The organism is Stutzerimonas chloritidismutans AW-1 (assembly GCF_000495915.1).
GTDB lineage: Bacteria > Pseudomonadota > Gammaproteobacteria > Pseudomonadales > Pseudomonadaceae > Stutzerimonas > Stutzerimonas chloritidismutans.
In genome coordinates this window covers 112101-168795 of record NZ_AOFQ01000005.1, presented here as the reverse complement: position 1 = coordinate 168795, position 56695 = coordinate 112101, and the positions used below count along the sequence as shown (strand labels likewise).

Annotated in this window: 55 protein-coding genes and 1 pseudogene (2 of these 56 only partly in view); 41 read left to right on the top strand and 15 right to left on the bottom strand. The window is 62.9% G+C overall.

Annotated elements, in window-relative coordinates; translation table 11 throughout:
* Nucleotides 1–288 carry the start of an HDOD domain-containing protein gene (locus F753_RS27455; RefSeq protein WP_023443966.1) on the bottom strand. It extends 549 nt beyond the left edge of the window, so 288 of the gene's 837 nt are visible here — the first part of the coding sequence; the start codon lies at nt 286–288; the stop codon falls past the left edge of the window.
* Between the two features lie 110 nt (nt 289–398).
* Nucleotides 399–1346 carry a CAF17-like 4Fe-4S cluster assembly/insertion protein YgfZ gene (gene ygfZ / locus F753_RS27450; RefSeq protein WP_023443965.1) on the bottom strand — a complete coding sequence of 316 codons (948 nt, stop codon included), beginning with the start codon at nt 1344–1346 and terminating at the stop codon, nt 399–401.
* 147 nt (nt 1347–1493) lie between these two features.
* On the opposite strand from ygfZ, the gene F753_RS27445 reads away from it, so the two are divergent.
* Together F753_RS27445 and F753_RS48895 are read left to right on the top strand one after the other, a co-directional pair.
* Nucleotides 1494–1748, top strand: a complete 255-nt coding sequence (locus F753_RS27445) for an FAD assembly factor SdhE (protein WP_014819515.1) — start codon at nt 1494–1496, stop codon at nt 1746–1748.
* Nucleotides 1732–2187 carry a protein YgfX gene (locus F753_RS48895; protein ID WP_082041327.1) on the top strand — a complete coding sequence of 152 codons (456 nt, stop codon included), beginning with the start codon at nt 1732–1734 and terminating at the stop codon, nt 2185–2187. The genes F753_RS27445 and F753_RS48895 overlap by 17 nt, the downstream gene beginning before the upstream one ends.
* Here the strand turns inward: F753_RS48895 and nadB are convergent.
* On the bottom strand, nt 2156–3772 hold the full coding sequence (nadB, locus tag F753_RS27440) for an L-aspartate oxidase (protein ID WP_023443964.1): 1617 nt from the start codon (nt 3770–3772) through the stop codon (nt 2156–2158). The two genes, F753_RS48895 and nadB, sit on opposite strands and share 32 nt — an antisense overlap.
* A 349-nt stretch (nt 3773–4121) precedes the next feature.
* On the opposite strand from nadB, the gene rpoE reads away from it, so the two are divergent.
* Nucleotides 4122–4703 carry an RNA polymerase sigma factor RpoE/AlgU gene (rpoE, locus tag F753_RS27435; RefSeq protein WP_003282114.1) on the top strand — a complete coding sequence of 194 codons (582 nt, stop codon included), beginning with the start codon at nt 4122–4124 and terminating at the stop codon, nt 4701–4703.
* A gap of 31 nt (nt 4704–4734) precedes the next feature.
* Nucleotides 4735–5322 (top strand): sigma-E factor negative regulatory protein, encoded by a 588-nt coding sequence (locus F753_RS27430; RefSeq protein WP_023443963.1) that lies wholly within the window; start codon nt 4735–4737, stop codon nt 5320–5322.
* Between the two features lie 215 nt (nt 5323–5537).
* Here F753_RS27430 and F753_RS27425 read toward each other — a convergent pair whose 3' ends face one another.
* Entirely contained in the window at nt 5538–6623 is a 1086-nt protein-coding gene (locus F753_RS27425; protein WP_011913346.1) for an IS5-like element ISPst12 family transposase, read from the bottom strand.
* An 87-nt stretch (nt 6624–6710) separates the two neighbouring features.
* Here F753_RS27425 and F753_RS27420 point away from each other — a divergent pair, with 87 nt between their 5' ends.
* The 10 genes from F753_RS27420 to pdxJ all read left to right on the top strand — a co-directional run bounded on the left by F753_RS27420 (nt 6711) and on the right by pdxJ (nt 15892).
* Nucleotides 6711–7610, top strand: coding sequence for a MucB/RseB C-terminal domain-containing protein (locus F753_RS27420; protein ID WP_084799356.1), 900 nt, complete (start codon nt 6711–6713; stop codon nt 7608–7610).
* Nucleotides 7607–8059 carry a SoxR reducing system RseC family protein gene (locus tag F753_RS27415; protein ID WP_014819519.1) on the top strand — a complete coding sequence of 151 codons (453 nt, stop codon included), beginning with the start codon at nt 7607–7609 and terminating at the stop codon, nt 8057–8059. Before F753_RS27420 ends, F753_RS27415 begins: the two co-directional genes overlap by 4 nt.
* 35 nt (nt 8060–8094) lie before the next feature.
* Complete coding sequence (locus tag F753_RS27410) at nt 8095–9510, top strand: DegQ family serine endoprotease (protein WP_023443961.1); 1416 nt, start codon at nt 8095–8097, stop codon at nt 9508–9510.
* 189 nt (nt 9511–9699) lie between these two features.
* A complete protein-coding gene (gene lepA, locus F753_RS27405) occupies nt 9700–11499 on the top strand; it encodes a translation elongation factor 4 (RefSeq protein WP_003293585.1) in 1800 nt (599 codons plus the stop codon).
* 1 nt (nt 11500) lies between these two features.
* A complete protein-coding gene (lepB, locus tag F753_RS27400) occupies nt 11501–12355 on the top strand; it encodes a signal peptidase I (RefSeq protein ID WP_003293584.1) in 855 nt (284 codons plus the stop codon).
* Between the two features lie 92 nt (nt 12356–12447).
* Entirely contained in the window at nt 12448–12825 is a 378-nt protein-coding gene (locus tag F753_RS27395; protein WP_014819521.1) for a DUF4845 domain-containing protein, read from the top strand.
* Entirely contained in the window at nt 12822–13511 is a 690-nt protein-coding gene (gene rnc, locus F753_RS27390) for a ribonuclease III (protein WP_003302298.1), read from the top strand. Before F753_RS27395 ends, rnc begins: the two co-directional genes overlap by 4 nt.
* Nucleotides 13504–14415: a GTPase Era gene (gene era / locus F753_RS27385; protein WP_014819523.1), complete on the top strand. Its 912-nt coding sequence runs from the start codon at nt 13504–13506 to the stop codon at nt 14413–14415. Before rnc ends, era begins: the two co-directional genes overlap by 8 nt.
* Before the next feature lie 48 nt (nt 14416–14463).
* Entirely contained in the window at nt 14464–15153 is a 690-nt protein-coding gene (gene recO, locus F753_RS27380) for a DNA repair protein RecO (protein WP_023443960.1), read from the top strand.
* Nucleotides 15146–15892: a pyridoxine 5'-phosphate synthase gene (gene pdxJ / locus F753_RS27375; RefSeq protein WP_023443959.1), complete on the top strand. Its 747-nt coding sequence runs from the start codon at nt 15146–15148 to the stop codon at nt 15890–15892. The genes recO and pdxJ overlap by 8 nt, the downstream gene beginning before the upstream one ends.
* Nucleotides 15893–16026: 134 nt before the next feature.
* Here pdxJ and F753_RS27370 read toward each other — a convergent pair whose 3' ends face one another.
* Both F753_RS27370 and F753_RS27365 read right to left on the bottom strand, forming a co-directional pair.
* Complete coding sequence (locus F753_RS27370; protein WP_023443958.1) at nt 16027–16233, bottom strand: DUF2905 domain-containing protein; 207 nt, start codon at nt 16231–16233, stop codon at nt 16027–16029.
* Nucleotides 16218–17171, bottom strand: coding sequence for a LysR substrate-binding domain-containing protein (locus F753_RS27365; protein WP_023443957.1), 954 nt, complete (start codon nt 17169–17171; stop codon nt 16218–16220). The genes F753_RS27370 and F753_RS27365 overlap by 16 nt, the downstream gene beginning before the upstream one ends.
* Nucleotides 17172–17303: 132 nt before the next feature.
* On the opposite strand from F753_RS27365, the gene F753_RS27360 reads away from it, so the two are divergent.
* Complete coding sequence (locus F753_RS27360; protein WP_023443956.1) at nt 17304–17591, top strand: hypothetical protein; 288 nt, start codon at nt 17304–17306, stop codon at nt 17589–17591.
* Between the two features lie 15 nt (nt 17592–17606).
* On the opposite strand, the gene cmoB is transcribed toward F753_RS27360, so the two are convergent.
* The 4 genes from cmoB to lon form a co-directional block, all read right to left on the bottom strand.
* The gene (cmoB, locus tag F753_RS27355) at nt 17607–18569 is read right to left on the bottom strand and encodes a tRNA 5-methoxyuridine(34)/uridine 5-oxyacetic acid(34) synthase CmoB (RefSeq protein WP_023443955.1); all 963 of its coding nucleotides are present in this window, start codon (nt 18567–18569) and stop codon (nt 17607–17609) included.
* Complete coding sequence (cmoA, locus tag F753_RS27350) at nt 18566–19309, bottom strand: carboxy-S-adenosyl-L-methionine synthase CmoA (RefSeq protein ID WP_023443954.1); 744 nt, start codon at nt 19307–19309, stop codon at nt 18566–18568. The genes cmoB and cmoA overlap by 4 nt, the downstream gene beginning before the upstream one ends.
* 73 nt (nt 19310–19382) lie before the next feature.
* Entirely contained in the window at nt 19383–19784 is a 402-nt protein-coding gene (locus F753_RS27345) for a protease inhibitor I42 family protein (protein ID WP_023443953.1), read from the bottom strand.
* Nucleotides 19785–19932: 148 nt separating this feature from the next.
* Nucleotides 19933–22320, bottom strand: coding sequence for an endopeptidase La (gene lon, locus F753_RS27340; protein ID WP_023443952.1), 2388 nt, complete (start codon nt 22318–22320; stop codon nt 19933–19935).
* A gap of 125 nt (nt 22321–22445) precedes the next feature.
* On the opposite strand from lon, the gene F753_RS27335 reads away from it, so the two are divergent.
* The 3 genes from F753_RS27335 (at nt 22446) to putP (F753_RS27325) (ending at nt 28355) form a co-directional block, all read left to right on the top strand.
* Nucleotides 22446–23201 carry a helix-turn-helix transcriptional regulator gene (locus F753_RS27335; protein WP_023443951.1) on the top strand — a complete coding sequence of 252 codons (756 nt, stop codon included), beginning with the start codon at nt 22446–22448 and terminating at the stop codon, nt 23199–23201.
* Between the two features lie 262 nt (nt 23202–23463).
* Nucleotides 23464–26625, top strand: a complete 3162-nt coding sequence (gene putA / locus F753_RS27330) for a bifunctional proline dehydrogenase/L-glutamate gamma-semialdehyde dehydrogenase PutA (RefSeq protein WP_023443950.1) — start codon at nt 23464–23466, stop codon at nt 26623–26625.
* Nucleotides 26626–26870: 245 nt separating this feature from the next.
* Entirely contained in the window at nt 26871–28355 is a 1485-nt protein-coding gene (putP, locus tag F753_RS27325; protein ID WP_023443949.1) for a sodium/proline symporter PutP, read from the top strand.
* A 130-nt stretch (nt 28356–28485) separates the two neighbouring features.
* On the opposite strand, the gene F753_RS27320 is transcribed toward putP (F753_RS27325), so the two are convergent.
* Nucleotides 28486–28710 (bottom strand): DUF3203 family protein, encoded by a 225-nt coding sequence (locus F753_RS27320; RefSeq protein WP_003302319.1) that lies wholly within the window; start codon nt 28708–28710, stop codon nt 28486–28488.
* Nucleotides 28711–28937: 227 nt separating this feature from the next.
* Here F753_RS27320 and F753_RS27315 point away from each other — a divergent pair, with 227 nt between their 5' ends.
* The 3 genes from F753_RS27315 (at nt 28938) to putP (F753_RS27305) (ending at nt 33729) form a co-directional block, all read left to right on the top strand.
* Nucleotides 28938–30959: a TonB-dependent receptor gene (locus F753_RS27315; protein WP_023443948.1), complete on the top strand. Its 2022-nt coding sequence runs from the start codon at nt 28938–28940 to the stop codon at nt 30957–30959.
* 200 nt (nt 30960–31159) lie between these two features.
* Nucleotides 31160–32044, top strand: coding sequence for a sodium:solute symporter family transporter (locus F753_RS50275; protein WP_023443947.1), 885 nt, complete (start codon nt 31160–31162; stop codon nt 32042–32044).
* Between the two features lie 200 nt (nt 32045–32244).
* Nucleotides 32245–33729, top strand: a complete 1485-nt coding sequence (putP, locus tag F753_RS27305) for a sodium/proline symporter PutP (protein WP_023443946.1) — start codon at nt 32245–32247, stop codon at nt 33727–33729.
* 125 nt (nt 33730–33854) lie between these two features.
* Here putP (F753_RS27305) and F753_RS27300 read toward each other — a convergent pair.
* Both F753_RS27300 and F753_RS27295 read right to left on the bottom strand, forming a co-directional pair.
* Nucleotides 33855–34049 (bottom strand): annotated as a pseudogene (locus tag F753_RS27300) (DUF1206 domain-containing protein); the annotation flags it as partial.
* Between the two features lie 150 nt (nt 34050–34199).
* Nucleotides 34200–34643: a hypothetical protein gene (locus F753_RS27295; protein ID WP_023443944.1), complete on the bottom strand. Its 444-nt coding sequence runs from the start codon at nt 34641–34643 to the stop codon at nt 34200–34202.
* Nucleotides 34644–34867: 224 nt separating this feature from the next.
* Between F753_RS27295 and F753_RS27290 the strand changes: the two genes are divergently transcribed.
* The 5 genes from F753_RS27290 (at nt 34868) to pcaD (ending at nt 39775) form a co-directional block, all read left to right on the top strand.
* Entirely contained in the window at nt 34868–35710 is an 843-nt protein-coding gene (locus F753_RS27290; RefSeq protein ID WP_031297147.1) for an IclR family transcriptional regulator domain-containing protein, read from the top strand.
* 202 nt (nt 35711–35912) lie between these two features.
* Nucleotides 35913–36770: a CoA transferase subunit A gene (locus F753_RS27285; protein WP_023443942.1), complete on the top strand. Its 858-nt coding sequence runs from the start codon at nt 35913–35915 to the stop codon at nt 36768–36770.
* Nucleotides 36767–37549, top strand: a complete 783-nt coding sequence (locus F753_RS27280; RefSeq protein ID WP_023443941.1) for a CoA-transferase subunit beta — start codon at nt 36767–36769, stop codon at nt 37547–37549. The genes F753_RS27285 and F753_RS27280 overlap by 4 nt, the downstream gene beginning before the upstream one ends.
* Nucleotides 37546–38751, top strand: coding sequence for a 3-oxoadipyl-CoA thiolase (gene pcaF, locus F753_RS27275; protein ID WP_023443940.1), 1206 nt, complete (start codon nt 37546–37548; stop codon nt 38749–38751). Before F753_RS27280 ends, pcaF begins: the two co-directional genes overlap by 4 nt.
* Nucleotides 38752–38986: 235 nt before the next feature.
* A complete protein-coding gene (gene pcaD / locus F753_RS27270; RefSeq protein WP_023443939.1) occupies nt 38987–39775 on the top strand; it encodes a 3-oxoadipate enol-lactonase in 789 nt (262 codons plus the stop codon).
* 378 nt (nt 39776–40153) lie between these two features.
* Here pcaD and F753_RS27265 read toward each other — a convergent pair whose 3' ends face one another.
* Nucleotides 40154–41050 (bottom strand): LysR family transcriptional regulator, encoded by an 897-nt coding sequence (locus F753_RS27265; RefSeq protein WP_010792197.1) that lies wholly within the window; start codon nt 41048–41050, stop codon nt 40154–40156.
* 283 nt (nt 41051–41333) lie between these two features.
* Between F753_RS27265 and F753_RS27260 the strand changes: the two genes are divergently transcribed.
* The 14 genes from F753_RS27260 to F753_RS27195 all read left to right on the top strand — a co-directional run bounded on the left by F753_RS27260 (nt 41334) and on the right by F753_RS27195 (nt 55119).
* Entirely contained in the window at nt 41334–41942 is a 609-nt protein-coding gene (locus F753_RS27260) for a TetR/AcrR family transcriptional regulator (RefSeq protein ID WP_023443938.1), read from the top strand.
* Nucleotides 41943–42129: 187 nt separating this feature from the next.
* A complete protein-coding gene (locus F753_RS27255) occupies nt 42130–42555 on the top strand; it encodes a hypothetical protein (protein WP_014819567.1) in 426 nt (141 codons plus the stop codon).
* A gap of 27 nt (nt 42556–42582) precedes the next feature.
* Nucleotides 42583–43623 (top strand): secretion protein HlyD, encoded by a 1041-nt coding sequence (gene hlyD / locus F753_RS27250; RefSeq protein WP_010792193.1) that lies wholly within the window; start codon nt 42583–42585, stop codon nt 43621–43623.
* Between the two features lies 1 nt (nt 43624).
* Nucleotides 43625–44359: an ABC transporter ATP-binding protein gene (locus F753_RS49460; protein WP_023443937.1), complete on the top strand. Its 735-nt coding sequence runs from the start codon at nt 43625–43627 to the stop codon at nt 44357–44359.
* 57 nt (nt 44360–44416) lie between these two features.
* Nucleotides 44417–45972 (top strand): IS3 family transposase gene (locus tag F753_RS48890; RefSeq protein WP_087149576.1). Its coding sequence is split into 2 segments (ribosomal slippage): nt 44417–44879 and nt 44879–45972, totalling 1557 coding nucleotides; the frame shifts between segments, so codons are not numbered across the junction.
* Between the two features lie 123 nt (nt 45973–46095).
* Nucleotides 46096–47070, top strand: a complete 975-nt coding sequence (locus F753_RS27235) for an ABC transporter ATP-binding protein (RefSeq protein WP_235567730.1) — start codon at nt 46096–46098, stop codon at nt 47068–47070.
* Complete coding sequence (locus tag F753_RS27230) at nt 47067–48236, top strand: ABC transporter permease (protein ID WP_010792191.1); 1170 nt, start codon at nt 47067–47069, stop codon at nt 48234–48236. The genes F753_RS27235 and F753_RS27230 overlap by 4 nt, the downstream gene beginning before the upstream one ends.
* 4 nt (nt 48237–48240) lie before the next feature.
* On the top strand, nt 48241–49359 hold the full coding sequence (locus tag F753_RS27225; RefSeq protein WP_010792190.1) for an ABC transporter permease: 1119 nt from the start codon (nt 48241–48243) through the stop codon (nt 49357–49359).
* Complete coding sequence (locus F753_RS27220; RefSeq protein ID WP_023443932.1) at nt 49356–50894, top strand: efflux transporter outer membrane subunit; 1539 nt, start codon at nt 49356–49358, stop codon at nt 50892–50894. The genes F753_RS27225 and F753_RS27220 overlap by 4 nt, the downstream gene beginning before the upstream one ends.
* 20 nt (nt 50895–50914) lie before the next feature.
* On the top strand, nt 50915–51118 hold the full coding sequence (locus tag F753_RS27215) for a YgaP family membrane protein (RefSeq protein ID WP_023443931.1): 204 nt from the start codon (nt 50915–50917) through the stop codon (nt 51116–51118).
* 7 nt (nt 51119–51125) lie between these two features.
* A complete protein-coding gene (locus tag F753_RS27210; protein WP_023443930.1) occupies nt 51126–52535 on the top strand; it encodes an MBL fold metallo-hydrolase RNA specificity domain-containing protein in 1410 nt (469 codons plus the stop codon).
* Nucleotides 52535–53401 (top strand): LOG family protein, encoded by an 867-nt coding sequence (locus F753_RS27205; RefSeq protein ID WP_013721839.1) that lies wholly within the window; start codon nt 52535–52537, stop codon nt 53399–53401. Before F753_RS27210 ends, F753_RS27205 begins: the two co-directional genes overlap by 1 nt.
* Nucleotides 53398–54597: a lipid A deacylase LpxR family protein gene (locus F753_RS27200; protein ID WP_023443929.1), complete on the top strand. Its 1200-nt coding sequence runs from the start codon at nt 53398–53400 to the stop codon at nt 54595–54597. Before F753_RS27205 ends, F753_RS27200 begins: the two co-directional genes overlap by 4 nt.
* 60 nt (nt 54598–54657) lie before the next feature.
* Complete coding sequence (locus F753_RS27195; RefSeq protein WP_023443928.1) at nt 54658–55119, top strand: cytochrome c; 462 nt, start codon at nt 54658–54660, stop codon at nt 55117–55119.
* 111 nt (nt 55120–55230) lie between these two features.
* Here the strand turns inward: F753_RS27195 and F753_RS27190 are convergent, their stop codons facing one another.
* Nucleotides 55231–55665, bottom strand: coding sequence for a LysR substrate-binding domain-containing protein (locus F753_RS27190; RefSeq protein ID WP_014819576.1), 435 nt, complete (start codon nt 55663–55665; stop codon nt 55231–55233).
* A 467-nt stretch (nt 55666–56132) separates the two neighbouring features.
* Here F753_RS27190 and F753_RS27180 point away from each other — a divergent pair, with 467 nt between their 5' ends.
* Nucleotides 56133–56695 carry the 5' portion of a LysR family transcriptional regulator gene (locus tag F753_RS27180; protein ID WP_013721842.1) on the top strand. Its footprint extends 349 nt past the window's final position, so only the first 563 of its 912 coding nucleotides appear in the window; the start codon lies at nt 56133–56135; its stop codon lies beyond the right edge, outside the window.

The following is a 56695-nucleotide window of genomic DNA, read 5'->3' as shown; positions in this document are numbered from 1 at the left end:
TGTGGCCAGGTTGCAGGTGTAATTGATGCCGAGACGGCTGACCGCCATCTGCAGATCGTCGATCTCGCGACTGGTACGCAGCAGCGGGCTGTTGACCACCTTGATGATGCGTGCGGCGAGGGCTGCGTCGGCGCCTATCACCTTGCTCAGTGCCGGAATGCTGATGTCCGGGTCCTCGGCCGCCTCGCGGACGCGCAATGCCACCTCTGGCAGGGTAGGCAGAACCAATTCATCGTTCTCGATCGCGAGCGTCAGATCGCGCTGGACTTTCTCGGCAAGGGTGCTCATGTCATTCCTTTATGTGTCGGTCAGTGTCGCTAGGGCGCTTCAGGTCAGGGTGCTTTGCCCGTGGTCCATGGTGCGCCTCTCAGGTATTTTCTTTTTGGCTCCGGTTCGCACTAGCGCTGAATTTCCAGATCCGCATTCAGGCTGTAGGGAAGCTCGAGCAGACTCATCGGCAATCCGTCCGGGGAGCCCAGATACAGGCGGCCGTCAGCGGCGGCATCCTCCTGCAGTACGGCAAGCAGCTCGATTCGGTCGGTGTCACTGGCGGCTAGCACGACCTCACCGACGCTGGAGCCATGCACCGGTGAGAAAATCTCAACGCCCGGAGCTGGCAGCTCGTCCTGTCTGCCTTCGATCAACAGGCGCTGCAGGCGGCGCTTGAGTTTGCCCAGATACTGCATGCGCGCGACGATTTCCTGGCCGGTATAGCAGCCCTTTTTGAAACTCACGCCGCCCAGCGCCTGCAAATTGATCATCTGCGGGATGAACAGCTCGCGAGTGCTGCCGAATACCTGACCGATGCCGGCGCGAACCTGGTCCAGCAGCCAGCGATTGACCGGCGCTTCCTGAAGCTGCGCGGCCAGGCGCGTGCGGACCTGCTCGGCGTCGGCGCCTGGGGTCCAGAGCTCGACGCGGCCATCCTGCAGACGGATCGCGATCATGCCGTGGCTCCGCACCACACTGTCGGCGGTCAGCGGCAGATCCAGGCCCAGGCTGACCAGCGAGCCGTCTCCGCCGGCAAGACCGAATCGGCACCAGTCGGCGCTCTCGTCGTTCAGGCGGGACTTGGAAAATACGGCGTATTTGTTCAGATCGGCTTGTTGCAGTTGCAGCAGCTCACTGGCCATTGCCAGCAGGTAACCGTCGCCATCCAGCACGATGCGGAAACTCGACTGCATGCGCCCCTTGGGCGTGCAGCGTGCGCCCAGACTGGATGTCTCGGCGGTGAGGTAGCTGAGGTTGCAGGTCAGCTGACCCTGGAGAAACTTGCTGGCATCCGGGCCGCGTACGGCAAGGACGCCTTCATGCGACAGAACGCAAAAATAAGCAGTGTCGGTCATGATTGGTCGTCGTCAGAATCCGGGTGGGCATCATAGCAGCCCGGCGGAAACGGTTGCGTGATGAAGGGTTTGCAGCTCGACGAAAAAAGCGACTGATGAGTTCGGTGCAGCCGCTATAATGCGCGCCTTCTCAAAAGGAGCCGATGTATGGCTGAGCAATCCGAACTCAATCGTCTGTTTTGGCAAAGCCGTCGCGGCATGTTGGAGCTGGATGTGTTGCTGGTGCCTTTCGTCAAGGAGGTCTATCCAGGTCTCGATGAGGAAGATCAGCACCGCTATCGCAAGCTGCTGAGTTGCGAGGATCAGGACATGTTCGGCTGGTTCATGCAGCGCGGCGAGCCCGAGGATGAGGACCTGCGGCGCATGGTTCGCATGATCCTCGATCGTGTCCAGCCCAAGTAATCAATCATTCGAGTGTCGCTGGCAGCCGTCCAGCTGGTTGTTGACACTCTATCTCGGGGTGCAGGCGCTCGCCCTGGCCGCCATCGTGCTGTCGGCGGCGCCGCTATGGTTGCAGCTGATAGCGCTTCTGTTTTGTCTGGCCCACGCGCTGTGGGTGTTGCCGCGCGGGATTCTACTGTCCAGTCGGGATGCCTGGTCTGGCCTGCGCCACGATGCTGCGGGCTGGCACCTGTGGAGCGAGCGGCAAGGATGGCAGGCAGTTCAGTTGCTGCCTGACAGCCTGGCGCTGCCACTGATAGTCGTGCTGCGTTTTCGCGTGCCGGGCCGGCGGTTAGCTGGCAGCATCTGCGTGCCCCGCGACGCACTACCGCGAGAGCAGCATCGTCGACTGCGGGTGCGGCTCAAGTTCAGTCGACGTAGGTGGGCGGCGCCAGAATAGTGTCGACCGCTTGCGGCAGCAGCTCTGGGTAGTCGAGGGTGTAGTGCAGTCCTCGGCTCTCCTTGCGCAGCATGGCCGAGCGAATCATCAGGTCTGCAACCAGCGCCAGATTGCGTAGTTCGAGCAAGTCACGACTGACCTTGTAGTTGCTGTAGAACTCGTCGATCTCGCTCAGCAGCAGGCGCACTCGGTGCTGCGCGCGCATCAGCCGTTTGTTGGTGCGGACGATGCCGACGTAGTCCCACATGAAGCGCCGCAGCTCGTCCCAGTTGTGCGCGATGATCACGTCTTCGTCGGAGTCGGTCACCTGGCTGGCGTCCCATGCAGGTAACGTTGCTGCGTTGGTGACTTGGGGCAGTTCGCGCAGGATATCCTGAGCGGCTGCCCGGCCGTAGACGAAGCATTCGAGCAGCGAGTTGCTGGCCATGCGGTTCGCGCCGTGCAGGCCCGTGAAACTGGTCTCGCCGATGGCGTAGAGGCCCGGGATGTCGGTGCGTCCAGCCTGGTCCACGACTACGCCGCCGCAGGTGTAGTGCGCTGCGGGTACCACCGGAATCGGCTGGCTGGTGATGTCGATGCCGTATTCCAGGCAGCGCTCGTAGACGGTGGGGAAGTGGCTTTTGATGAACTCGGCAGGCTTGTGGCTGATATCGAGGTAGACGCAGTCGATGCCCAGTCGCTTCATTTCGTGGTCGATTGCGCGTGCGACGATATCGCGCGGGGCGAGTTCCTCCCTGGCATCGAAACGCGGCATGAAACGCTCGCCGTTAGGCAGCTTGAGCAAGGCACCTTCCCCGCGCAGGGCTTCGGTCACCAGAAAGCTCTTCGCTTGCGGGTGATAGAGGCAGGTAGGGTGGAACTGGTTGAATTCCAGATTACCGACGCGGCAGCCCGCTCGCCAGGCCATGGCAATGCCGTCGCCGCACGCGCTGTCCGGGTTGCTGGTGTACAGGTAAACCTTGGCCGCGCCGCCGGTAGCCAGTACGACGAATCGTGACTGGACGGTTTCGACCTCGCCGGTGCTGCGATTGAGCACATAGGCGCCCAGGCAGCGTCTGCCCGGCAGCCCGAGTTTGTGTTCGGTGATCAGGTCGACTGCAACGCGCTGCTGTAGAAGCTCGATATTGCTCTGCTTTCTGGCCTGGCCAAGCAGCGTGTTGAAAATGGCTGCGCCAGTGGCGTCGGCTGCGTGAATGATGCGCCGATGGCTATGGCCGCCCTCGCGAGTCAGGTGAAATTCGAAACTGCCGTCTTCGCGATCCGGGGCATTGTCCCGCGTGAAGGGCACCCCTTGCTCGATCAGCCACTGGATGGCCTCATTGCTGTGCTCGACCGTGAAACGGACGGCGTCTTCGCGGCACAGGCCTCCTCCGGCGATGAGGGTGTCGGCGACATGTGACTCTACGGTGTCGGTCGTATCCAGTACTGCCGCGACGCCACCTTGGGCCCAGTAGGTGGAGCCGTTGGAGAGATCGCCCTTGCTGAGAACGGCGATGCGAAGATCGGTCGGCAGGTTGAGTGCCAAGGTCAAGCCGGCGGCACCGCTGCCGATGACCAGCACGTCGTATCGTAGAACCTGGTTCATGTCCAATTCCGGCGGGAAAAACGAGCCCTAGTATATAGACGGGATGTAGCGCCAAAATAGGCGACTGTGTGTTTGTCTTCTAACGAAGGGAACTTTTCCTTCGCGGGGTGGCTCAATAGGCAGTTATGAATGCAAACCAGCTGGCCATCGTGAATGGGCGGTGCGAGTTTGCTATGGACACCAGGACGGCGTCGTCAGCAATGGCGCAACGCTGTGGTGCAATCGCCGTCAGGTATTGCAGGATAGCTTGCTAGGAGGGGGGAGAACTTTTGCGTAAAGCCCGGGTCTATTCTGGCAGGTCGGTTCGCTGGTGTGAGCGACGCTACTCCGCTACCGAGGAGGAGCGTTCATGTTGACTCAGGAGCAGGACCAGCAGCTGGTTGAACGAGTGCAGCGTGGTGACAAGCGGGCGTTTGATCTGCTGGTAATGAAATACCAGCACAAGATCCTTGGGTTGATCGTGCGGTTCGTGCATGACTCTCATGAAGCTCAGGATGTTGCTCAAGAGGCTTTTATCAAAGCCTACCGCGCACTCGCCAATTTTCGCGGTGACAGCGCTTTCTACACCTGGCTGTACCGCATCGCCATCAATACGGCGAAGAATCATCTGGTGGCGCGCGGCAGACGCCCTCCAGATAGTGATGTGAGTTCCGAGGATGCCGAGTTCTATGAGGGCGATCATGCTCTCAAGGACATCGAGTCACCGGAACGCTCGCTGCTCAGGGATGAGATTGAAGATACCGTTCATCGAACCATTCAACTTTTGCCAGAAGATTTGCGTACGGCTCTAACACTGCGTGAATTTGATGGTCTTAGTTATGAAGACATTGCGAGCGTCATGCAGTGTCCGGTGGGCACAGTGCGTTCCCGGATCTTTCGGGCACGTGAAGCCATAGATAAAGCATTGCAACCCTTGTTGCATGAATCCTGAGACAGCGGCGACAGCCAAGAGAGGAACCGCCATGAGTCGTGAAGCCCTGCATGAATCGCTGTCCGCGGTGATGGATAACGAAGCGGACGAGTTGGAATTACGTCGCATGCTCGCAGGCGACAACCCGGAGCTACGTGCTACCTGGTCGCGTTATCAACTTGCCCGTGCCGCCATGCACAAGGAGTTGATCGAGCCGCGCCTGGATATCGCTTCTGCGGTATCGGCTGCGTTGGCTGATGAGGCCGCGCCGGTCAAGGCGCAACGTAACGGATGGAAAGGTCTCGGCCGGCTGGCAGTGGCTGCTTCGGTTACAGTCGCTGTTCTGGCCGGTGTACGTCTGTACAATCAGAATGAGGTTGCTGGTCCGCAGCTAGCGCAGCAGGCTCCGCAACCAAGTATTTCGGTTCCGCAGACCAGTCAAGGGCCGGCGGTTCTGGCTGGTTACAGTGAGCGAACCGAAGCGCCTGCACAGGCAGCGGCAGATGGCGCTCCGGTAGAGCGCTGGCACGAAGAGCGTCTGCCTTCATATGTTCGCCAGCATGCCCAGCAAGCTGCCTTTGGTAATGGATCGGAGAGCGCGCTGCCTTACGCTCGCGCGGCCAGCATGGAAGAACGTTAGGGAGAAACATGCGCGTATTATCGCTGTATGTGGTGATGGGGGGCTGGCTATCAGGCCGTTGAAAAACTCGGCTTCAACTGCCCCAACCCGTCCGGTTTGGCGCTTTTTCAAGCGCTTTGGCCTAACGGAGTCCACACAAGGCCTGACTTCAGGCCTTTTTGACAGGTTTCAGCACCACGTTCACGCCTTTCGGCGTTTTTTGGGCGTAACTCGCCCTATACATGCGATCCTCGCCACCAACCCGACAGGCTACCCAGTCGGATCAGGTTGTAGACCGAGAAACCCAGCAATAACTGAGCACTCAGCTTGGCGCGACCGATCAGCTTGGTCTTGCGCAGGCCGCCAACCGTCTTCAGCCAGCCAAAACCTTCTTCGATCCGCTTGCGGATCTTCTGGCTGGCGGCATACCCCGGATGCCGCGTGGTGCGCCCATCGATGGCGCTGCCCTTGCGCTTCTGCGCCACATGCGGTGTCACTTTCAGCTCGCGCGCCCTCTGCACGAAACGCTTCTGGTCGTAATTCTTGTCTGCACCTACCGTGCTGCCCGGCTTGGCCGTGCGCTCCAGCATCTCCAGCGCCGCCTCTACCTCGGCACGTCCATTGAACTCGGTGCATTCCACATCCACGATCAGACCGTTGCGGTGCTCCATCATCGTGTGGGCCATGTGCGCCAGACGACTGGCATCGCCATTGCTCTTGCGCGCCAGCCGGGCCTCGGGATCGCTGGTCGATTGGTGGGTCGCGTTGCTGCGCTTCTCGCCCTTGAAGTCGGCATCGGGGTTGCGCGTGCCATCCTCCGGTGGGTCGCCGCCATCCTTCTTGATAAAGGACTTGTGCGAGGCCCAGGCGTCGATCAGCGTGCCATCGACGCTGAAATGCTCGTTGCTGGCGTACTCGGACCATGCGGCCAGCGACTTGATGCGCTGGAAGAACAGCCGCGCTACATCCTGGTTGAACAAGCGGTCACGGTTCTGGCTGAAGGTCGAGTGATCCCACATGCGCTCGTCCATCGACAAGCCGACGAACCAGCGAAACAGCAGGTTGAAATCAATCTGCTCGACCAACTGCCGCTCGGAGCGAATGGTGTAAATCACCTGCAGCAACGAGGCGCGCAGCAGCCGCTCCGGCGCAATCGAGGCCCGTCCCAGGGTGGAGTACAGCCCGTCGAAGTCCCGATCCATCGAAGCCAGAACGGTATCGACCAGGCCTCGCAGGGGACGCAGCGGGTGATCGTTCGGGATGCGCTGCTCCAGCGTCGTATAACTGAACAGCTCGTTTTGTTTGAGGTCGAGTCCACGCATCGGCTTGGGCTGGCTTCGGCAGAAGAGGATGGCCGCCATTTTGCCAGAGCCACGCGGGCTCTGGCTTTTTTCAACGGCCTGCTATCGATGCCGGCCCTTGCTGCTGATGCCGGGTCCTGGATGGAGCGACTTGCGGCGGCAGAGCAGAAACAGAGTTATACCGGTACGTTCGTCTACGAACGCAATGGCAGCTTTTCCAGTCATGCCGTTTGGCAGCAGGTCGAAGAAGGTCACGTGCAGGAGCGATTGCTTCAGCTTGACGGAGCTCCGGCTGAAGTTCTGCTGGTAAATGGTCAGATGCAATGCGCTACCGATGACCTGGCGGCGCAAGTGCGTGAAGCGCAAGCCTGGCACGGGCAGCGTCTCGATCCGAAAGCACTCTCCGAGTGGTACGAATTCCGTGAGATCGGGGATTCACGAGTTGCTGGCCGCCCTGCCGTGGCGCTGGCTGTCGTGCCGAAGGACCAGCACCGTTACGGCTTCGAACTGCATCTCGACCAAGATACCGCATTGCCCCTCAAGTCGTTGATGCTGAACGAGAAAGGGCAGCTGCTCGAGCGTTTCCAATTCACCCAGTTCACGGCTGGCAGTGTATCTGCCGAGCAACTGAAGCCCGGCGCTGATTGCAATCCAGTGACCGTGAACCGGCGCGAGGCGAATCCAACATCGCCCTGGCGCTCCGACTGGTTGCCTTCCGGCTTCACGCTTTTGGATGCCAACGAACGACCTAGTCCCGCCTCTTCCGAAACTGTTTCCTGGTTGTCCTACGGTGATGGCCTGGCGAAGTTTTCCGTGTTTCTGGAGCCGCTGCGCGGCGCCTTGGTTGAGGACGCGCGAAGCCAGATGGGGCCTACCGTCGCGGTCTCTAAGCGCATCAGTACTGCGGATGGCGATGTCATGGTGACCGTGGTGGGCGAGATTCCACTTGGTACGGCTGAGCGGGTTGCCCTGTCCATGCGAGCCAGTTCGGAACAGGCACAACGATGATCGAAGAGCCTGGGCGGGTAGTCGCGCTGGATGTCGGCGCTGTTTGGGTCGAGACTCGGCGCAAAACTACCTGCTCTGGCTGTTCCGCGAAGAGTGGCTGTGGCCAAGGCTTGATGGATACCCTCGGTGTTCGCGAACAGCGCGGCCTCATCAGGGCGCTCTGCGATCTCCACCTGCAGGTCGGTGACGGTGTCGTTGTGGGCATCCGCGAGGACGTGTTGCTGCGCGGTGCCGTCCTTGTCTATCTTCTCCCTCTTATCGTGCTGATGGCGGCCGCTTCGCTGGCCGCTCAGCTGTCGACGCGTGAGCCGATCGTTATTCTGGCAGGTCTCGGGGGCTTCTTCATTTCGTGGCTATTCGTGCGTATGCGAAGCCGCCGTACCGCAGCTGACCCGAATCTGCAGCCGGTGGTTTTGCGCGCCATGCTCGCGGGGCCTGCGAGTCCCTGAGCTTCCTTGTTTTGTCAGTGGGGAGACTTGTAGTCATGTTCAATCGAAACAGCTGCTTCGCCTTCGTGGCGGGCCTGGCATTGCTGGGCCATGCTGTCGTTGCCCAGGCGGAATTGCCTGATTTCACGCCGCTGGTCGAAAGTGCCTCGCCAGCGGTAGTCAATATCAGCACCAAGCAGAAGGTGCAGAGCCGCGGTGCGACTGCGCAGATGCCGGAACTCGAAGGGCTGCCGCCGATTTTTCGCGAGTTCTTCGAACACAGCATCCCACAGATGCCGGGCGCCCCGGGTCGCGGCCAGCAGCGTGAAGCGCAGTCGCTCGGTTCGGGTTTCATCATTTCCGAAGACGGTTATGTCCTGACCAACAATCACGTGGTCGCGGATGCCGACGAAATCATCGTTCGTCTGCCGGATCGAAGCGAGCTGGAAGCCAAGCTTATCGGTGCCGATCCGCGCTCCGACGTGGCGGTGCTGAAGGTCGAGGGCAAGGGACTACCGACCGTCAAGATTGGCCGTTCTGATGAGCTGAAAGCAGGGGAGTGGGTGCTCGCCATTGGCTCGCCGTTTGGTTTCGATCATACGGTGACCGCCGGCATTGTCAGTGCGACTGGCCGCAGCTTGCCCAATGAGAGCTACGTGCCGTTCATTCAGACCGACGTGGCAATCAACCCGGGTAATTCCGGTGGTCCGCTGTTTAACCTCGACGGTGAGGTGATTGGCATCAACTCGCAGATATTCACGCGCTCCGGTGGCTTCATGGGGCTGTCCTTCGCCATTCCGATCGATGTGGCAATGGATGTTGCCAATCAGCTGCGAACCGAAGGCAAGGTGAGTCGGGGCTGGCTTGGCGTGGTCATCCAGGAAGTCAACAAGGACCTGGCTGAGTCTTTTGGTCTTGAGCGTCCAGCGGGTGCCCTGGTGGCTCAGGTTATGGATGGCGGTCCGGCAGCGCGCGGTGGCCTGCGTGTCGGTGATGTGATTCTGAGCCTCAACGACAAGCCGATTGTCATGTCTGCTGATCTGCCTCATTTGGTCGGAGCACTCAAGCCTGGCAGCTCCGCACGAATGGAAGTGGTTCGCGACGGTGATCGCAAGATGCTCGACGTCAAGATCGGCGCCATGCCGGAAGAGGGCGAATCCGTGGCAGCCTCTGGTGGCGGCCAGGAACGCAGCGATAACCGCCTGGGTGTAAAAGTCACTGAGCTGACCGATGAGCAGAAGAAGAGCCTGGATTTACCGGGCGGCGTGGTGATCACTGAGATTCTCAACGGGCCGGCTGCGATGATTGGGCTGCGCCCGGGCGATGTCATCACCCATCTGAATAATCAGGCGATCAATTCGGCGGCAACATTTGCTCGAGTGGCTGAGCAGTTGCCGAAGAATCGATCTGTTTCGATGCGAGTTCTGCGCCAGGGGCGTGCGAGTTTCATTACTTTCAAGCTCGCTGAATAAGACGCTGGCTGGTGAATCTGGAAGGGCGGTTATTACCGCCCTTTTTCATTTTCAAGACGTAACAGTACGTCCGTTGCGTTGCTCATCAGCTGCGGATGGCTTGTGCGTGGCACTGCAAGGGTTGATCAGTTACACTTCGCGGCTATTTTCGGCGGGCAATCGGCCCGCGACTATTCCGAGTGTTGAGCTGTGAGTGACCTGAGTCATATCCGCAATTTTTCCATCATCGCCCATATCGATCACGGCAAGTCGACCCTGGCAGACCGTTTTATCCAGATGTGTGGTGGTCTGACCGAGCGTGAAATGGAAGCCCAGGTGCTGGATTCGATGGATCTCGAGCGCGAGCGCGGCATCACCATCAAAGCCCACAGCGTCACGCTTTATTACACCGCGCGCGACGGCAAGACCTACCAGTTGAATTTCATCGATACGCCCGGCCACGTCGACTTCACCTATGAAGTCAGTCGCTCGCTGGCCGCGTGCGAGGGTGCGCTGCTGGTAGTCGATGCTGGCCAGGGCGTCGAGGCGCAATCGGTAGCCAACTGCTACACGGCGATCGAACAGGGCCTGGAAGTGATGCCGGTGCTGAACAAGATGGACCTGCCACAGGCCGATCCGGACAAGGTCAAGGAAGAGATCGAGCACATCATCGGCATCGATGCGACCGACGCGGTGGCCTGCAGCGCCAAGAGCGGCATGGGCGTGGACGAGGTGCTCGAGCGCCTGGTCGCCGTGATCCCGCCGCCGACTGGCGATGTCGAGGCGCCGTTGCAGGCGTTGATCATCGACTCATGGTTCGACAACTATCTGGGCGTCGTATCGCTGGTACGGGTTCGCCACGGTCGTATCAAGAAGGGCGACAAGGTGCTGGTGAAATCCACTGGCAAGGTCCACCAGGTGGACAGTGTCGGCGTGTTCAACCCCAAGCACACCGCCACGGCAGACCTCAAGGCTGGCGAGGTGGGCTTCATCATCGCCGGCATCAAGGACATTCTCGGCGCTCCAGTGGGAGACACGCTGACACTGTCGAGCACGCCGGACGTGGAGATGTTGCCCGGTTTCAAACGCGTCAAGCCGCAGGTCTATGCCGGTCTGTTCCCGGTCAGTTCGGACGACTTCGAGGATTTTCGCGAAGCGCTGCAGAAGCTGACCCTTAACGATGCCGCGTTGCAATACGAACCGGAAAGCTCCGACGCGTTGGGCTTCGGCTTCCGTATCGGCTTCCTCGGCATGCTGCATATGGAGATCATTCAGGAGCGCCTCGAGCGCGAGTACGACCTGGATCTGATCACCACCGCGCCGACGGTTGTTTACGAGTTGCTGTTGAAGAACGGCGACACCATCTACGTCGACAGCCCTTCGAAGCTGCCCGACATGTCCTCCGTCGAGGACATGCGCGAGCCGATCGTGCGCGCCAACATCCTCGTGCCCCAGGAACACCTGGGCAACGTCATCACGCTATGCATCGAGAAGCGCGGCGTGCAGCGCGACCTGCAGTTCCTCGGCAGTCAGGTGCAGGTGCGTTACGACCTGCCGATGAGCGAGGTGGTGCTGGACTTCTTCGATCGCTTGAAATCGTGCAGCCGCGGTTACGCCTCGCTGGACTACAGCTTCGAATGCTTCCAGTCGGCCAACCTGACGCGCCTGGATATCCTCATCAACGGCGATAAGGTCGACGCGTTGGCACTGATCGTCCACCGCGACAATGCCCACTACAAGGGCCGCATCCTAGTCGAGAAGATGAAGGAGCTTATCCCGCGTCAGATGTTCGATGTGGCGATTCAGGCGGCCATCGGGGGCCAGATCGTTGCCCGCAGTACGGTCAAGGCGTTGCGCAAGAACGTTCTGGCCAAATGCTACGGCGGCGATGTGAGCCGTAAGCGCAAGCTGCTGGAAAAGCAGAAAGCCGGTAAGAAGCGCATGAAGCAGGTAGGCAACGTCGAAATCCCGCAGGAGGCGTTCCTCGCCGTGCTGAAGGTGGACAGCTGATATGTCGATCAATTTCCCGTTGTTGCTGGTTATCGCCGTGGCTGTCTGCGGCCTGTTGGCGCTGAGCGACCTGTTGTTCTTCGCCCCCCGCCGCCGGGCTGCGATCGCCAACTACGAAGGGCGCACCGGGGAAATCGATCCATCGACCCTTGAGGCATTGAACAAGGAGCCGGTGCTGATCGAGTACGGCAAGTCGTTCTTCCCGGTGCTGGCCATCGTGCTGGTGCTGCGCTCGTTCCTGGTCGAGCCGTTCCAGATTCCCTCCGGCTCGATGATCCCCACGTTGGAAGTTGGCGATTTCATTCTGGTGAACAAGTTCGCCTACGGCATCCGTCTGCCGGTAGTGGATACCAAGGTGATCGAAGTCAGCGACCCGAAGCGTGGCGACGTCATGGTGTTCCGCTATCCGAATCAACCGAGCATCAACTACATCAAACGGGTCGTCGGCCTGCCTGGCGACACTGTGCGTTACAGCAGCGATCGTCGGCTGTTCATCAACGATCAGCCGGTTGCCGAGACACTGGTCGGCGAGGAGCCGGGCAGCTTGGGCAGCGCCGTGCTGTATCGGGAAAAGCTGGGCGAGATGGAGCACCTGATTCGCAAGGAAATGGGCCGCTATCGCATCGAGCCGAGCCGCCAGTGGACCGTGCCGGCTGAGCACTACTTCATGATGGGCGATAATCGCGATAACTCGAATGACAGCCGCTATTGGCAGGACGAGTCGATTCCCGCGGAGCTGGCTGGCATGGTCCCGGACCGTAACATCGTCGGCAAGGCGTTCGCCGTCTGGATGAGCTGGCCTGATCCGAAGCTCAGCAATCTGCCGAATTTCTCCCGCGTGGGCCTGATTCACTGAAAGCTGTGAATTGCGGCCGTCGCTGAGCGAACCGGGCTCGCTATATTTGTCCTGCCCCGATCGGTGGGTATCGTAACGACATAGAGGTCGACATGAGTTTTGCGCGTTCGCAAAAAGGGCTGTCCATGCTGAGCTGGATCATGGTCCTGGCAATCGTGGCGTTTGTGGCCAGCACGGGATTTAAAATGTTCCCGCATTACTTCGATTACATGTCCATGGACAAGATCATCCAGTCCGTGGAAACCGACGAAGCGCTTGAGATTCAGAGCGTCGGGGAGTTCTATAGTCATGTCAGCAAGGGGATGCAGGTAAACGGCATCCGGAACATCGACCTGAAGGAAGCGCTGAAGGTCGAGATCCAGAACAACGAATTCAGGGCGCACCTGAAATACGAAAAACGCGAGCCGCTGATCCGCAATCTCGATCTGGTGGCGAACTTCGATAAAGAATATCGCCTAAGGATGCCGTGAGCACTTCGTTAGCCCGTCTCGAGCGCAGGCTCGGTTATCAATTCAAGGATCAGGAGCTGATGCTCCTGGCCCTGACCCATCGTAGCTATGCCGGACGCAACAACGAGCGTCTGGAGTTTCTCGGCGACGCCATTCTCAACTTCGTTGCCGGTGAGGCGCTGTTCAATCATTTTCCGCAAGCCCGTGAGGGGCAGCTGTCGCGTCTGCGCGCCCGTCTGGTCAAGGGCGAGACGCTGGCGGTGCTGGCGCGTGGATTCGAGCTCGGCGAATATTTGCGCCTGGGCTCCGGTGAGCTCAAGAGCGGCGGTTACCGCCGCGAATCTATCCTGGCCGACACCCTCGAAGCGCTGATCGGTGCCATTTATCTGGACGCGGGCATGGACGTTGCTCGCGAGCGGGTCGTCGCCTGGTTGGCCAACGAGCTGCAAGGCCTGACGCTGGTCGATACCAACAAGGACCCGAAGACCCGGCTGCAGGAATTTCTGCAATCGCGTGCCTGTGAGCTGCCGCGTTACGAGGTGGTGGATATTCAAGGCGAACCGCATTGCCGCACCTTCTTCGTCGAATGTCAGGTCGCTTTGCTGAACGAGAAAACCCACGGGCAGGGCGCTAGCCGCCGAATTGCCGAGCAGGTTGCCGCGGCAGCCGCATTGATCGCCTTGGGCGTGGAGAACGGACATGACTGACGAACAGCTGCAATCCGAAGACGTCAGCCGTTGCGGTTACGTGGCGATCGTCGGCCGGCCGAACGTCGGCAAGTCGACGCTGCTCAACCACATCCTTGGCCAGAAGCTGGCGATCACCTCGCGCAAGCCGCAGACGACGCGGCATAACATGCTCGGCATCAAGACCGAGGGCAGCGTTCAGGCCGTCTATGTGGACACGCCGGGGCTGCACAAGAATGGCGAGACGGCGCTCAACCGCTACATGAACCGCACTGCTGCCTCGGCATTGAAGGATGTCGACGTGGTGATCTTCGTCGTCGACCGCACCCGCTGGACCGACGAAGACCAGGCTGTGCTCGAGCGTGTGCAGTACGTTACCGGACCGTTGATCGTTGCGGTCAACAAGACCGACCGTGTCGAGGACAAGGCCGAGCTGTTGCCGCATCTGCGCTGGCTGGCCGAGCAGCTGCCGAACGCGGAGATCGTGCCGATTTCGGCGCAGCACGGACAGAACCTGGAAACGCTGGAAAAACTGGTCGCCGATCGTCTGCCCGAGAGTGAGCACTTCTTCCCGGAGGACCAGATCACCGATCGCAGCAGTCGTTTCCTCGCCGCCGAGCTGGTGCGCGAGAAGATCATGCGACAGCTTGGCGCCGAGGTGCCTTACCAGATCACCGTGGAGATCGAGGACTTCAAGCAGGAAGGCCGCGTGTTGCACATCCATGCGCTGATTCTGGTCGAGCGTGACGGGCAGAAGAAGATCATCATCGGCGACAAGGGCGAGCGCATCAAACGTATCGGCCAGGAAGCGCGCAAGGATATGGAAGTGCTGTTCGATTCCAAGGTCATGCTGCACCTGTGGGTCAAGGTGAAGGGTGGCTGGTCCGACGATGAGCGTGCGCTGCATTCGCTGGGTTACCAGTAAGCGCCGACCCACAATCAATGGTGCGCATCGCGCACCTTCTGGGCTGCCATGCACCAACCTGCGTTCGTTCTGCACAGTCGCCCATACAAGGAAAGCAGCGCGCTGGTCGACCTGTTCACCCCGCAGGGCCGGCTGCGTGCCGTCATGCGTGCCGCGCGTGGTAAGGCCGGCAGTCTGATCCGCCCCTTCGTATCGCTGGAAGTCGAGCTGCGCGGCAAGTCCGAGCTGAAGACCGTTGCCCGTCTCGAAAGCGCCGGCCCTGCGCACTGGCTCGATGGCCAGGCGCTGTTCAGCGGCATGTACCTCAACGAATTGCTGATTCGCCTGCTGCCTGCCGAAGACGCGCACCCCGCGCTATTCGATCATTACGTCGCGACACTGCCGGCCCTGGCCGCACATCGGCCGCTGGAGCCGCTGCTGCGTGCCTTTGAATGGCGGCTGCTCAGCGAGTTGGGCTATGGTTTTGCCCTCGATGTGGACATCGCCGGCCAGCCGATTGTCCCGCAGCGGCTCTATCACCTACTGCCCGACGCCGGCCTGGAGCCGGTCGCGGGATTTCAGCCGGGGCTGTTCAACGGCGCGGAACTATTGGCCATGGCCGAGGCCGATTGGCAGGTTCCGGGGGCGCTGGCCGCGGCCAAGCGGCTGATGCGCCAGGCCCTGGCTCCCCATCTGGGCGGTCGACCGCTGGTCAGCCGCGAATTGTTCATGAATCTGAAGGAGGCCCCGCGTGACTGAAGCCAATCGAATTCTGCTCGGCGTCAACGTCGACCACGTCGCCACACTGCGTCAGGCCCGCGGCACCCGCTATCCGGACCCGGTCAAGGCTGCGCTGGATGCGGAAGAGGCCGGCGCCGATGGCATCACCGTGCACCTGCGCGAGGATCGCCGGCATATCCAGGAACGCGATCTGCTGATGATGAAGGACGCGCTGCAGACGAGGATGAACTTCGAGATGGGGGTCACCGAGGCGATGCTCGCATTCGCCGAGCAGCTGTGTCCGGAGCACGTGTGCCTGGTCCCGGAAACGCGTCAGGAGCTGACTACCGAGGGTGGGCTGGACGTGCTCGGGCAGGAAGCACGCATTCGTGAGGCCGTCGAGCGTCTACGTGGCTGCGGTGCGGAAGTCTCGCTGTTCATCGATGCCGACCCGCGGCAGATCGAGGCGGCCGCACGTGTCGGCGCACCGGCTATTGAGTTGCACACCGGGCGCTACGCCGATGCCCACGGCGTTGCCGAGCGGGCCTGCGAGCTCGCGCGCATTCGCGACGGTGTCGAGGCCGGTCTGAGTCACGGCCTGATCGTCAACGCCGGCCATGGCCTGCATTACCACAACGCCGAAGCCATCGCGGCGATCCGAGGCGTCAACGAGCTGAATATCGGCCATGCCATCGTTGCCCATGCGCTGTTCGTCGGCTTCAAGCAGGCTGTCAAGGAAATGAAGCATCTGATCCTGAGTGCGGCGACGCGGGGCTGAAAGAATCGGGAGTGTTTCAGCCGCGATGACAGCGGCGGGCAGACTCCGATTGGTGAGGTAGCGCCGGGTGTCATCCGCTGGCAAGCCCGCTCCCACGCTAGTGCGGGGGGCGCCGTACTCAACCTGCAGAGCCCTCAGCGGCGCAGCAGGTTGATCAGTACGGTCAACACCACGCTGAGGATCACCATCGAGGTGATCGGGATGAACGCCTGGCTGCGTTCGGACTCGATGCGGATGTCGCCGGGCAATCGACCGAACCAGTTCAGCAGCCATGGGAAGTAGTGCCAAGCGATGCCGAGCAGTAGCAGCGCAGCGCCCGCCACGATCAACCAGCGTGCCATTTGATCTCCTCGTTTCGCTCCGTTCGCTTCGCCGGTCGTGTGCGGTATTCGACAAAGGCGGCGATCACCTGTGCGGCCAGCACCTCAACGGCTTCGCTGCGATTGCTGCCACGTAGCAGCTTGATCTGATACTCGCCCAGTTGTGGTAACCCATACTGCCCATCGAGACGCTGCAGGGGCGGGCGAATCAGGCTTGATGGATAGGGCGCGATGGCGAGATCGGCAATCATCGCGGCCTCCTGTCCCGAAGTCTGTTCGCTGGAGTAGGCCACTCGGTAGCTGCGGCCGATGCGGTCGAGTGCATCCAGTGCCTGTCGCCGCCAGGCGCAATCAGGGCTGGCCAGCGCCAGCGGCAGCGGCGTGCGCAGCGCGGCGACACCACCGGTGCGACCGGCCCAGACCAGCGGTTCGCTATGAATCGGCTCGCCTCGCGAATCGTCCTGGCCAAGATTGCCGACGGTGACCAGGGCGAGGTCCAGTTCGCCTGCGTCAATGCGCTCGATCATATCGATGCTGCGTGCGACCGACACATCCACTTCGACTCCGGGATGGCTGCGGGCGAACAACGCCAGCAGGCCGGGCAGAATGCGCGTCCCGACATCCGCCGGCGTTCCGAAGCGCACGCGACCCTGCAGCGCTGGCTGGAGGAAGTGCGCAATGGCTTCTTCGTTGAGTTTGAGCAGGCGTCGGGCATAGCCGAGCAGCGTCTCGCCTGCCGGTGTCAGGCGCACCTGCCGCGCCTCACGGACGAACAGGGAGCGCCCGAGGGTTTCTTCCAGCCGCTTGATCTGCATGCTGACCGCCGAGGTACTGCGATAGATCTGTCCGGCGGCGCGAGTGAAACTGCCGCTTTCGGCAATAGCAACGAAGGTGCGCAGGACATCGCTTTCCAGCAGGGGCGTCGAAGGGATAGTGGATTGCTCAAGCGGCTCGGACATAAGAGAGGCTTCAGTTTTTCTGAACACAGGCTTTCATATTAGTCGTTTGTTTGAACGACTGATGCCCGCTCATCCTGTAGGCAACCGGTGGCGCCACAGCCCGTGGCCACCGCGAGCGAAGCGGAGGTGAGCATGCCTGGTGAACGACGCGATACGCGTGTACGACAACAATCCGAGCCGCAGTTGCCGGACTTCTACATGCCGGCCATGTGGCCGCTGGATCTGCAGCGCAGCCTGCATGACTGGTTTCGCGCCTGGCGGCAGCGGCGCCTGTATCGGCGACTGCTGAAGCTGGATGATCGACAGTTGGCGTCGCGCGATCTGGATCGGCGCCGGCTCAGTAAAATGGCTCAGGCGCCGTTGCGCCAGTTGGTAGCGCAGCGGCGCAAGCGTCGATGCCCTGCGCGCCACGCTCGCTGAGCGGCCAACCTACTGTCAGGGCTTGCGGGCGAGGAGCACGGCGCGCATGGGGGCCGGCAGGCCTTCGACCGTTTTGCCGTGGTCTTGCGGGTCGAGGAAGTCGGGCAACGACTGGTAGCGCATCCAGTCGGTGCTGCGCTGTTCCTCAATGCTGGTCACGCTGACATCCACGCAGCGCACGTCGACAAAGCCGGCGCGGCGCAACCAGCATTCCAGCGCCTTCACCGAGGGCAAGAACCAGACGTTGCGCATCTGCGCATAGCGGTCTTCCGGCACCAGTGCGGTATTTTCGTCGCCTTCCACCACCAGGGTCTCTAGCACCAGTTCGCCGCCGCGTACCAGGCAGTCCTTGAGGTCGAGCAGATGGTCGACCGGCGAGCGGCGATGGTAGAGCACGCCCATGGAGAACACCGTCTCGAAGCCTTCGAGCCTGGCCGGCAGTTCTTCCAGGGCGAACGGCAGATGCCAGACCGGCAGCTCCTGCAGGTAGCGCTTCATCGCATGGAATTGGCAGAAGAACAGCCAGTTCGGGTCGACCCCGACCACGCTGTCGGCGCCGGCACCGAGCATGCGCCACATGTAGTAGCCGTTGCCGCAACCGACGTCGAGGATGCGTTTGCCGGCCAGATTCAGGTGCGGCGCAACCCGGTCCCACTTCCAGTCCGAGCGCCACTCTGTATCGACATGCACACCGAACACGTCGAACGGCCCCTTGCGCCATGGCGAGAGCCCCATCAACGCATCATGGGTGGCCTGGCGCGTGGCGTCGTCACAGGTCGCGTCGAGGCGGAAGCTGTCACGCAGTTCGACCTGTACGGGCGCTAGAGCAGGCAGTGCATCGACGGCACGCCGCCAGCGCGGCAGATCGCCGTGACCGACCGCGAGTTTGGCATCCAGCTGCTGCTGAACGCCGTTGGCCCAGGCGGCCAGCGGGGTGCCGGCCAGGCGCCAGGCAAGGGGAGTGAGGTCGAGGTTCATGGCAGGGCGATCAGCGAAGCGAAATTCAGGCACTGGAACCAGGGCACGACCTTGGAAAAGCCGGCATCCAGCAGCCGTTGGCGATGGGTCTCCAGGCTGTCGGGCTTCATCACGTTCTCGATGGCGCTGCGTTTTTGGGCGATTTCCAGTTCGCTGTAGCCATTGGCGCGCTTGAAGGCGATGTGCAGGTCGGTCAGCAACTGTTGCTCGTCTTCATCTTCGAAGCGCAGCTTCTCCGATAGGATCAGCGCACCACCGGGCACCAGCGCCTGGTGAATGCGGCCGAGCAGCGCCGGGCGCTGTTCCGGTGCGATGAACTGCAGGGTGAAGTTCAGCGCCACCAGCGAGCTGGGCTGGAACTGCAGAGCCAGGATGTCGCCCTCGATGACGTCGACCGGCAGCAGTTCCTGAAACATCGAGTCCTGCCCGTGGAGGTATTCGCGGCAGCGCTTGACCATTGCCGCGGAGTTATCCACGGCGACGACCTGGCAGTTGTCGGCAGTTACGTGACGTCGCAACGCCTGGGTCACCGCGCCCAGCGAGCAGCCGAGGTCGTACAGATGAGTATGCGGCTTTGCGAATTGGGCGGCGATCACGCCGATGTTCTCGACGATGGTCGGATAACCGGGCACAGAGCGCTTGATCATGTCGGGAAACACCCGCACCACGTCCTCGTTAAAGACGAAGTCCTGAATGCGGGGCAGGGGCTGGGCGAACAGGCGGTCGGGATCGTGACTCACGGTGTCGGGCGGCGTGTGTGAAAACGGGGCGGCATTGTAGCCGAAACCACGCTCGCCGCGGGCTCCGCCCGACTCAGCGTACCTCGATACGGCAATCGAACATGCCCGCTGGCTCGGCGTCGGCCTCCCACGGACGTTGATAGGTAAGGTACAGCCTGCCGCTGCCGGACTCCTGTGCCTCGAAGCGCCAGGTCGACAGGCCATCCCCGCCGATCATGTCGGCCTTCGGATTGCTGAACACCTCGGGGCCGAGGCTGCGCAATTGCTCCGCGGCTGCTTCGTGCAGAATCCAGCGATAGCCGGTGGTCGGGTTGCTCGGCAGGCTGACGATGAGTTGCTGGCCGCTCTGCAGCGTTTGCGGGCAGCGGTTGTCGTCGCTGAGCACGACGCTGGAGGGCGCCTTGTCGTTGCTTGCGCAGGCGGCGAGCAGGGCGACGCTGGCGGGCAGCAACAGACGAGGGATGTCGAAAGGCATGATCGGCACCGGTCGGAAAATGAGTTGGGAAGGATAGCCCAAAAGAGCCTGGTCGCAGGCGCGCACTCGGTCTGCGCCCGCTGCGAGGGGTGGAAGTGCAGCGCGACTTCCACCCCTCGACTACCGCTGGTCTGCATCTTGTCCCGCGTCAGAACAGCACCTTGGCCACATCGGCGAAGCGTTTGGCGAAATGCACCGTCAGGCCTTCCTTGAGGTAGTCGGGCAACTCTTCGAAGTCGCCGCGGTTGGCTTCCGGCAGGATCAGCTCGAAGATCTTCTGCCGCCGCGCCGCAATCACCTTCTCGCGCACTCCGCCGATCGGCAATACGTGACCGGTCAGCGTCAGCTCGCCGGTCATGGCCACGCCTTTCTTCGGCGGCTGGTTGCGCGCCAGCGAGAGCAGCGCGCTGGCCATGGTGATGCCGGCGCTGGGGCCGTCCTTGGGCGTCGCGCCTTCCGGCACGTGCAGGTGCACGAAGGCCTGGTCGAAGAACTCCGGGTCGCCCTTGAAGGTTTTCAGGTTCGAGCTGATGTAGCTGTAGGCGATCTCCGCCGATTCCTTCATCACGTCACCGAGCTTGCCGGTGAGCTTGAAGCCGCGGTTCAGCGTGTGGATGCGCGTGGCCTCGATCGGCAGGGGGGCGCCGCCCATGCTGGTCCAGGCGAGGCCTGTGATTACGCCGACGCCGGAGAGCACCTGTTCGCTGCGGAATACCGGTTTGCCGAGGTAGCTTTCCAGGTCCTTCGGCGTGATCTTCAGCACCGCTTGGGGGTCTTCCAGCAGCTGCACCACTGCCTTGCGCACCAGCTTGCCCAGCTGCTTCTCCAGCTGACGCACACCTGCTTCGCGGGCATAGCCTTCGATCACCGCTTTCATGGCGCTGTCGCTGATGGCTAGGCGCTGCTTGGGTACGCCGGTCTTGTTCAGCAGCTTGGGCCACAGGTGACGCTTGGCGATGGCCAGCTTCTCCTCGGCGATGTAGCCGGACAGGCGGATCACCTCCATGCGGTCGAGCAGCGGACCGGGAATCGAGTCCAGGGTGTTTGCTGTGCAGACGAACAGCACCTTGGACAGGTCCAGGCGCAGGTCCAGGTAATGGTCGAGGAATTCGACGTTCTGTTCCGGGTCCAGCGTCTCCAGCAGCGCGGAGGCCGGATCGCCCTGGTAGCTGCTGCTGAGCTTGTCGATCTCGTCGAGCATGATCACCGGGTTCATCACCTCGACATCCTTGAGCGCCTGCACCAGCTTGCCGGGCAGGGCGCCGATGTAGGTACGACGGTGACCCTTGATCTCCGCTTCGTCGCGCATGCCGCCGACGCTGAAACGATAGAACGGCCGGCCGAGGGATTCGGCGATGGACTTGCCGATGCTGGTCTTGCCCACGCCCGGTGGGCCGACCAGCAGCACGATGGAGCCGGCGATCTCGCCTTTGAAGGCGCCGACGGCGAGGAATTCGAGGATGCGGTTCTTGATGTCGTCGAGGCCGGCGTGATGCTTGTCCAGCACCTTGCGCGCGCGTTTGAGGTCGAGCTTGTCCTGGCCGAACACGCCCCAGGGCAGGGCGGTGGCCCAGTCCAGGTAGTTGCGGGTGACGGCATATTCCGGTGAGCCGGTCTCGAGGATCGACAGCTTGTTCAGTTCCTCGTCGATTCGCTTCTGCGCGGCGGGTGGCACCACCTTGCCCTCAAGACGGGCGCGGAACTCGTCGGCGTCGGCGCTCTTGTCGTCCTTGGTGATGCCCAGCTCGCGCTGGATGATCTTCAGCTGTTCCTTGAGGAAGAACTCACGCTGGCGCTCGCCGATCTTGCGGTTGACCTCGCCGGTCAGTTCCTTCTGCAGCCTGGCGACTTCCACTTCCTTGCGCAGCAGCGGCAACACCTTCTCCATGCGCTTGAGCACTGGCACGGTATCCAGCACTTCCTGCAGCTCCACGCCAGGCGCGGTGGTCAGCGCGGCGGCGAAGTCCGACAGCGGCGAGGGATCGTTGGGGCTGAATCGGTTCAGGTAGTTCTTCAGTTCTTCGCTGTACAGCGGGTTGAGCGGCAGGAGCTCCTTGATCGCGTTGATCAGTGCCATGCCGTAGGCCTTCACCTCGTCGCGCGGGTCGTCATCGCTTTTCGGGTAATCGACTTCCACCAGATACGGTGGTTTGCGCCGCAGCCAGCCGCGGATGCGCACCCGCGCCAGGCCCTGGGCGACGAACTGCAGCTTGCCGCCCTCCTGCGAGGCGTGATGCACGCGGACCATGGTGCCGTGCTCCGGCAGGCTGTCCGGGTCGAAGGTGGCCATGTCCAGCACCGGCGAGTCGACGAAGAACAGTGCCACGCGCTGGTGCGGCGTCTTCGCCACGCGATCCAGGGTCTCGGCCCAGGGATCTTCGTTGACGATCACCGGCAACACCTGCGCCGGGAAGAAAGGTCGGTTGTGCACCGGGATGATGTAGAGCTTGTCCGGCTGCTGTTGATCGGGCAGTACGAGACCGTTGGAGGAGATGATTTCCTGCTCGATATGATCCTGATTGACGTCGTCGTTCATGCGGCACCCGTTGCGAATACGTGCACCTTAGATGGGTGGTGGCCCGGATGATTTCAATCCCGTCGCATGGGGGTGGGCACTTCATGCAGGCTTCGGTACAGTGTTTGCACGCACAGGTGCCCATCATGCTCAACGCCCGTCTGCTTCGCCTGGATGACCAGACTCACCAGCACGCCCACGACTATCACCAGCTGGTGATGTCGCTTTCTGGACGCGCGGAATTCGAGGTCAATGGCTCGGGTGGCGAAGTCTGCCGGATGCGCGCCTGTCTGGTGCCGGGCGATGCCGACCACGGCTTCGCCGGCATGGGCGACAACCGCATGCTGATCATCGATCTCGACGAGCAGGATGTCGGCACCGAGGACCCCGAGCTGCTGGCCCGCCTGTTCGAAGCGCCACGCTACCCGGCGCTGGACGCCGATTTCCAGAACCTGCTGGCCTACGCCGGTGCCGAGCTGGCGCGCTACGGCAGCGACCCGCTGCTGGCCCGGGCGCTGGGCGGCGTGCTGTTGCGGGCACTGCACCTGCGACTGTTCGGCGAGTCAGTTCAGCGCCCGGCCGGACCGCTCGATCTGCAGCGGCTGGACAGCCATATTCAGGGCAACCTGGCGCGACGCATCACGGTCGCCGAGTTGGCCCAGGTGGTCTGCCTCAGCCCCAGCCACTTCCACGCCCAGTTCAAGGATTGCGTCGGCCTCACGCCGCACCAGTACCTGCTCAAGACCCGCCTCGATCGTGCCGCCCGCCTGCTGCGCGAAACGCCGCTGCCACTGGTGCGGATTGCCGAGGAGTGCGGTTTCTCCAGCCAGAGCGCATTGACCACGGCGACCCGCCGCTACCTCGGTCTGACCCCTCGCGGATTGCGCAAGTCGGACTCCTGAGCTTTCTCCTGATTGCCCTGTTTTCGGGCTCTTCAGCTACCAGGGGTATATTCCTGCGCCATCCTGGTGCGCTTTCATTACGGCCGCGTTTCCGCGTCCGGCTTTCGTAGTTTTTCGTAAAACTTCCGTAGTTTTGCGCAAGAACGGCTCGTCTTGCAGACCTACATTCCGTCTCCCGACCTGGCTCTTCGTCTTGTGCTGCACCATCAGCCTGGCCGTGGACTAGACCTATAAGCAGACACAATCACAAGAGGAGCGGCGCATGTTCAAGGCCGGTCACGTGCTGGAAGGCGCCTTCGCCAACCAGAAAGCCGCGGAATTCTTTCCCGCCATCAGCGCGAACTACAGCGTTGACGAGGCGCAATATCTCACCGAACTGTTGCAGCTTGCCGATCCCGGCGAGGCGGGCATTGCCGCCATTCGCGAGCGCGCGCGCAGCCTGATCGAGGCGGTGCGTGGGCGTGACAATGCCGTCGATACCCTCGATGCGCTGCTGCGCCAGTACAGCCTGGACACCCAGGAAGGGCTGATGCTGATGTGCCTGGCCGAAGCGCTGCTGCGGGTGCCGGATGCCGCCACGGCTGACGCGCTGATCCGCGACAAGCTCAACGCCGCCGAGTGGGAACGCCACCTCGGCCAGAGCGACAACGTGCTGGTCAACTTCGCCGCCTGGGGGCTGGTGATGACCGGCAAGGTGGTCGATCCGGAAACTGCCGATGGCCGCCCGAAGAACGTCATCGGTCGTTTGCTCAAGCGCTCCGGTGAGCCGGTGATCCGCCGCGCGATGAACCAGGCGATGAAGCTGATGGGCAAGCAGTTCGTGCTTGGCCGGACCATCGCCGAAGCGCTGAAGAACGGCCGTCCCGAGCGCGAGAAGGGCTACACCTATTCCTTCGACATGCTCGGTGAAGCGGCGCTGACTGCCGAGGACGCCGCCAAGTACATGGCTGACTATCGTCAGGCCGTGGAGACCGTCGGTGCCGAGCCGCAGGTCGGCAAGGGCCCGCGTCCGTCGGTGTCGATCAAGTTGTCGGCGCTGCATCCACGTTACGAAGTCGCCCAGCGCGAGCGCGTGCTCACCGAGCTGTTCGCCAGTGTGCGCGAACTGGCCGTGCTGGCGCGTCAGCGCAATGTCGGGATCACCATCGATGCCGAGGAGGCCGACCGCCTCGAGCTGTCGCTGGAACTGTACGAAAAGCTCCTGCGCGACCCGGCTATCGCCGGCTGGGGTGAGTTCGGCCTGGTCATCCAGGCTTATTCCAAACGCTGCCTGCCGGTGCTGGTCTGGTTGACGCTGCTCGGTCGTGAGCTTGGCGAACGCATTCCGCTGCGGCTGGTAAAGGGCGCCTACTGGGACAGTGAGATCAAGCAGTGCCAGGTCCAGGGCCTGGACGGCTACCCCGTCTACACGCGCAAGGAAGGCACTGACACCTCCTACCTCGCCTGCGCGCGCTACCTGTTGTCCGAGCACACCCGTGGGGTGATCTACCCGCAGTTCGCCAGCCACAACGCGCACACCGTCAGCTGCATCCTGGCCATGGCCGAGGAAATCTCACAGCCGCGCGAGTTCGAGTTCCAGCGCCTGCACGGCATGGGCGATGCCCTGTACGACACGGTGATCGAGAAGTACGCCCGCAACGTACGCATCTACGCCCCGGTCGGCGCGCACAAGGACCTGCTGCCCTATCTGGTGCGCCGCCTGCTGGAGAACGGTGCCAACTCGTCCTTCGTTCATCAGCTGGTCGACCCGCGCGTGCCGGTCGAATCGCTGATCGATCACCCGGTGAGCCAGCTGCGCAGATTCGCCGCACCGGGCAACCCCCGCATTCCGCTGCCGCCGGCGCTGTTCGGCAATCGCAAGAACTCCCAAGGGATCAACATGAATATCCAGAACCAATGGAACGACCTGGCCAGCGCCTACCAACCTTTCCTCGAGCGCCAGTGGCAGGCTGCGCCGATCATCAGCGGGCAAAGGCTCGCCGGAACGCCGTCCGACGTGCGCTGCCCCTATGACCTGAACAAGGTTGTCGGCCAGGCGCAGTTCGCCAGCGCCGACCAGGCGCGCCAGGCCATCGATCGCCTGGCAGCCTACTGGCCGACTTGGAATGCCACGCCGGTGGAAGCCCGTGCCGCTGTGCTGGAACGCCTGGGCGATCTGCTGGAGCAGCACCGCGCCGAGCTGATGGCGCTGTGCACCGTGGAAGCCGGCAAGTCGCTACAGGACGGCATCGACGAAGTACGCGAGGCGGTGGATTTCTGCCGTTACTACGCTCAGCAGGCGCGGCAGAAGCTCGGTCGCGAAGAGTTGAAAGGCCCGACCGGAGAGCGTAACGAGCTGTTCCATGAAGGCCGCGGCGTGTTCGTCTGCGTCAGCCCGTGGAACTTCCCGCTGGCAATCTACCTCGGCCAGATCACCGCGGCACTGGTGGCCGGCAACACCGTGCTGGCCAAGCCGGCCGAGCAGACCAGCCTCATCGCTGCGCGTGCGCTTGAACTGATGTTCGAAGCCGGCCTGCCGAAAGAGGCAATCGCCTTCCTGCCAGGCGATGGCGCTACCCTGGGCGGCGTGTTCTGTCGCGATCCGCGGGTGGTCGGCGTGTGCTTCACCGGCTCGACCGACACGGCGCGCATCATCAACCGCCAGCTGGCCGAGAAGGAAGGCCCGATCGCCACGCTGATCGCCGAAACCGGCGGGCAAAACGCGATGATCGTCGATTCCACCGCGCTGCCCGAGCAGGTGATCAAGGACGCCGTCGGCTCCGCCTTCACCAGCGCCGGTCAGCGTTGCTCTGCGTTGCGCGTGCTCTACGTGCAGCGTGATATCGCTGACCGGGTGATCGAGCTGCTCAAGGGCGCGATGGCCGAGCTGAACGTCGGCCCGCCCCATCTGCGCGAGAACGACATCGGCCCGGTGATCGACCAGGAAGCTCGTGAAGGCCTGTTGGCGCATATCCAGCAGCTCAAGAGCGAAGGGCGCCTGATCGCCGAGGCGACATTGCCGGCTGGTCTGAACGGTCATTTCGTGGCGCCGGTGGCCTTCGAGATCGACGGCATTCACCAGCTCAAGAAAGAGCAGTTCGGGCCCGTGCTGCACGTGGTGCGCTACGACGCGGCGGATCTGGAAAAGGTCGTGGCGGCGATCAACGGCACCGGCTACGGCCTGACCCTCGGCGTGCACAGCCGCAACGAGGAAACCGCCGAACGCATCGAGCAACTGGCGCGGGTCGGCAACCTCTACGTCAATCGCAACCAGATTGGTGCCGTGGTCGGCGTGCAGCCGTTCGGCGGCTGTGGCCTGTCCGGCACAGGTCCGAAGGCGGGCGGCCCCAGCTATGTGCTGCGCTTCGCCAACGAGCGGACCACCTCCACCAACACCACAGCGGTGGGCGGCAACGCCTCGCTGCTGTCGCTCGGAGACGACTGAACGCATTCACGCTGTACCACCGAGTGAATGGCCTTGGTCATTCACCTAGCGCATCACGCTAAACCTCCCGGCCGCTCAGGCGGCCGGAACACAACAACAATTGGACAGTTGGCGGACGCTCTTCCGCCACTGACGGGCCCGGGTTGGGTCTGTCACAGGTGATGGCCTTTTCGCTATCGCCCTCTGCCAAGGTGCAGCGTGGGTCCGCTCGCGTTGCGCCGAACAACAACTAACGAGGGACACACATGAGCATCAGTACACCCACGCTGATCACCTTTCTGATCTACATCGCGGCGATGATCCTGATCGGTTTCGTCGCTTACCGCGCCACCAAGAACTTCGACGACTACATCCTCGGCGGTCGCAGCCTCGGCAGCTTCGTCACGGCGCTGTCGGCCGGTGCCTCGGACATGAGCGGCTGGCTGCTGATGGGCCTGCCCGGTGCGATCTTCGTCGCTGGTCTGTCGGAAAGCTGGATCGCCATTGGCCTGATCGTCGGCGCCTGGCTGAACTGGCTGTTCGTCGCCGGGCGCCTGCGCGTGCACACCGAGCACAACCACAACGCGCTGACGTTGCCGGATTACTTCTCGCACCGCTTCGAGGACGAGAGCCGCATGCTGCGGATCTTCTCCGCGCTGGTGATCCTGGTGTTCTTCACCATCTACTGCGCCTCGGGCGTGGTCGCCGGCGCACGGCTGTTCGAGAGCAGCTTCGGCGTTCCGTACGAATACGCACTGTGGATCGGCGCCGCGGCGACCATCCTCTATGTGTTTATCGGTGGCTTCCTGGCCGTCAGTTGGACCGACACCGTGCAGGCGACGCTGATGATCTTCGCGCTGCTGATCACCCCGGTGTTCGTCATCCTCGCCCTGGGCGACATGGGCGCTGCGATGGACACCATCGCCACCCAGAACCCGGCCGCCTTCGACATGTTCAGCGGACTCTCTTTTGTCGCGATCATCTCGTTGCTGGCCTGGGGCCTGGGTTACTTTGGCCAGCCGCATATCCTGGTGCGCTTCATGGCGGCCGACTCGATCAAGACCATCCCCAACGCCCGCCGCATCGGCATGGCCTGGATGATCCTGACGCTGGCCGGTGCCGTGGCGGTGGGCTTCTTCGGTATCGCCTACTTCGCCGGACATCCCGAACTGGCCGGGCCGGTCACCCAGAATGGTGAGCGTGTTTTCCTCGAGCTGGTGAAGATCCTGTTCAACCCGTGGGTCGCCGGCATCATTCTCTCCGGCGTACTGGCGGCGGTGATGAGCACCCTCAGTGCGCAGTTGCTGGTCAGCTCCAGCGCCCTGACCCAGGACTTCTACAAGGCCATGCTGCGCAAGAATGCCTCGCAGACCGAGCTGGTCTGGGTCGGCCGGGCGATGGTGCTGCTGATCGCGCTGATCGCCATCGGCATCGCCTCCAACCCTGACAGCAAGGTACTGGGTCTGGTGTCCTACGCTTGGGCCGGTTTCGGCGCGGCATTCGGTCCGGTGGTGTTGATCTCGCTGCTGTGGAAGCGCATGACCCGCAACGGTGCGCTGGCCGGCATGCTGGTCGGTGCGGTCACCGTGGTGGTGTGGAAGGAATTCATCGGTCTGGGCCTGTACGAAATCATCCCGGGCTTCATCCTCGCCAGCATCGCCATCTATGTAGTGAGCAAGATGGGCGCCGAACCCGCCCCGACCATCATCAAGCGCTTCGAGGAAGCTGACGCGGATTACCACGCCGGCTAAGGCTACTGTCGGAGTGTCGCCGCGGCGCGAAGCGGGGGCGCGCTCCCACAGTTGGTTGCTGCTGCGGTTCTTGCTGCCAACATCTACAAAAAACCCCGGCTAGCCGGGGTTTTGCGTTTCTGCGGCAGTTTCACTCGTCCGCTACCAGATTGGATCGGTCGTCCACTGCACCCGCGGCGATCAGGTGTTCGGCTTCGTCTTCCGGCACGTGGATGCTGGTGCCGTCGATATTCATCACCGACATGCGTGCCTGGGGATCGGTGGTGATGCGGACGTCCATCAGGGCGCTGCGGTGCGTGTTGCCGTTGATGACCACGGCGCAGGTGCCGGTGGTGGTGTCGATGTCTACGGTCATGATCTATCTCCCGAAGCGGTGCAAAAGCCGCGCGCGGTTCGCCCGGCGTTTCCATGTCGACCACGAACAGGGTGCATCCGTTGTACCTGTTACTGGAAAAACAGGGTTAAATGTTACGATATAACATGTTATATTCTCGCCCCGCGAAGCTGGCTCCGCTACCGGATGCCGGCGCACAGCCGTCTTCGGTTGCCTCGGAAGGCAACCGCCACTGTCTGGAGAGTCACATGAAACTGAAGCGTCATCCCCTGGCCTGGGCGATCAGCCTGGCCCTGGTTCCGGCTGCCTGGGCCGCCGAGCCGGTCGAACTGCAATCCGTCGTGGTCAGCGCCAGCGGCCTGGCCAAGCAGAGCCATGAGATGACCACGCCGGCTGCCGTGATGGAGGGAGATGAACTGGTGCTGCGTCGCGAGGCAACGCTGGGTGAAACGCTGGAAAGCCTGCCTGGCGTACGCTCCAGCAGCTTTGGCGCCGGTGCGGCGCGCCCGGTGATTCGCGGGCTGGATGGCGCACGGGTCAAGGTGCTGAGCGATGGAGTGGAGCTGCTCGATGCCTCGACCATCAGCCCCGACCACGCGGTGACCAGCGAGCCGCTACTGGCCGAGCGCATCGAGGTCCTCAAGGGTCCGGCAACCCTGCTCTACGGCGGCGGCGCAATCGGCGGCGTGGTCAACGTGATCGACAAGAAGATCCCCACCCGCGTGCCGGAGAAGGGCTACGAAGGCGAGCTGGAGCTGCGCACCAACAGCGTCGCCAACGAAGGGTCAGGGGTGTTCGGCATCACCGCTGGCAGCGGCAACTTCGCCGTGCGCGCCGAAGGCACTAAGCGCCAGGCCGACCCTTATGAAATCCCCGGTTCGCCGGACAAGCAGGAAGGTTCCTACAACGACACCGACAGCTTCAATCTCGGCGCCAGCTTCATTGGCGAGCGCGGTTACATCGGCGCCGCCTACGGTGAGCAGAACAACCGCTACGGGCTGCTGGCCCATGAGCACGCCGATTGCCACACCCACGGCAGCGACTGGCATTGCGGCGGCCATGATGATCACGACGATGACGACGACCATGATCATGACGAACATGGCAGCGTACCTTATGTCGACATGCGCCAGAAGCGCTGGGATCTGCGTGGCGAGCTGAGCGATCCGCTGCAGGGATTCGAGCTTGCGCGGCTGCGCATCGGCCACAGCGACTATCAGCACAAGGAAATCGAAGGCGGGGAAGTGGGCACCCGCTTCAACAACGATGCCACCGACGCACGCCTGGAGCTGACCCATCAGCCACTGTTCGGCTGGCGCGGTGTGGTCGGCGCGCAGACGCTGCGTCGCGACTTCGAAGCCCTCGGCGAAGAGGCCTACGTGCCGCAGACGCTGACCCGCAACCACGGCCTGTTCCTGCTCGAGGAATACACCGCCGGCGCCTGGCGCTACGAACTCGGCCTTCGCCACGAATGGCAGGACATCGATGCCGATGGCCGTCCGGATACCGATCACAGCGGCACCTCGATGTCCGCCGGTGCGGTCTGGACCTTCGCGCCGCAGTACTCGCTGGGCTTCTCGCTGACGCGCTCGCAGCGCCTGCCCAGTGCTGAGGAGCTCTACGCCAGCGGCCCACATGCGGCGACCCGCACCGTTGAGCTGGGCAATGTCGATCTTGAAGAAGAAACCTCGCACAACGCCGAAATCACCCTGCGCAAGTTCGCCGGCCGCACGACCTTCAGCCTCAGCGTTTTCCGCAACGAGGTGGATGACTTCATCTATGCCGCCGACACCGGCAACGACATCGGTGGCGGCTACCGCGAGATCGAATACCGCCAGCAGGACGCCGTGCTCACCGGGGCGGAAGGGGAGGTGCGCTTCCAGGTCACCGACGCCACCGCCTTCACCCTCTTCGGCGACCACGTGCGTGGCAAGCTGCGCGACGGCGGCGGCGACCTGCCGCGTATCCCCGCCGATCGCCTGGGTGTGCGGGTGGACCAGAGCTTCACCCCGGCGCTCAACGGCCAGCTGGAGTTCTATCGCGTGCAGCGCCAGGACGAGCTGGCCGACTACGAAAGTGAAACCGATGGCTACAACATGCTGGGCGCCAGCCTCGGTTATAGCGGCTCGCTGAACCAGACCGATTACCTGCTCTACCTCAAGGCCAACAACCTGCTGGACGAAAAGGCCCGTCAGCACACCTCCTTCATCAAGGATGAGGTGCTGCTGCCTGGGCGCAATCTGACGGTAGGCGTGCGCCTGGCGTTCTGAGGCGGACAGTTGCCTTGCAACACTGACGAGGGCTGGCAGCTACTGCCGGCCCCGTCCATTCCGGCAGGCAAAACCTCGCGGTCACGCGCAAGTACGCGGATGACGCGCTATCCTTGCGCCCCTCGATTGTTCCGTTGCGGGTGGCGGTCGTTGTCCGCGCTGGCGATGGAACGTCAGGACCAACAAGGAAAACAAGTCCCATGAACGTCAGCACACCCACTCTGATCACTTTCGTGGTCTACATCGCGGCGATGATCCTGATCGGTTTCATCGCCTACCGCGCCACCAAGAACTTTTCCGACTACATCCTCGGCGGTCGCAGCCTCGGCAGCTTCGTCACGGCGCTGTCGGCCGGCGCCTCGGACATGAGCGGCTGGCTGCTGATGGGCTTGCCCGGTGCGATCTTCGTCGCCGGTCTCTCGGAAAGCTGGATCGCCATTGGCCTGATCGTCGGCGCCTGGCTGAACTGGCTGTTCGTCGCCGGGCGCCTGCGCGTGCACACCGAGCACAACCACAACGCGCTGACGTTGCCGGATTACTTCTCGCACCGCTTCGAGGACGAGAGCCGCATGCTGCGGATCTTCTCCGCGCTGGTGATCCTGGTGTTCTTCACCATCTACTGCGCCTCGGGCGTGGTCGCCGGCGCACGGCTGTTCGAGAGCAGCTTCGGCGTTCCGTACGAATACGCACTGTGGATCGGCGCCGCGGCGACCATCCTCTATGTGTTTATCGGTGGCTTCCTGGCCGTCAGTTGGACCGACACCGTGCAGGCGCCGCTTACCCCCGCCGATCGCCTGGGTGTGCGGGTGGACCAGAGCTTCACCCCGGCGCTCAACGGCCAGCTGGAGTTCTATCGCGTGCAGCGCCAGGACGAGCTGGCCGACTACGAAAGTGAAACCGATGGCTACAACATGCTGGGCGCCAGCCTCGGTTATAGCGGCTCGCTGAACCAGACCGATTACCTGCTCTACCTCAAGGCCAACAACCTGCTGGACGAAAAGGCCCGTCAGCACACCTCCTTCATCAAGGATGAGGTGCTGCTGCCTGGGCGCAATCTGACGGTAGGCGTGCGCCTGGCGTTCTGAGGCGGACAGTTGCCTTGCAACACTGACGAGGGCTGGCAGCTACTGCCGGCCCCGTCCATTCCGGCAGGCAAAACCTCGCGGTCACGCGCAAGTACGCGGATGACGCGCTATCCTTGCGCCCCTCGATTGTTCCGTTGCGGGTGGCGGTCGTTGTCCGCGCTGGCGATGGAACGTCAGGACCAACAAGGAAAACAAGTCCCATGAACGTCAGCACACCCACTCTGATCACTTTCGTGGTCTACATCGCGGCGATGATCCTGATCGGTTTCATCGCCTACCGCGCCACCAAGAACTTTTCCGACTACATCCTCGGCGGTCGCAGCCTCGGCAGCTTCGTCACGGCGCTGTCGGCCGGCGCCTCGGACATGAGCGGCTGGCTGCTGATGGGCTTGCCCGGTGCGATCTTCGTCGCCGGTCTCTCGGAAAGCTGGATCGCCATTGGCCTGATCGTCGGCGCCTGGCTGAACTGGCTGTTCGTCGCCGGCCGGCTGCGGGTACACACCGAGCACAACCACAACGCCCTGACCTTGCCGGATTATTTCTCGCATCGCTTCGAAGACGAGAGCCGCATGCTGCGGATCTTCTCCGCGCTGGTGATTCTGGTGTTCTTCACCATCTACTGCGCCTCGGGCGTGGTGGCCGGTGCGCGACTGTTCGAGTCCACCTTCGGCATGCCCTACGAGTACGCGCTGTGGGTCGGTGCAGCGGCGACCATTCTCTACGTGTTCATCGGCGGCTTCCTGGCGGTGAGCTGGACCGACACCGTACAGGCCACGCTGATGATCTTCGCGCTGCTGATCACCCCGGTGTTCGTCATTCTCGCCCTCGGCGACATGGGCACCGCGATGGCCACTATCGAAGCGCAGAACCCGGCCAACTTCGACATGTTCCGCGGGCTGTCCTTCGTCGCCGTCATTTCGCTGCTGGCGTGGGGCCTGGGCTATTTCGGCCAACCACACATTCTGGTGCGCTTTATGGCCGCCGACTCGATCAAGACCATCCCCAACGCCCGCCGCATCGGCATGACCTGGATGATCCTGACCCTGGCCGGCGCGGTCGCGGTGGGCTTCCTCGGCATCGCCTACTTCGCTGATCATCCGGAGCAGGCCGGTGCGGTCAGCCAGAACGGCGAGCGGGTATTCATGGAGCTGGTGAAGATCCTGTTCAACCCCTGGGTTGCGGGCATCATCCTCTCCGGCGTGCTGGCGGCGGTGATGAGCACCCTCAGTGCCCAGCTGCTGGTCAGCTCCAGCGCGCTGACCCAGGACTTCTACAAGGCGATGCTGCGCAAAAATGCCTCGCAGACCGAACTGGTCTGGGTCGGCCGCGGCATGGTGCTGTTGATCGCACTGATCGCCATCGGCATCGCCTCCAACCCCGACAGCAAGGTGCTGGGCCTGGTGTCCTACGCCTGGGCGGGCTTCGGCGCGGCGTTCGGGCCGGTGGTGCTGATCTCGCTGCTGTGGAAGCGCATGACCCGTAACGGTGCCTTGGTTGGCATGCTGGTCGGTGCGGTCACTGTGGTGGTGTGGAAGGAGTTCATCGGTCTGGGCCTGTACGAAATCATCCCCGGTTTCATCCTCGCCAGCATCGCCATCTATGTCGTGAGCAAGATGGGCGCCGAACCCGCCCCGAGTATCGTCAAGCGCTTCGAAGAAGCCGACGCGGACTACCACGCCGGCTGATCTGCACAGCGCAGGTCGAGCATGGCGGCTCGACCTGCGGTTGGATCCAGTATCCCGGTTCTAACCGTTCCGCCCCATATCGATATTTGCCACTGCCCGGCCTCTCCGTCGAGGCTGTCCGGGCTTCAATTCGTCACTTCCGACAAGTCGATCCGCCGCCAGCGTGCTTCGGCGAAGCTGTACACAGCGAAGGCCAGCAGGCCGACCCCGATTGCCAACAGCAGCGCGCCACCCGCAGGCATGCCCTGAAGCGCTTCGAGCGCTTCCTTGAGGCCCGGTGGATCGGTGGGCTCGTAGCGGCTACCGCCCATGAACAGCACCATCGGCATTGATATCGGTGATGGCGGCGGCGGGCCTCCACACTGTCCACCAGGCCAGGCCAAGAAGGGTAACTGCTGACGCGCCAGGCGCCGGCTGGTCACGCTCAGGCAAGGCCGATGAGGCCTTGCCTGTCTCTGGAGTCATCTATGTCACGTCTTCTCGTGTTGTTTCTCGGGGTGTTCCTGCTGAGCGGCTGTACCGTGCATGAGTACACCGGCCACGGTTATCACCGGTCTCATTACCACAGTGATTATCGAGAGTATCGGTACGACGCCTATCCAAGTCGCCATTACCAGTACGACCGTTCCGGTTATTCCCGCCATGCTCCACCGGTGGTGGTTCGACAAGAACGCTACGAGCAGCATCGAGGCAAGCGTAATGACCATCCTTCCCGGCACTACAGCCAAGGCGGCGACCGTCATAACAAGCAGAACGCGGTGCGCCACCCTGTTCAACAAAGGAGCTACCAGCCGGCTAGATCCCAGCAGCATCGCGATCGTCGCCGCGAGTGGTAGTGGCGTGGCGTTGCCGCCGACGATGAGCCGTGGCCTGACTCGCTCTGACTTCCTCCTTACGCCGTAGCATGCCGCCACGTAATCTCCCGCCGCATTCCCTTGCAGTGGGGTTGGTATCTTCGCCGTCGCTTCCCGCCACCGATCTTCTTACGCAACGCTAGAGTCAATGCGCTCTCGACCGCGGTGTCGATGCGCGCTACGGGGTGGTATTTCTGACATGCCGGATGCTCTGGGTGCGACGCTGGCGATTATCGGTCGATGAGCCGATAATCGCCCCGATGTCAGCGTCCGGGGTGTCCTGCATGACCGATGAATCACGAGTTCTCCAGCCACCGATGGCGCCGCCCATCGTCGCGTCCCCCGCCAAACGCATCGAGGCGCTAACCGGCGATCCTAACTTCATGACTTCGCTGGCGCGCGGGTTGGCTGTGATTCATGCGTTCCAGGAGCGGAAGCGCCACCTGACCATCGCGCAGATCAGCCACCGCACAGAGATCCCCCGCGCCGCGGTGCGCCGCTGCCTGCATACCCTGATGAAACTTGGCTACGTCACCACCGACGGGCGCACCTATTCGCTGTTGCCCAAGGTGCTGACCCTCGGCCACGCCTATCTGTCGTCCACGCCGCTGGCAGTTACCGCGCAGCCGATTCTCGACCGCCTCAGCGAGCAGCTTCACGAGGCCTGTTCGATGGCGACGCTGGAGGGTGATGAGGTGCTCTATGTGGCGCGCTCGGCCACCCCTCAGCGGCTCATCTCGGTGGATCTGTCGGTGGGCAGTCGGCTGCCTGCCTATTGCACGTCGATGGGCCGCATCCTGCTGGCGGCGCTGGACGACGCGGCGCTCGACGACTACCTGGGGCGAGCCGACCTGCAGGTAAAGACCAGTCGCACCTTGCACAGCCCCGAGGCGCTACGCGAAAACATCGCCGAGATTCGCCAGCAGGGTTGGGTCATCATCGATCAGGAACTGGAAATGGGCCTGCGTTCGTTGGCCGTTCCACTCAAGGATTCCGCCGGCCAGGTGCTGGCCGCGCTGAACGTCGGCACCCACGCCGGGCGCGTCTCGCGTCAGGAGCTGGAGACCCGATTCCTGCCCGTGCTGCTGGAAGCCAGCCGTGAATTGAGCACACGGCTGTTCCATTGATTGGATGCTCGCAGCATTCGCGACTACGGTGCTCTGGCTAGCTTCAGCGCGCTGATGTCGGCGTCGTTCATCACGCAGATACGGTGTCTAATGCGTTCGATAATCGAACGGTATGTCGATTATCGGATTGTTTGGCTGGGGATGGACCGTTAACGTTTTCACAACGCAATTGGCGTACTGAAAACAACACGAGATCCGACTCATGGCTGAACTCCTCTCGCTCCGCGAAGCGGTCGAGCGCTTTCTCCAGGATGGCGACACCGTCGCCCTGGAAGGCTTTACCCACCTGATTCCCACCGCAGCCGCCCATGAAATCGTGCGCCAGGGGCGCAAGGACCTGACCCTGGTGCGCATGACACCGGACCTGGTCTACGACCTGCTGATCGGTGCCGGTTGCGCGAAGAAGCTGATCTTCTCCTGGGGCGGCAATCCCGGCGTCGGCTCGCTGCATCGTCTGCGTGATGCGGTGGAGAAGGGCTGGCCGCAGCCGCTGGAGATCGAGGAGCACAGCCACGCCGACCTCGCCAATGCCTATGTCGCCGGTGCCTCCGGCCTGCCGTTTGCGGTGCTGCGCGCGTATGCCGGCTCCGACCTGCCCAAAGTCAATCCGCTGATCAAGTCGGTCACCTGCCCGTTCACCGGGGAAGTGCTGGCGGCCGTGCCCAGCGTGCGCCCGGACGTCACCGTGATCCACGCGCAGAAGGCCGATCGCAAAGGCAACGTGCTGATCCAGGGCATTCTTGGTGTGCAGAAGGAAGCCGCCCTGGCAGCCAAGCGCTGCATCGTCACCGTCGAAGAGATCGTCGATGACCTCCAGGCGCCGATGAACGCCTGCGTGCTGCCGACCTGGGCCCTGAGCGCGGTGTGCCTGGTGCCGGGTGGCGCGCACCCGTCCTACGCGCATGGCTACTACGAGCGAGACAACCGTTTCTACCAGGCTTGGGACCCGATCGCCCGTGACCGCGAGGCGTTCAGCGCCTGGATCGACACCTACATTCGCGGCACCGCCGACTTCGCCGCCTATCGCGCGAAGATCGCCCAGCAGGAGGCCAACTCATGAGCGCTTACAACACAAACGAAATGATGACCGTCGCCGCGGCCCGTCGGCTGGGCAATGGCAGTGTCTGCTTCGTCGGCATCGGCCTGCCGTCCAAGGCCGCCAACCTGGCCCGCCTGACCCACGCCCCGGAAGTGGTGCTGATCTACGAATCCGGCCCGATCGGCGCCAAGCCTTCGGTGCTGCCGCTGTCCATCGGTGACGGCGAGCTGGCCGAAACTGCCGACACGGTGGTGCCAACTGGCGAAATCTTCCGCTACTGGCTGCAGGGCGGGCGCATCGACGTCGGCTTTCTCGGCGCCGCGCAGGTGGACAAGTACGGCAACATCAACACCACGGTGATCGGTGACTACCACCAGCCCAAGGTGCGCCTGCCAGGTGCCGGCGGCGCGCCGGAGATCGCCGGCAGCGCCAAGCAAGTGCTGATCATCCTCAAGCAGTCGCATCGCACCTTCGTCGACAAGTTGGCTTTCATCACCTCGGTCGGCTTCGGTGAGGGCGGCGATCACCGCAAGCAGTTGGGCCTGCCGGGTGCCGGTCCGGTGGCGATCATCACCGATCTGTGCATCATGGAGCCGGAAGAGGGTACTAACGAATTCGTGGTCACCGCTCTGCATCCGGGTGTGGCCCGCGAGCAGGTGATCGAGAATACCGGTTGGCAGATCCGCTTCGCCGACAACGTGGTCGTCACCGAGGCGCCGCGTGCCGAGGAGCTGGAAGCGCTGCGCGCCCTGGAAGCGCGCACGGCTGCCGCCCATGGTCAGCTGGGAGGTGAGGAATGAGCCGCGAGGTATTCATCTGTGATGCCGTACGCACGCCGATTGGCCGCTTCGGCGGTGCGCTGGCAGCCGTACGCGCTGACGACCTGGCTGCGATCCCGCTGCGGGCGCTGCTGGAACGCAACCCGCAGCTCGATCCTGCGGCGATCGAGGAAGTCTTCATGGGCAGCGCCAACCAGGCTGGGGAGGACAATCGCAACGTGGCGCGCATGGCCGCGCTGCTCGCCGGCCTCCCGGATACGGTGCCGGGCGTGACCCTCAACCGTCTATGCGCCTCGGGCATGGATGCCGTGGGCACCGCGTTTCGTGCCATTGCCTGCGGTGAAATGGAGCTGGCGATGGCCGGCGGCGTCGAGTCCATGTCCCGCGCGCCCTACGTGATGGGCAAGGCCGACACGGCGTTCGGTCGCACCCAGAAGATTGAGGACACCACCATTGGCTGGCGCTTCATCAATCCGAAGATGAAGGAAATGTATGGCGTGGATGCCATGCCGCAGACCGCCGACAACGTCGCCGATGAGTGGCAGATCAGCCGCTCCGATCAGGATGCTTTCGCGCTGCGTAGCCAGCAGCGAGCGGCGGTAGCTCAACAGAGCGGGTTCTTTGCCGAAGAAATCGTTCCGGTGGTGATTAAGGGAAAGAAAGGCGAAACGGTAGTCGATACCGACGAGCACCCGCGCGCCGATACAACGGCCGAGGCGCTGGCCAAGCTCAAGCCGGTCAACGGCCCGGACAAGACCGTCACCGCCGGCAACGCCTCGGGCGTCAACGATGGTGCCGCAGCGATGATCCTCGCCAGTGCCGAAGCGGTGCAGAAGTATGGCCTCAAACCCCGCGCCAAGGTGCTCGGCATGGCCAGTGCCGGCGTCGCCCCGCGGGTCATGGGGTATGGCCCGGTGCCGGCAGTGCGCAAGCTGTGTGAGCGCCTGAATATCACGGTAAGCGACTTCGATGTGGTCGAGCTGAACGAAGCCTTCGCCGCGCAGGGCCTGGCCGTGACTCGCGATCTCGGCCTGCCAGATGGCAGCCCGAAGGTGAACCCCAACGGCGGCGCCATCGCCCTGGGCCATCCGCTTGGCATGAGTGGTGCTCGCCTGGTGCTGACTGCAGTCCATCAGCTGGAGAAAACTGGTGGCCGTCTCGGTCTCGCGACCATGTGCGTCGGCGTAGGGCAGGGGCTGGCGCTGGTAGTGGAGCGGGTCTGACCTGGATTTTGCGCAGACTGCCATGGTCGCGATCTCGACCGCGACACGTCGTGCTCCGTCGTGCTCATGCAGCTGAAAGCGCTTGCGTGGGTATCGATTTGGGCTAGACCTCTACCTCTGGCTGCCTGCTGCCGAGGCACCCACAGAGCATCGGCGAAGCCGCCCGTGATCGCTTGAATCTCCGAATCAGGCTGTGCTCGATCGAGCACACTGACCGAACATAATGAGTAGAACAATGCCGAGCGTAAAACTGGCTGATGCAAGCCTGAACTACCGATTCGACGGTGCGAATAACGCGCCGGTGCTGGTGCTTTCTAACTCTCTGGGTACCAGCCTGGGCATGTGGGACGAGCAGATTCCCGCGTTTTCAAAGCATTTTCGAGTGCTGCGCTACGATACGCGCGGCCACGGCGAGTCGAGCGTCACCACTGGCCCCTACAGTATCGAGCAGCTGGGAAGGGACGTGCTGGCCCTGCTCGACAAACTGAACATCGAACGCTTTTCCTTCTGCGGCCTTTCCATGGGCGGGCTGATCGGACAGTGGCTCGGAATCAATGCCGGCGACCGGCTGCAGGGGCTGGTGCTGTGCAATACCGGTGCAAAGATTGGCACCGACGAAATATGGAACGCTCGCATCGACAGCGTCCTGGCCGGCCGCGAGCAAGCCATGCGCGACATGCGTGATGCATCCATTGCTCGCTGGTTCACAGCTGGCTTCGCCGAGGCGAACTCAGCGGCTGTGGCACGCATCACCGAGATGATCGCCAGCACCTCACCAGACGGCTACGCCGCCAACTGCGCGGCTGTGCGCGATGCCGACTATCGCGCACAGCTGGGCGCGATCAAGGCACCGACACTGGTCGTTTGCGGCTCCAAGGACCCGGTGACAACCGTCGAGCATGGCCAGTTCATCCAGTCCAATATCCCCGCCGCCGAACTGGTCGCATTCGAGGCTGCGCATCTATCGAACGTAGAAGCGGGCGACGCGTTCACACAGCGAGTGCTGGCGTTCCTGCGTGGCTGAGAGCAGTCAGTGGTTGGGCCGACGACGCATGAAACCTCTGGCGGAAGGCGAACCATCTGCAGGTAGCTCAGCCGCAAATGAAAAGGCCCCGCGTAAGCAGGGCCTTTAAGACTGGAGCGGGCGAAGGGAACAGCACCCGGTCGCTAACTCGTTTATTACGAACGTTTTTTCCGATCCAAGCGTCACGGAATGGACTCGATTGTGGACTCAAGTCTTCGGCCTGGTCAACGCAGGCCGTTGCGGGTGATCCAAAGCGAGCCAAGCACATCCATCAACAGCCAGAGCATCGGATTTCATTCGGAAGTCTATCTGTCTACTGGCACATCACGCCACAGGCCGCTACGGACAGGTGAGCTGCGTCCTCAAAGGATTGACTCATCATCGACAGGCCCGGTCCCGCCCGCCTTTCGCCCGCTCGATGAACCGCTTCATGGGCTCCGAGGGTTCGCCCCGGCGGCGCAGCAGGTAGGTAGAGAGCACCGGTGGGCTGCCGGCCAAGGGACGAATGGAGATGTCCGGGCGCTGTAGCGTCTGCACCTGCGAGGCGATGGCGAAGCCGATGCCGTAGCCGGCACCGACCAGGGTCAGCATCACGCCCAGGCTGGTCACTTCATCGACCAGCTTGAGCGGCGTGCCTGCGTCCTGCAGCAGCGCTTGAATCTGATGGCGGCAGCCCGATCCCGATTCGGGATGGCACAGAACCAGCGGGAACTTCAGGGCTTCGGCCAGCGGCACCTGCACGTGTGCCAGCAAGGGGTGGCGTGCGGGCACGATCACCGACAGCGGATCGGTCCACACCGGCTCGGCGACGAGGCCATCATGTACCGCGTTTGACAACGCAAAGCCGATGTCCAGCAGATCGTCGTGCAGCGTCTTGAGCTGCTGCGCGAACGGCAGCTCGAAGACGCGAATCTCCATCTCGGGCTCCTCCTCGCGGCTGCGTGCCAGCAAGGTGGCGATGCGGGGCTGCGCCAGGCCGTCGCAGATCGCGATGCGCAGATGGCCCTGGTAGCCCTGTGCCGCCGCCTTGGCGCTCTTGACTGCCTGCTCCACGGTGGCCTGCACGCGCCGGCATTCGCCGAGGAACACCTGGCCGGCCCAGGTCAGCCGCGTCAGGCGTGTGCTGCGGTCGAACAACTGCACGCCAAGCTGGCTTTCTAGGTCGCGCATCGCACGTGACACAGGCGATTGCTCGATGCCCAGACGCTCGGCTGCCCGGGCCAGATGCAGTTCTTCCGCGACTGCGATGAAGTAGCGCAGCAATCTGAAATCCAAGGCCACCTCCTGTTCGTCTTCTTCTGGTTCGGCCTCTCGGGCGCCAGCATCTCCATCCACATCCCGCCCACTTACGCCCCGCCAGGCTTGCGATGTGCCGGCGCCCTTCCGCCAATGAGGTGCGGAGGGCGACGTTTGCGCCCGCCAGAAATCGACCGTTGGCAGCCGTCTGAGATAGCAGTTCTGCTGTTCATCGAGACCTCTTTTTCGTGCTTCCCCTCTTGCGGTCTGGCTGCACAGTGGTAAGATAGTAATAGATTACTCACTTTTTGGGATGCAAGCAATGAGCGGACACTCCAGGCATCTACCGGCTGATGAGAGGCGCGCGGCCACCGTCGAGGCAGTGGTCGACTTGGCTGCCGAACAGAACCCCAGCGACATCACGACCACGGCCATCGCGCAGCGCATGGGGTTGACCCAGGGAGCACTGTTCCGTCACTTCCCGACTAAGGACGCAATCCTGCAGGCGGTGATGTCCTGGGTTACGGAACGCCTGCTCGCTCGAGTAGACAAGGCCGCAGAAGGTGCTACGTCCCCCCTCGCAGCTCTTGAAGCGATCTTCAAGACGCACATCGACTTCGTGGCCGAGCACCCGGGGGTGCCGAGGATGCTCTTCGGCGAATTACAGCGGCCGGGGGAGACCCTGCCCAAGCAAATGGTGCAGACCTTGACCCGTCAATATGGTGAGCGGTTGCGTCGACTGCTCGAAGCCGGTAAGGCGCGAAGCGAGCTGCATTCAGAACTGGATGTGGACGCGGCCGTCGTCTTGTTCATCGGCACAATTCAAGGGCTGGTGATGCAGTCGTTGCTGGCGGGCGATGTAGCACGCATCCGCCGCGACGCGCCAGCCGTGTTTGCCATCTATCTCCGTGGCATCACGCACACCCGATGAAACGCCTTCCATCCTGCCGCCACGCAGTTCCTCGGTCAGCCGAGAGGCACACCACGGTCATGCGATCGCGTTGCGCCTCCAGCGCGAATCCGCGTCATTCAACACTCAGCCCGACCGCCCGGCGGAATGCACACGCACGCCGCGACGACGACGAAGGCCTGGGAGTTTCCCCGATCAAGTAAAGGCCATGAAGATGACCACTCATCCACAACGCAGCATCTGGCACTGGCTGATCTCCCTGCTTGCGATCGGCTTCGGTCTGCTCACTCTTCGGGAGGGCGGCGCCGTTCTGTTTGTCGACGGCGCGGCGCGCCAAGCCGCCGGCCACTATGTGCCCTTCGTGCTCTGGTTCAATTTTCTGGCCGGGTTCGCCTACATCGTCGCCGGCGTCGGCTTGTGGATGCGCCGGCGCTGGGCCGCGTGGTTAGCGATTGTCATCACGGTGGCGACCGCACTCGTGTTCCTCGCTTTCGGAGTGCATGTGGCTCTGGGTGGCGCCTGGGAGCGACGCACGGTGGTCGCCATGACGCTGCGCACGTTGGTGTGGGCTGGCATAGCGGCCATCGCCTGGCGCCGGTCAGCGGCGAATGCGCCGGTCGCACGCGAGCACTGAGCACCTTTATCCAGCGGAAACCCATCGATGAAAACTCCAAACCTCCTCTTCAAGAAAACCCGTTGGGTCGTGATCGCCGTCGTCGTGCTCGCTCTTGGCGGCGCACTGGCGTTCTGGTTGTCGCGCGACCATGGACAACAAGATGCATTGCGCCTCTACGGCAACGTCGACATCCGCGAGGTGCAACTGGCCTTCCGTCAGCCCGGGCGCGTGATGCAAATGGCTTTCGATGAGGGCGATGCCGTCAGCGCGGGCGCGCGCCTGGCGGCGCTTGACGCGCAACCCTATCGGGAAGCACTTGCGGCAGCACAGGCCCAGGTGCAGGTGGCGCAGGCGGAACTGGCCAAGCTGCGCCGCGGTCTGCGACCGCAGGAAATCACCCAGGCGCGCGAAGCCCTCAGGCAGGCCCAGGCGCTCGCCACCGAGACCGAGCGCAATTTCCAGCGCCAGAGTGGCCTGCTGGCATCGGGCGCCAGCAGCCAGCGCACGGTCGATGCAGCCCGCACGGCGCGCGACCAGGCAGCCGCTGGCGTCGAAGCGGCCAAGGCGGCCCTGTCGCAAGCATCCGAAGGTTTTCGCAAGGAAGACATCGCCGCGGCAGAAGCTCGCCTTGCGGCCGCACAGGCTGCCGCAGCGCAAGCCACGACAGCCTTGGCGGACACCGAGTTGATGGCGCCCAGTAGCGGCACCGTCATCGCACGAGTGCGGGAGCCCGGCAGCATGGTCGCAAGCCAGAGCGCGGTCTACAGCCTGAGCCTGGACAAGCCGGTTTACGTGCGCGCCTACGTGGGCGAGTCGGACTTGGGGCGCATCGCGCCCGGTACTGTGGTGCGCGTCAAAAGCGATTCATCAGAGAAGGTCTATCGCGGCCAGATCGGCTTCATCTCGCCGCGCGCCGAGTTCACCCCCAAGACGGTGGAGACGACGGATTTGCGCACGGATCTGGTCTACCGCCTGCGCATCGTCATCGACGAAGCCGACAGCGATAGTGCCTTGCGCCAGGGCATGCCGGTGACGATCGAGGTCGATGCGAAAGCCGGCACCCGTATCCCGGCGGGGGAGCGTTGAAATGCAGGCAAGCCCTGCTATCGCCGCCGTGCCTGCGGGTGCGGGCGAAGACGCTGCCATCGTCATCGAAGACGTGGACAAGCATTTCGGCGACGTAAAGGCGCTGCGGGGCTTGAGCGCGCGCATCCACTATGGACGGCTGACGGGTCTGGTCGGCCCCGACGGCGCCGGCAAGACGACGCTGATGCGGATTCTGACCGGCCTCCTGGTGCCGAACGCCGGCCACGTCACCTTGGCAGGCTATGACGTGGTCAAGGACAACGACGCCATTCATGTCGCCAGTGGCTACATGCCGCAACGCTTTGGCCTGTACGAAGACCTGTCGGTGATGGAGAACATGCGCCTGTATGCGCAGTTGCGCGGCATGGATGCGGACCGCAACGCCGATCTGTTTGCCGAGCTGCTGGACTTCACGCGGCTCGGACCCTTCACCAAACGCCTGGCCGGCAAGCTCTCCGGCGGCATGAAGCAGAAGCTGGGCCTTGCCTGTGCGCTCATGGCGCGGCCGAAGGTGCTGCTGCTGGACGAGCCGGGCGTGGGTGTCGACCCGGTCAGCCGCCAGGACTTGTGGCGCATGGTGCAGGCGCTGACCGATGAAGGCATGGCCGTGGTCTGGTCCACCGCCTATCTCGACGAAGCCGAGCGCTGCGAGAGCGTGCTGCTGCTGAACCAAGGGCAGCTCCTGTTCGATGGCCCGCCGCAGGAGCTGACCGCGCAGCCCCCGGTGTCAGGATAGTTGTCGCCTCTCCGATTTTTCCTAAAAAAGCATATCGGGGGCGGAAAGAGACTGGTCGTGCCGTACTATTCACCTGAACGCAGAGCCGCATTACTTAAAATGCTGCTTCCCCCGCTGAACCTGTCGATGGCCGAGGTTTCCCGGCGCGAAGGGGTCAGCGAAATGTCTTTGTCCAACTGGCGCAAGCAGCTCAGTTCTGAAGGAAATGCAGTGTCCGAAAACAAGCCGTTGACCGAGAACTGGTCAGCCGAAACCAAGTTTGCTGTCGTGCTTGAAGCCGCCGGTTTGTCCGAGATCGACCTCGGCGAGTATTGCCGCCGCAAAGGTCTTTACCCCGAACAAATCACGGCTTGGCGACAAGCTTTTATCACCGGCCAGAAATCGACAAAGGCTCAGCAAAAAGAAGATCGCGAGCAATCTCGCAAGGACAAGAAACGCATCCAGGAACTTGAGCGCGAACTGCGCCGCAAAGACAAGGCGCTCGCTGAAACAGCCGCGTTGTTGGTGCTGCGAAAAAAGCTCAACGACTACTGGGGGACGAACGACAACGAGGACAACTAACATCTTTGCCAGAGCGCCAGTTAATCGTTGCCTGGCTGGGTAGCGCGGTGGCGGCAGGAGCCAGAAAAATCAGGGCGTGCCAGGAAATCGGTCTATCGCTGCGGACTTTGCAACGTTGGACTGAAACAGAGGTTATCCAGGCCGATGCCCGAACGATTGTCACACGGCCAACACCGCGAAATGCACTGAGCGAAGTCGAGCGTCAGACCATTGTGACGCTGTGTAACAGCCCGGAGTACGCCCACTTGCCGCCGAGCCAGATCGTGCCGCGGCTGGCCGATCAAGGGCGTTATGTGGCGTCGGAGGCGACGTTTTATCGCGTTCTACGTGCGGCAGGCCAACAACAACATCGAGGCCGCAGCCAGCGGCCCAGAAGGCACGCAGCACCGACAACGCATGCGGCCAAAGCGCCCAATCAGGTGTGGTCGTGGGACATCACGTATCTGCCCTCGCCGATACGCGGAAAGTATTACTACCTCTATCTGATCGAGGATATTTACAGCCGCAAGGCCGTGGGCTGGGAGGTCTACGACGCGGAAAGCGGTGAAAAAGCCGCCGCGCTGCTGCAACGCAGCGTGATCGGTGAGCAGTGTTTACACGAACCGCTGGTGCTGCACTCGGACAACGGAGCGCCGATGAAATCGGTGACGCTGCTGAGCAAGATGTACGACCTGGGCATCACGCCTTCGCGGGGCCGACCGCGTGTGAGCAACGACAATCCCTACTCGGAGTCGCTGTTTAGAACGCTGAAATACTGCCCGCAATGGCCGCTGGATGGTTTTGCCAGTCTGGATGCTGCTCGGGCTTGGGTGAGGAATTTTATGCGGTGGTACAACAACGAGCACCGACATAGCCGCATCCGGTTCGTCACACCGGCTGAGCGGCATCGAGGGCTGGACCATCAGGTCTTGGCCCGGCGACATGAGTTGTACGAACGAGCCAAGGAAAACAAACCGGAGCGGTGGTCAGGCCGGACGCGTAACTGGGAACCGATCGGCACCGTGTTGTTGAACCCGGATCGAGAGCAACAGAACGAGAAAATGGCGGCATAGTTAGACGGTTGACGCGACAACTACCTTGACAAATGCCGGCAGCTCGAAGGCCGCAGTTTCCGTCTGGAAGACGTCGGTGCCGAGCGCCGAGCGGTCCTGACCCAGGCACTCGACCTGCCCAGCGTGAGCGATGGCGTGATCCAGGGCGCCGGCGTGCGCGTGGTGTTGCGCGAGGGCGCTCAAGCGGAGCAGCTCCAGGCCCTGTCCGATCAGGCGCGAGTGGAGCTGGCGCAGGTGCCCGCGCGCTTCGAAGACGCCTTCATCGATCTGCTCGGTGGCGGCCCCGGCGGCACTTCGACGCTGGCCGAGCGTCTGCCGCCGGTTGAGCTGGGTTCCGACATTGCCGTGTCGTGCCGAAACCTCACCAAGCGCTTCGGCGAGTTCACCGCCACCGACAACGTCAGCTTCGAGGTGCAAAAGGGCGAAATCTTCGGCCTGCTCGGCCCTAACGGCGCCGGCAAGTCCACCACCTTCAAGATGTTGTGCGGCCTGTTGAAACCCACTGCTGGCGAAGCGCATGTGGTGGGCCATGATCTGCGCCGCGCCACCGGCGCAGCCAAGAGCCGGCTCGGCTACATGGCGCAGAAGTTTTCGCTCTACGGCCTGCTCTCGGTGCAGCAGAACCTGGAATTCTCGGCCGGCGTCTACGGACTGGAAGGCAACACCCGGCGCGAGCGCATTGCCGAGATGATCGAAACCTTCGATCTGGGCGACTGGCTGTCCGCCACGCCCGATTCCCTGCCGCTGGGCCACAAGCAGCGCCTGGCATTGGCTTGTTCGCTGATGCACCGGCCGCCCGTGCTGTTCCTAGATGAACCCACTTCGGGCGTGGACCCGATCACCCGGCGCGAATTCTGGACCCACATCAACGGACTGGCCCGCAAGGGCGTGACCATCATGGTCACCACCCACTTCATGGACGAGGCCGAATACTGCGACCGCGTGGCCATGCTCTCGCGTGCGCAACTGATTGCGCTGGATACGCCCGACGCGCTCAAACGTTCGGCGGTCAGCCCCGAACGACCCGACCCGACGATGGAGGACGCCTTCATTCACCTGGTGGAGTCGGCGGACCGCGAGCTGGAGGCCGCCACATGAACGGCACCACAAAGCACAAGGACGGGAATGGACCACAGCAGACCGACCTGCGCCATTTTGATCTGCGGCGCTTGATCGCCCTGGTCACCAAGGAAAGCTACCAGGCGCTGCGCGACCCCTCGACGCTGCTGATCGCGTTCGTGCTGCCGGTGGTGTTGCTGCTGCTGTTCGCCTATGCGGTGTCGCTGGATGCGAAGGATGTCCGCGTCGGCGTGGTGCTGGAGTCGCCCGGCGCTGCAGCGCAGGAGCTTGCGGCGGCCTTTGCCGGCACAAAGTTCCTGGATGCCCACTTCGCCCATGACCGGCGCGAAGTGGCCGACCAGCTGGTCTCAGGCGACCTGCGCGGCTACGTGGTGATCCCGCAGGATTTCGAGCAGCGGCTGGCCCAGCGTGGCAGCGAGCCGCTGGTGCAGATCGTCACCGACGGCTCCTACCCCAATACCGCCAACTACGTCGAGAACTACGCCCGCGGCGTGGTCCAGTCCTGGCGTGCCGGACTGGACGTCGGAGCACCAGCGCAGGCCGTCATGCTGGAACCGCGCTACTGGTTCAACCCCGAGCTGGAAAGCCGCCGCGCACTGATTCCCGGTGCCATCGCCATCGTCATGACCATCATCGGCACCATGCTGACTGCACTGGTGGTGGCGCGTGAATGGGAGCGCGGCACCATGGAGGCGGTGCTGTCCACGCCGGCCTCGGTGGCCGAAATCCTGATCGGCAAGCTGCTGCCGTACTTCGTGCTCGGCATGCTGTCCACGCTGGGTGCGGCGGCGCTGGCGGTGTTCGTGTTCGGGGTCCCGATGCGGGGCTCGCTGGCGGCGCTGCTGCTGCTGTCGGCGGTGTTCATGGTGCCGGCGCTGGGTCAGGGTCTGCTGATTTCCTCCTTGGCACGCAACCAGTTCCTGGCAGCGCAGATCGCGCTGTTCACGGGCTTCCTGCCGGCCTTCATGTTGTCGGGCTTTCTGTACGAGATCGACGCCATGCCGGCACCGATCCGCGCCATCACCTTGGTGGTTCCGGCGCGCTACTTCGTCGATTCGCTGAAGACGGTGTTCCTGGCCGGCGACATCTGGGCCGTGTTCCTGCCCAACCTGGCGGCCATGGCGGCGATCGGGGGGCTGTTCTTCGTGATCGCCAAGCGCGCCACGCGCAAGAACCTGGAGTGACGCGATGTTGACTTCCGCATTCTCGTTCACCCGCCTGCGCGCCCAGTTCATCAAGGAAGTGCTCAGCGTCCTGCGCGACCCGCGCAGCCGCATGGTGGTGTTCGTGCCGCCGATCCTGCAGTTGCTGGTGTTCGCCTTTGCCGCGACGCTGGAAGTGCGCAACGTCGATATCGCCGTCTACGATCAGGATGCGGGGCGCTGGTCGCACGAGTTGGTACAGCGCCTGGACAGCGCCCGCTTCATCACCCACGTCCGGCATGTCGACAGCCAACAGCAGCTCCACGAGCTGATCGACCGTGGCGAGGTGATCGCCGCGCTCGCCATCCCGGTGGATTTCTCGCGCTCCATCGCCGCCGGCGAAAGTGGCCGCGCGCAGGTACTGGTCGATGGCCGGCGCAGCAACTCCGGGCAGATCACCGTGGCCTATCTGTCCACCATCGCCGCCGATGTCGGCGCCGAGGTCGTGCCCGACGCCCAGGCACCAACGCCCGTGGTCGTGCGCCACTGGTTCAACCCGAATCTGGTCTACCGCTGGTTCATCGTGCCCGGCCTGACGGGCATCCTGGCGCTGTTCAGCTCGCTCTTGATCACCTCGTTGTCGATCGCGCGCGAGCGCGAGCTGGGCACCTTCGACCAGTTGCTGGTGTCGCCCACCTCGACGCCCGAGATCATCATCTCCAAGTCGCTGCCGGCACTCGCAATTGGCACCGGGCTGGGCCTGTTCATGATCAGCGCGGGCGTCTTCCTGTTCGGCATCCCGTTTACGGGCTCGTTTGCACTCCTGCTTGCCAGCCTGGTGCTGTTCATCGCCTCGGTGGTCGGCATCGGTCTGATGATTTCCGCGGTCAGCATGACGCAGCAGCAGGCCATCCTGGGAGCGTTCGCCATCGGCGTGCCGGCGGTGCTGATGTCCGGCTTTGCGACGCCTGTGGAAAACATGCCTGTCGTCCTGCAATGGCTGGCTCAGGCCATCCCACTGACCCATTTCCTCATCATCGTCGAAGGCAGCTTTCTCAAGGCCATGCCGCCCGGTGACATTCTCGCCAGCCTGTGGCCGCTGGCGGTCATCGCCCTCGCCACGCTGACCATGGCCACCGTATTCGTCCGAGGACGCCTGCAATGAAATCCAAGCCCCGCACTCCCTTTCTTCGCGCAACCGTCACCGGCCTGACCCCTGGGCGCGCGCGTCCGCTCGTGCTGGCCCTGTCCTGCGTGCTGCTGACTGCCTGCGCAAGCGTGGGCCCCGACTACCGCGAGCCGCCGCCGGTCGACGTCGGCAGCGGCTGGAGCTTGCCGTTGGCAAGCGAATCCCAGTCCGCAGACTTGAGCCAATGGTGGTCTGCACTGGACGATCCCATCCTCGATCGCCTGATGGCCACGGCGCTGGCACAGAACCTGGATCTGCGCCACGCTGCGGCACGCATCGATGAGGCACGCGCCCTGCGCGATCGTGTGGCCGGCGAGGCATTGCCCACCGCCGCCGCTGGCGCGAGCGTCAACCGGCGCCGTCAAAGCGAGAACGGACCCCTGCCCGTAGGTTCGATCCCCGGCCTTGACGCCACGCAGACCATCTACGACGCGGGCTTCGACGCGGCCTGGGAGGCCGACTTGTTCGGGGCCAAGCGGCGGGCGCTGGAAGGCGCCAGCGCCCGCCTGCAGGCGACCGAAGCCGAGGCGCAGGGCATACGCATGCGCATCGTGGCCGAGGTCGCGCGCACCTGGTTCACCGCCGTCGGCGCCCGCTACCAGTTGCACGCACAACAGGCCACACTGGATACGCTGCAGCAGACCTTGGAATTGGTGCGCCTGCGGCATGCGCTGGGCGACGCGTCGGCCGCCGACGTGGAGGCGGCGTACGCCCAATGGACAGCAGTCAACGCGCTCATCCCGGATATCCAGGCGCGTCAGCGCGCCGCGATACTCAGCCTGGGCGTGCTGCTGGGCGCGCCGCCGGAGCGGGAGCTGGCACTGCTGGATGGCCCCTTGACGCCGAGCACGCTGCGGGCGCTGCCGGTGGGCGAGCGCGCAGAGATGCTGCGCCGGCGCCCGGACGTGCTGGCTGCGGAGCGTCACCTGGCAGCGAGTTCCGCCGACATCGGCGTGGCCACGGCCGAGTTGTTCCCCAAACTCTCCATCGGTGTCGGCGGCGGGTTCCAAGCGCTCAGTACGGGCGATTGGTTCGATGCATCCAGCTCGCGTTTTTCCATCCTGCCGCTGATTTCCTGGCGCCTGTTCGACGGTGGCCGTGTGCGAGCCGAAATTCGGGCACGCGAGGCGGCCGAGCGACAGGCCGCGCTGGCCTATGAGCAGGCCGTGCTGGCGGCGCTGGGCGATGCCGAGCGCGCGCTTGGCGACTACCACGGCGGGCTGGACACACTGGAGCGCCGCGGTATGGCACTGGATGCCGCGCGCACCAGCTACGGCCACGCCAAGGCGCGCTACGCGGCGGGCGACATTGCGCTGGTCGAACTGCTGGCTGCCCAGCGCAGTCTGCACGAGGCAGAAACCGCAGCCGCACGCGCGCATACCAACGCCGCCGTGCAACTGGTGGCGCTGTACAAGGCCCTTGGTGGTGGCTGGGACGTATCCACGACGGCATCGACCGCAACCCATCCGCTGCGGGGCGCTGCCGCCCCCGTCGCGTTTTCAAGCCGCTGATTCAACACAAGGAGACCGTCATGCAAATCAACGTTGGAAATCTCGACCGCATTGTGCGCATCGTCATCGGACTGATTATGCTCAGTCTCCCATTGTGGCTGGACTCATCCTGGCGTTGGCTGGGGCTCATTGGAATCATGCCACTCCTCACCGGCCTGGCAGGCCGCTGTCCTGGCTATCGCCTGCTCGGCCTCAGCACTTGCCCGATGCGAAAACCCGAGTGAACGCCCTATGAAACTCAGTTTTTTGGGCGCAGCCCGAGAAGTCACCGGATCGTGCTTTCTGGTCGAAGCGGCTAATGTCCGCTTCCTGGTCGATTGCGGCATGGTTCAAGGTGGGCGTATAGCAGCAGCACGCAACCACGAGCCGTTCGCGTTCGACCCGGCGTCCATTGACTTCGTCCTGCTAACCCACGCCCACATCGACCACAGCGGGCTATTGCCCAAACTCACGCGCGCCGGGTTCAAGGGGTCCATCTACGCCACGCCAGCGACGGTTGATCTGCTCGGGGTGATGCTGCCCGATAGCGCTCACATCCAGGAAATCGATGCCAAGCGGGTTGCCAAGCGGCTCAAAGAAAAGACCGTGCCGCCACCCCTGTATACCCTGCAGGATGCACACGAATGCCTGCAGCAAGTACGAGGTATCGAATACGACCGGGAGTTCGCACCCCGCGTCGGGGTGCGCGCCCGCTTTCGTGATGCCGGACACATCCTTGGTTCGGCCATCCTGGAAGTGTGGATTACCGAGTACGGTTACCCCACGAAGATCGTGTTCAGCGGCGATCTGGGTCAGCCGGGACGCCCCATCCTGCGCGACCCGACACCCATTGAGGAAGCCGACATCCTCGTCATCGAGTCCACCTACGGTGACCGCCGGCACAAGGATTTTTCGGCGACCGAAGCGGACATGATCGGCATCGTCGAGAAAACCCTGTTCGAGCGCGGCGGCAATGTCATCGTTCCGGCCTTTGCGGTCGGCCGAACCCAGGAGGTGCTCTACCACCTACATCGTCTCACCTGCGAAGGGCGTCTGCAGCGTCCAATGGTGTTTGTCGATTCGCCGATGGCCACCGAGGCCACACGCATCACGCGTGAACATCTCGAATTGTTCGACGAACAGGCGAAGCGGTTGGCCGGATGGCACGCGCGCGGCGAGAACCTCCCGTACCTGGATTTCACAGCGAGCGCTGAGGAGTCCATGGCGCTGAACCGGATTCGCTCCGGGGCCATCATTATTTCTGCCAGCGGCATGTGCGATGCGGGACGTATCCGGCACCACCTGCGCCACAACTTGCCACGCCGCGAATGCAGCATCTTGTTTCCCGGTTTCCAGGCGCAGGGGACGCTTGGCCGGCGCCTGATCGAGGGGGCCGAACGTGTACGCATCTTCGGCGAGGACATCCCGGTACGTGCGGCGATCCACAGCGTGGACGGCCTCTCGGCGCATGCCGACCAGAAGGCGCTGCTGGATTGGGCCCGTGCTTTCATTCAAGCACCGGCGCAAACCTTCGTGGTGCATGGGGAATCGTCGGCCGCGCAAACCTTCGCTGACCTCTTGCAGCAGCAACTCGGCTGGCAGGTCACGGTGCCCGAGTATGGCCATGCGCTGCGCTGGCCGGACTTTCTGGCGCACGAGTGATGAAGCCCGCAGAAGATCTCGATGAACGCCTGCGCGCCATCCGCGAGTCGCCAACGTACCGGCTTGCGTACGAAGACATCGAGCTGCTTGGCCAGGACGAACTGCGGCCGCTGCGACTACAGCTCGAACTGCTCAAGCCCGAGCGCATCCTGCACGAGCAAGGCATTCGCTCGACGGTAGTGGTCTTCGGCAGCGCACGCGTGAGCGATGCCGAGACGGCAGAAGCCCGTCTTGGCGTTCTGGAGCGTCAGGCGCTCGTCACTCCGGAGGATGTCGGGCTGCGGCAAGAGCTTGCGCGGGCCAATCGCCGGGTCGAACAGGCACGTCACTACGAGCAAGCGAGGCGTTTCTCGGGCCTTATTTCGGCGCGTTTCCAGCAGCAAAACCGCCGTGATTTCGTCGTCGTCACCGGGGGTGGGCCCGGCATCATGGAGGCCGCCAACCGCGGTGCTTTCGAGGTCGGCGCACGTTCGATTGGCCTCAACATCACGCTGCCCCACGAACAGGCACCCAACCCCTACATGTGCCCGGATTTGGCGTTCCGATTCCACTATTTCGCGCTGCGCAAGATGCACTTCTTGTTGCACGCCAAGGGCTTGGTGGCCTTCCCCGGTGGCTATGGAACGCTCGATGAGCTGTTCGAGGTGCTCACCTTGATCCAGACCAGAAAGATGCAGCGTGTTCCGGTGGTGCTGGTCGGCCGTGCATTCTGGCGTCGCGTAGTTGATTTCGATCTTCTGCTCGACGAAGGCTATGTCTCTTCATCCGATCTCGACTTGTTCACCTGCGTAGACGATGCGGAGGAAATCGTCAGTGCCCTCGAACGCTTTTACGTCAACAGGGCGGCAGGCGATGGGGCAACATGATTGGCATCGGCGGGTATCGCTGGAGCCTGCGCGGCACCAAGGTGCGGCAGCCGATGCAGTGCGTCATCTTGTTGATTGCGGGTGCATTGTTCAGCCCGATTTCTGCTTTTGGTTCCGAAGTCTCACTCTCTGCAAATCCTCCCTCCTGCTCGCCAGAGCAATCCCTGCGCTGGCGGGGCGGCACCCTGCGTCTGGAGAACGATTTGTTCACCGGCTCCGATCGCAACTACACCAACGGTGTCGCGCTAACAGCAGTCTCACGTGATCTGCAAGGCGGGCTCCGTCCGGAGTGCCTGCCTCAGCCGATTGGTTTGTACGCCCGCTTCATCGGCTGGGCTGATCCCGGGTTCTGGCGCGATTCCGGCGCCCAGACATCGTCGCAAAACCTCGTCGTGCGCTTTGGCCAGTCCATGTACACGCCCGAGAACAAGACGCGCACCGACGTGATTCCAGATGACCGACCGTACGCTGGTTTGCTCTACCTGGGTTTGGCGTGGAATCGCCGCATCCACCCACAAGCCGCCAGCTACGAAATGCTTGACGTGCGTGAGCTGACCCTGGGCGTGATCGGCCCCTGGTCGCTGGCCGAGCAATCTCAGGATCTGGTGCATCGGGCACGCGGCATTGAGCGATTTCGCGGCTGGGACAACCAGTTGCGCAACGAGCCGGCGTTTCAGATGGCCATGGACCGCAAGTTCAAGCCGTACATGGAGGGTGCGGTCCGCCCTGGATGGGGCAGCGACGTGATCGGCAGCTATGCCCTGCGGGTCGGAAACATCGAAACCGCCGCCAGTACCGGCGTGGAGTTTCGCGCGGGCTGGAATATACCGAACGACTTCGGCAGCTATCCGATCCGCCCTGGCGCAGAGAACCGCCCGCCCTCTGGTGTTGCCGATCTGCGCACGACAACGCCGCAGTCGGTCCTGGCGCCCAAACCTGGGGCACATGTCTTCCTGAATCTGGAGGGTAAAGCCGTCGCCTGGGACTTCTCACTCGACGGAAACATGTTCCGGCATAGCCATCACGTCAGCCGGCGGCCTTGGATCGCGCAAGCAGCTCTCGGCATCAGTAGCCAATGGATCGTTGCTGGACGTGGCGTACGGCTCGCCGTGATGCGCGTTTGGAGAACCCGCGAGTTCGACCAGCAGGCGGGCCATCACGCATTCGGATCGATCGCGCTGAGTCTGGAATTTTGAGGACACCTGCAACCAATCGTTAGACCCAAAGCATTCGTCACAACATCAATGGAGAAATTCGTGAACCAGCCCTTGAAACCCAGATCGTTTTTCACCGTCCCGCTGTCCGTGCTCTTGGCAACCTTCGCCACGGCACTCGGTGCGCAGTCCGTAGAGGCGGCAAAGCCAATGGCGCTTCGTACCATAATGGAAAGACTCGGTCGCGACATGCAAGCCGTCACGGGCGCGATCTCCAAAGAAGACTGGCCGCTGGTCGCCGAGCTAGCACCACGAATCGCCAAGCATGCCGAGCCGCCCATGTCGGAAAAGATGCGCATCCTTGCTTGGCTTGGGGCAGACGCTGGAAAGTTTCGGGGTCTTGATGGACAGGTCCATGACGCCGCGACCGCCATGGGCGAGGCTGCACAGCGGAATGACGGCCAAGCAGTCATCGCGGCTTTCTCCAAGACCCAGCAAAGCTGCCTAGCCTGCCACCAGAGTTACCGTCGCTCGTTCGTGGAAAAGTTCTATGGAAGCCGCTAGCAAGGGATGGCTACACCTGTTGACGGAAGACTAGCTTCTGTCCAATCAATATACCTCGACGCGTTTCAGGTTCCCAGGAAGCCACCCGTGCAGCGATCACGGGTTCCTGCTTCACCCGCGGCAGCACTCGTTGGATCTGACGTTCATGACTCCCGTATGCATGTGGGTCACCAGCACCAGCGGATAACGCAGCACCTCGTCCAGTGAGATACGTTTGTGCTTGAGCAGCGGATGCCATGCCGGCGCCGCGACCATGAGGGGGGGCGCTCCAAAGCGCCTTAGCCACGATGTCGTCACCCACTTCACCAGACTGGGCCCTAGGTCATACAGATCGCCATGCAGCCCCTTGATTTGCTGCGACAGTGACACCTCGAACAGGCGCAACTCGACGTCGGGCTCCTCCTGCCAGCTTAACGCCAGCAAGGTCGGCAAGCGCGACGGGGTGATGCCATCGGACAGCGTAATGCGTTGCTGACCGTGAAAGCCGTTGGCCGCTCCCCTCACGCTGTCGCGGGCTTGCTGCAAGGCAGTGAAGAGGCGCGGCACATGTTGCAGGAATTGCTTGTCCGCCCGCGTCAGCCGCTTGCTGCGACTGCTCCGGCCGCAGTGCTTCAGCAGCGCGGTTACAGGTGGCGATCTCGAATTCGCCGAACATGCCCATCGACAGTTCATCCGGCGCGATGCCCGCTGGCGCGAACTTCAGACGCTGCGCCGCCGCCCGTGTCGACAGACCAAATCGCTCGCCCTCGGGGAGTGACGTAAGACGCCGCGACTGTCTTCCTCGGGTCGCTGCGGCCACAGAAGATAGCCGAGGCGCGCTGGCGCGAGTGCTCTAGCTAGCCATCCGCCATGACCGCCGCCCGCGTTCAAGCAGCGTTGCAATAACTCCGGACACCATTGCCCGCGTGCTGTGAGCCGGCGACGGCAGCCGCTGCAAGACATGCCGGCCTCTTCTCCGCACGCATGCGGCTCCCTACGATCATAAGGACTGGTCACGTCACGAGGGACTGCGCATGAACTTACGTCATCTTCGCTGTTTCATTGCTGTAGCCGAGGAACTGCACTTCGGTCGAGCCGCTAGGCGGCTGCATATAGAACAATCTCCCCTATCACGCACGATCCGCAAGTTGGAGACAACTCTAGGCGTGACGTTGCTCAGTCGCACGCCGCGGGGCGCAACCCTGACTTGGGCAGGGCGAGTCTTCCTCGACGACGCCCGCCGCATCATGTTGAGCGTTGAGCAGGCAGTGGCCAGCGCGAAGGCTGCTGCCTCCGGTTCTCAGGGCATTTTGCGAATCGCGCTGTCGAGAGACATAGGACGGGCGAGGCTATCAGCACTGCTTGCACTGTGCCGCGAAGAGTCGCCGCAGGTAAACATCCGGCTCTCCGAAGTACCGCTGACCGAACTCGTGCAGGGGCTGAACGCAAATCTGTTCGACGCCGGCTTTGCAATGGTCAATGAAGTGGAGGACGGGATCATTGCTGAGCCGCTGTGGGCCGACCCCTTGGTAGTGATCCTGCCCGCACGGCACCCGCTTGTAGCCTTCAAGGAAGTGCCGTTGCAGGAAGTGGTGAG

Excerpts from the sequence above, each read along its gene's own strand:
- cmoB (WP_023443955.1), bottom strand. The coding sequence starts at position 18,569 with ATGAACCTCGACCTCACTCCCCTTGCCTGGCGCCTGGCCGGCACCCCG.
- F753_RS27365 (WP_023443957.1), bottom strand. The coding sequence starts at position 17,171 with ATGTCCGAGCCGCTTGAGCAATCCACTATCCCTTCGACGCCCCTGCTG.
- F753_RS27360 (WP_023443956.1), top strand. The coding sequence starts at position 17,304 with ATGCCTGGTGAACGACGCGATACGCGTGTACGACAACAATCCGAGCCG.
- F753_RS27425 (WP_011913346.1), bottom strand. The coding sequence starts at position 6,623 with ATGCGTGGACTCGACCTCAAACAAAACGAGCTGTTCAGTTATACGACG.
- F753_RS27200 (WP_023443929.1), top strand. The coding sequence starts at position 53,398 with ATGATTGGCATCGGCGGGTATCGCTGGAGCCTGCGCGGCACCAAGGTG.
- F753_RS27260 (WP_023443938.1), top strand. The coding sequence starts at position 41,334 with ATGAGCGGACACTCCAGGCATCTACCGGCTGATGAGAGGCGCGCGGCC.
- F753_RS27255 (WP_014819567.1), top strand. The coding sequence starts at position 42,130 with ATGAAGATGACCACTCATCCACAACGCAGCATCTGGCACTGGCTGATC.
- putA (WP_023443950.1), top strand. The coding sequence starts at position 23,464 with ATGTTCAAGGCCGGTCACGTGCTGGAAGGCGCCTTCGCCAACCAGAAA.
- F753_RS27370 (WP_023443958.1), bottom strand. The coding sequence starts at position 16,233 with ATGGCACGCTGGTTGATCGTGGCGGGCGCTGCGCTGCTACTGCTCGGC.
- ygfZ (WP_023443965.1), bottom strand. The coding sequence starts at position 1,346 with ATGACCGACACTGCTTATTTTTGCGTTCTGTCGCATGAAGGCGTCCTT.
- F753_RS27285 (WP_023443942.1), top strand. The coding sequence starts at position 35,913 with ATGGCTGAACTCCTCTCGCTCCGCGAAGCGGTCGAGCGCTTTCTCCAG.
- F753_RS27220 (WP_023443932.1), top strand. The coding sequence starts at position 49,356 with ATGAAATCCAAGCCCCGCACTCCCTTTCTTCGCGCAACCGTCACCGGC.
- rpoE (WP_003282114.1), top strand. The coding sequence starts at position 4,122 with ATGTTGACTCAGGAGCAGGACCAGCAGCTGGTTGAACGAGTGCAGCGT.
- F753_RS27225 (WP_010792190.1), top strand. The coding sequence starts at position 48,241 with ATGTTGACTTCCGCATTCTCGTTCACCCGCCTGCGCGCCCAGTTCATC.
- lepB (WP_003293584.1), top strand. The coding sequence starts at position 11,501 with ATGTCGATCAATTTCCCGTTGTTGCTGGTTATCGCCGTGGCTGTCTGC.
- F753_RS27315 (WP_023443948.1), top strand. The coding sequence starts at position 28,938 with ATGAAACTGAAGCGTCATCCCCTGGCCTGGGCGATCAGCCTGGCCCTG.
- F753_RS27410 (WP_023443961.1), top strand. The coding sequence starts at position 8,095 with ATGTTCAATCGAAACAGCTGCTTCGCCTTCGTGGCGGGCCTGGCATTG.
- F753_RS50275 (WP_023443947.1), top strand. The coding sequence starts at position 31,160 with ATGAACGTCAGCACACCCACTCTGATCACTTTCGTGGTCTACATCGCG.
- pcaF (WP_023443940.1), top strand. The coding sequence starts at position 37,546 with ATGAGCCGCGAGGTATTCATCTGTGATGCCGTACGCACGCCGATTGGC.
- F753_RS27290 (WP_031297147.1), top strand. The coding sequence starts at position 34,868 with ATGACCGATGAATCACGAGTTCTCCAGCCACCGATGGCGCCGCCCATC.
- F753_RS27320 (WP_003302319.1), bottom strand. The coding sequence starts at position 28,710 with ATGACCGTAGACATCGACACCACCACCGGCACCTGCGCCGTGGTCATC.
- F753_RS27430 (WP_023443963.1), top strand. The coding sequence starts at position 4,735 with ATGAGTCGTGAAGCCCTGCATGAATCGCTGTCCGCGGTGATGGATAAC.
- recO (WP_023443960.1), top strand. The coding sequence starts at position 14,464 with ATGCACCAACCTGCGTTCGTTCTGCACAGTCGCCCATACAAGGAAAGC.
- F753_RS27280 (WP_023443941.1), top strand. The coding sequence starts at position 36,767 with ATGAGCGCTTACAACACAAACGAAATGATGACCGTCGCCGCGGCCCGT.
- putP (WP_023443949.1), top strand. The coding sequence starts at position 26,871 with ATGAGCATCAGTACACCCACGCTGATCACCTTTCTGATCTACATCGCG.
- F753_RS27210 (WP_023443930.1), top strand. The coding sequence starts at position 51,126 with ATGAAACTCAGTTTTTTGGGCGCAGCCCGAGAAGTCACCGGATCGTGC.
- nadB (WP_023443964.1), bottom strand. The coding sequence starts at position 3,772 with ATGAACCAGGTTCTACGATACGACGTGCTGGTCATCGGCAGCGGTGCC.
- hlyD (WP_010792193.1), top strand. The coding sequence starts at position 42,583 with ATGAAAACTCCAAACCTCCTCTTCAAGAAAACCCGTTGGGTCGTGATC.
- F753_RS27345 (WP_023443953.1), bottom strand. The coding sequence starts at position 19,784 with ATGCCTTTCGACATCCCTCGTCTGTTGCTGCCCGCCAGCGTCGCCCTG.
- F753_RS27230 (WP_010792191.1), top strand. The coding sequence starts at position 47,067 with ATGAACGGCACCACAAAGCACAAGGACGGGAATGGACCACAGCAGACC.
- lon (WP_023443952.1), bottom strand. The coding sequence starts at position 22,320 with ATGAACGACGACGTCAATCAGGATCATATCGAGCAGGAAATCATCTCC.
- F753_RS27215 (WP_023443931.1), top strand. The coding sequence starts at position 50,915 with ATGCAAATCAACGTTGGAAATCTCGACCGCATTGTGCGCATCGTCATC.
- F753_RS27420 (WP_084799356.1), top strand. The coding sequence starts at position 6,711 with ATGCCGGCCCTTGCTGCTGATGCCGGGTCCTGGATGGAGCGACTTGCG.
- era (WP_014819523.1), top strand. The coding sequence starts at position 13,504 with ATGACTGACGAACAGCTGCAATCCGAAGACGTCAGCCGTTGCGGTTAC.
- F753_RS27415 (WP_014819519.1), top strand. The coding sequence starts at position 7,607 with ATGATCGAAGAGCCTGGGCGGGTAGTCGCGCTGGATGTCGGCGCTGTT.
- F753_RS27335 (WP_023443951.1), top strand. The coding sequence starts at position 22,446 with ATGCTCAACGCCCGTCTGCTTCGCCTGGATGACCAGACTCACCAGCAC.
- F753_RS27205 (WP_013721839.1), top strand. The coding sequence starts at position 52,535 with ATGAAGCCCGCAGAAGATCTCGATGAACGCCTGCGCGCCATCCGCGAG.
- pcaD (WP_023443939.1), top strand. The coding sequence starts at position 38,987 with ATGCCGAGCGTAAAACTGGCTGATGCAAGCCTGAACTACCGATTCGAC.
- putP (WP_023443946.1), top strand. The coding sequence starts at position 32,245 with ATGAACGTCAGCACACCCACTCTGATCACTTTCGTGGTCTACATCGCG.
- F753_RS27395 (WP_014819521.1), top strand. The coding sequence starts at position 12,448 with ATGAGTTTTGCGCGTTCGCAAAAAGGGCTGTCCATGCTGAGCTGGATC.
- F753_RS27445 (WP_014819515.1), top strand. The coding sequence starts at position 1,494 with ATGGCTGAGCAATCCGAACTCAATCGTCTGTTTTGGCAAAGCCGTCGC.
- F753_RS49460 (WP_023443937.1), top strand. The coding sequence starts at position 43,625 with ATGCAGGCAAGCCCTGCTATCGCCGCCGTGCCTGCGGGTGCGGGCGAA.